The organism is Paenibacillus sp. J31R30, assembly GCF_059692115.1.
The window spans coordinates 1-56958 of the sequence record NZ_JCAUAV010000010.1; the positions used below are offsets into that span (position 1 = coordinate 1).

A 56958-nucleotide genomic window follows, 5' to 3' on the forward strand; every position below is an offset into this window, starting at 1 on the left:
GGCAGCATGCTAGCGCACAAAACTTGTGCGCAAGAGCGACATGCCGTGCATCGGCAGCATGCTAGCGCACAAAACTTGTGCGCAAGAGCGTTATGCCGTGCATCGGCAGCATGCTAGCGCACAAAACTTGTGCGCAAAAGCGTTGTGCCGTGCATCGGCAGCATGCTAGCGCACAAAACTTGTGCGCAAGAGCGACATGCCGTGCATCGGCAGCATGCTAGCGCACAAAACTTGTGCGCAAGAGCGTTATGCCGTGCATCGGCAGCAAGCTAGCGCACAAAACTTGTGCGCAAGAGCGTTGTGCCGTGCATCGGCAGCATGCTAGCGCACAAAACTTGTGCGCAAGAGCGTTATGCCGTGCATCGGCAGCATGCTAGCGCACAAAACTTGTGCGCTAGAGCAGTATCCTCGGCAGAGGCAGCCAATGTGTAGAACCACCGGGTACGAGAGGCATCATGCCTCTCGCAGCAGCACAGACGAGAATGCCGAGCCCGCGAGTCTGAGCCGTTTCTCAATGCAGCAAGCTGCCGGGATACAAAAGAACTGACTCCTTTTTGTTATCATGCGCTAGTGCATTTATTAGTGCTGAATAGTACTAGTTGTGACTAAAAAAATTACTTTAGCAAATGAGCTAAAGTAGTAAGCGTTTGCCTCAGCAAAGCCGGGTCTTGTTTCGCATGCTGTAGAAATAAAGCGCCTTCGATGGTTGAAACAATGAGCCCAGCGACAGCTTTTGTAGGAAGTGTAGGGGAAAACTCTTCTTTGCGCACACCTTCGAGGAGCAAGTCTTCGACTACATGCATTTGATCCTGAAAAAATAAGCCCACTTTCCGTCTGAGTTCGTCCGCCTCCTGCGGCATTTGCGTATACAGGGTGAGGAAGGGGCAGCCAGCTAAGAAGTTAGCTTCGGTGCCTGTCATGCTGTGAAGCAACAGGTCAAAACGCTCCTGAACATGTAAGTCTGAACGAGCTGCAATGTCTTGCATCATCTGCGTATAGCTCTGGATGAGTTGGTCGAGAATCGCGGTCAAGAGATCTTCCTTGCTTTTGAAATAATAGTAAATGTTCGTCTTCGACACCGTGCTTGTGAGCACGATTTCGTCCATGCTAGTGGCCAAATAACCTTTGGTCAGAAAGAGGTTCATAGCGGTCTGGAGTACAACATCTCGATTGGTTACTTTTTTTGTTTTCGTCATGAATAGTACTATAAAGTACTAAAAATAGAGTGTCAAATTATCCCTCGTCAGGTAGTTGGGGCGGGAAAAGGCTAATTTATCTACCAGTCCGAGCTGTAGTGATGTTTTCATCAATACAGAGTCACTCTGCGTGCAGGTGTATGGAAGGAAGTCTTAGGAGTAGGTACTATTGGAAAATAGTACTATTTAGAACGCTCGAAGCTCCCTATACTAAGTATCAAGAGCAAGTCATTCACAACGTTGCAGGGCAACGATAGGGGGATTTTAACATGATGAATCAGCGGAAACGGAATACAACAGCCTTCACTTTTATGGCGTGGGCATCTTTTATTGGAGCTTTCGTGGCAATGTTTATTGGGATATATACACTCGATGAATCGCTTAGCGTGAAAGGGTATTTTGCGGTGTGTGCGCTGTTTCTGACCATGTCGGCGTTCGTGCTGCAGAAGGTCATTCGAGACAATTTGGAGGATGGGTTCGAAGCCCGCAAACGGAATACATCGGCTTTTACATTCTTAGCGTGGAGCTCCTTCGCTTTAGCCTTGCTGGGCATGTTCATCGGCATTATCAATCTTGATCAGATTCTTTCCGTCAAAGGGTACTACGCAGTAACGGCTTTGTTCCTAACTATGTCCTCATTTGTTCTGCAAAAAACAGTTCGTGACAACAATGATGACGAATCGTTGAGCTCTGCACAACACGTACATGCGGCTTCCCATTCCAATGAAATCAAAGTGGAAGAGTAGTCTAGTTAACGCTGAAGCAGCCTATAGCTTATGACATATTGCCAACCTCCCTATCATCTAGTAATCTAGAAAATGGGAGGGATTTGGTATGATTAGGAAAATAAGTAAAGTAATCTCTTTGTTTTTGTTGATTAGCTGTCTCGGGTTTACCGTTCCTGCGCTGGCGGCAGAGCAAACTGTCACGAAGCCAGGCAGTATCACTTACGAGATGCTGGATATTAAGGTGCAGTATGCGGCCGAATTTACGGCTTATCCAGTAGCAATGGGAGGGAAGCCTACGGTTTCCATGTCTGTCTATGATGCTGTTTATAGCAACGCGGCCAAGCCGCTGCAAGTGCTGTATGGTGTGGTTAAACTGACGAATATGATGGGTTACTCTTTTACAGAGGAGTTCATCAGTGTTACGGATGGTGTGCATAGTGCTCGCGGTTTATCCAATGGTGGCAGCACGATTTACAATTTGAATAACCAAGTAAGAGGGCAGGAAACCGAGTTCGTGACAGGTAAAAAGCTAGCCGACAAAAGCGTCGTGAAGGACTACTCCGATGGCTGGAAAGCGATTAGACTGACGCGCAACTGGGATGATTACGGCAACCCGATGAATTTTGCGATCAGTTTCAAATGGGATTTGAAAGGATCAACGGATCCTTTTTTCCAAAGGCTAATCGAAACAGCCTATGTGATTGACCTCACCACACTTCGTCACAAGGGTGCGAATCAGGCGGTGCAGCGATGAGGGGATCCATTATCAAAAAGCTTGCTAGGACCATGGCTGGAGCCGTGCTTCTCTCGACTTTGCTTGCAGGGGGCGCTTGGGCTGCGGACGCTGGGATTAAGCACACAGCGGAAGCCGACACCTTGAACAAGCTGCAGCTGTTTCAAGGCACGGATCGCGGCTACGAGCTGGACCAGACGCTAACACGGGCGCAGGGCGCCACGATGCTGCTGCGTCTGTTCGGCTGGGAGACCGCCGCCGCGAATGCGCAAGGGCTGAGTTCGCCGTTCACGGACGTGCCGGCGACGCACTGGGCCGCGAAGTCCGTCGGCTTCGCGTTTAGTAAAGCGTTGGTGCACGGTGTCACCAACGATCAGTTTGCGCCGGATGCGAGCATTACCGGCGAGCAGTTCTTGGCGCTGACGCTGCGCGCGCTAGGCTATGCAGAGGCGGAGCCGCAGACGGCTAGCGAGCTTGCGGCGACAAGCGGACTGCTCGGCGCGAGCGACGCGCAGTTGATCGCGCAAGGCGCGGTGTTTCGCCGCGACGAGATGGTCGCGGTAGCGTATCGCGCCATCCAGACCAAGCTCAAGGGCAGCGCGCGCACGCTGCTGCAGAAGCTGGTCGAGGATGACAAGGCCGTGAGCGCCGAGGCTGCTGTGGCCAGCGGGCTTTATAAGAAGCCCGACAGCGACCCGATGGATCAGATCGAAGCGGCGATCCGCAATGCATTAAAATAGGAGCGTCTCACTTGTGACGCGATAAATTAAAAAGTCCCGCCCCAGCCAGAGGCTGAAGCGGGACTTTTGGTGTTAACTGATTAAGCGTTAAGCAAATATTGATTCACAGTTGCTTTGATCAATTCCAAACGGCCGGATTGGTTCACGATTGGTCCGTTATTTGCAAGTGCATAAGCTTCTAGTGATTTGAAGTCCGCTTTGCCAGACACGATGTCTGCGCCGATGCCGGACTTGAAGGAACCGTAGCGCGTGTCAAGGATGCCCTCGAATACTTTATCTTCGATCAATTTAGCTGCAACTTGCAAGCCGCGTGCGAATGCGTCCATACCAGCGATGTGTGCGTATACTACGTCGATTGGCTCGAAGGAAGTACGACGAACTTTCGCGTCGAAGTTCACGCCGCCACGGCCGATGCCGCCTTCGTTCAAAAGGATTTCGTACATCGCCATAGTCGTCGAGTACAGGTCAGTTGGGAACTCATCTGTATCCCAACCTAGCAACAAGTCGCCTTGGTTAGCATCGATGGAACCAAGAATGCCGTTAACGCGAGCTACACGAAGCTCGTGCTCGAACGTGTGACCTGCAAGCGTAGCATGGTTAGCTTCAAGGTTTAATTTGAAGTAAGGAAGCAGGTCGTATTTTTGCAAGAATGAAAGTGTTGTTGCTGCATCGAAATCGTATTGGTGCTTGGAAGGCTCTTTTGGTTTAGGCTCGATCAAGAATTGACCAGTGTAGCCGATTTCTTTGGCATAATCCACAGCCATGTGCAGGAAGCGAGCAAGGTTGTCGAGCTCAAGACCAAGATCCGTGTTCAAAAGCGTTTCGTAACCCTCACGGCCGCCCCAGAACACATAGTTTTCAGAGCCAAGCTCTTTCGCGTGATCCAAAGCTTTTTTCACTTGTGCTGCTGCGTATGCAAAAACTTCTGCATTGTTCGAAGTAGCAGCCCCGTGAACGAAGCGCGGGTTCGTGAACATGTTCGCTGTATTCCAAAGCAGCTTTTTGCCTGTGGAAGCCATTTTATCTTTGATCAAACCAACGATTTCATCGAGGTTTGCATTTGTTTCTTGCAGAGTGCTGCCTTCTGGCGCGATATCGCGATCGTGGAATGCGAAGTAGTCCACACCTAGAATGTTTAGAAGCTCGAAGCAAGCGTCAACGCGAGCTTTCGCCAGCTCTAAGCCGTCGTATTGGTCCCAAGCACGGATGTTAGTGCCAGCGCCGAATGGGTCAGAACCATTAGCAGAGAAGGAGTGCCAGTAAGCAACGGCGAAACGCATGTGGTCACGCATTGTTTTGCCTAGAATAACTTGATCTGGGTTATAAAATTTAAAAGAGAGTGGGTTCGTCGATGTCGGTCCCTCGTAATTAACTGGTTGAATGTTGTCAAAGTAGCTCATGAATTCAGCCTCCGTATAAATGAATGATAAATGCTTATGAAGTCATCATAGCATCATTCGAATAGTTTGTAAATTCATTAAACAAACTTAGTTGATGCGCGAAAAAGTCTTCTATGTTAGAATCATTTTCATAGCGAATGACTCGCAGCATTTGGAACGGTATGGAGGATAACCATGAAACAGACAGGCGACTTAAACCTCGTGAAAAAAATAAATAAAACAATCGTGTTGCATCACATTCGCACGGACTCACCGATCTCACGCGCTAGAATCGCAGAGATTACCGGACTGACGAAAGCGACGGTATCCAGTCTCGTGAATGAACTCATCGAGAGCTCCCTTGCCCAGGAGATCGGTGTAGGGGAATCGAGCGGCGGGCGTAAGCCAATGATGCTGCTGTTTAACGGTACGGCGGGATATGCGATTGGCGTTGATCTTGGCGTGCATGACATGTTGGCTGTGCTTACCGACTTGACGGGTAAAGTGATTCGCGAAAGACGCATCCAGCATCACAATGAGTCCGTGGAGCAGGTGACCCACTTACTGAAAACGACGATCCGTGAGCTGGTTGAAACAGCGCCAGAGAGCGTTTATGGCGTGATTGGTATCGGTCTTGGCGTGCCAGGCATCTGCGATGAAGAGGGGAATCTATTATTTGCCCCGAATCTAGGCTGGGAAAATGTGCCGTTGCAGGCGCAGCTGGAGGCTGAATTCGGACTCCCAGTTGTTATTGATAATGAAGCGAATGCTGGGGCAGTAGGCGAGAAGCAGTTCGGCGCAGGCAAAGACACTGCGAATCTCATCTATGTGTCCATCGGAATGGGGATCGGTGCGGGCATTATTATTAAAAACGAGCTGTATCGCGGGGCGACGGGTTTCGCTGGCGAGATCGGCCACATCTCGATTCAGCATGATGGTCCGAAGTGCCGCTGCGGCAGCTTAGGCTGCTGGGAGCTTTACGCATCGGAGCATGCGTTATTGGAGCAAGCGGGGAAAGAGTTTGGGCACGAAGTTGACTTAGAGACTCTATTAAGCAAAGCGGAGAGTGGCGACGCAGGGGTCATCAAGCTTTTTGAGCGGCTGGGCTACTACCTCGGTGTCGGCGTTGTGAACATCATTAACGGATATAATCCAGAGTTTATTATTCTTGGCGGACGGCTGGCTGGCGGCGAGAAGTGGCTCATGAAGCCTTTGCTGGAGCTGTTGGAAAAGCGTTCACTACCACATCCGCGTAAGCAGCTGAAGGTGGAGTTTTCAGAGCTTCGAGATCGGTCGACGGTGCTTGGGGCGGCGTCTTTTGCTGTGGCCAAGTTCTTTGCGTCGACAACAGTGTCGGTGGATCAGAGCTAATAAAGCGACATACGAGGTAGCAATGATATTACATGACATGTAAAGTTATTGACTGAATCTCTGTCTATTTTGTAAAATGGGAGAGGTCTGATTTAGAACGTGAATGGCCTCATGAATCCCTTATAGAAAAGGACGGGAACCAACGATGATTCTTCGTTCGCTTATCATTTGCTGTTATTTGATGGGAGCCTATTGGGCATCCTATCACTTTCCATCGATGAAGATGGTCTTTTACCCAACGCTGGGGGCATTTAGTTTTCTATTCATGCATCGCGTCGACAACATCAAGGAAATTCGCCGGATTATTATCGGAGCCATTATCGCGGTTACGATGGGAAGTCTTTTTTATACAATCAGCACGGGAGCTATTTCCTTCTTCCTGACAGCCCTCGTGACGATCACGTTAATCCAATTTTTCAAATGGAATGCGGCGCCGATCCTGGCAGTCTCGTTCATCCCTTATTTCGCACATCCTGTCTCCATGTGGGTACTGCCGATTGCGGTTTTTGTATCACTGACAGGGTTGCTGATCTCGATTTGGCTCATTGGCAAGGTCGAGCAGTTGAGTTGGTACGTGAGCTTATCGGGAAAAATAGCACAGATACGCCAGTTAGTTCGTGCACCTTTTGAACCGTTGAAAAAAGAGCTATAGCGTTGCCATCAGTGTAATAATGAAAAGCGATCAGCCCAAGGTGCTGTCGCTTTTTTTGCACATAAAAGGAGAAGCAAAGATGAAACTGCACAAGGGAGAAATCCTGTTCCGCCAAGGAGAGTCTGGCTCACTTTTCAAGCTGCATACAGGTCTTATGAAAATCGTTCGCTCGCATGAAGACGGAAATACGACGCTCGTCAATATCATTGTGCCTGGTGAGACGATACCGCATCATTCGCTGATTAGTCCGAGTGCCTATTATGCAACCGCGATTGCGCTGGTCACGAGTGAGGTTGAAGTGCTGCCTGCTGAGCCTTTGTATGAGGACTTAGAACGCAATCCGGAACATTTTCGCACGATTGCGCGACAGTTACAGGACAAGCTGCGCATGATGCAGCAGCGGATCGATCAACTGACGGAAATCACTCCAGCAGCGAAGCTGTTAAAAATGGAACAATGGTTTCAACAGTATATAGGAAACTTGAAGCTGACCGACGTGCTGACACAAGAGGAAATCGGCCAGTTCATAGGGCTTCGCCGAGAAACCGTGAATCGGCTGCTACGTGAAACAGGGAGGAAGAGCGAGTAAGCTCTTTCTCCCTGTTTTGTTAGGAAAGCGCGCCTGCGGGACCGAAGAATTCGTAACGACGATCCGCCTCCGCAACGCCCCACGCGATGAGCGATTGATTGACCGTTTTCATGAACGGCAAAGGTCCACAGAAGTAAAAGCTGCCATCCACCGTCGGTACAAGGCTTTGGATCCAAGCTAGATCGAGATAGCCCTCTTTGTGGTACGCCTGCTCACGGATATCAGCAACTGTCGGTTGAGCATAGCACCAAGCAATTGTGACTTGAGGGTGCTCCTTAGCCAGCTGTTCGACTTCTGTACGGAGCGCATGATGCCCCCCATTTTGAGCGGCATGGATAAAAGTAACCTTCCGATTCGGCTGCGTCGTGACAAGTGAATGCAGCATGCTCACCATCGGGGTGAGTCCTACACCGCCGCTAAGAAGTGTAATAGGTCGAGTATCCGCTGTATCTAGTGTAAAGTCGCCTGCTGGCGCGGATAGCCAGAGGACATCGCCTTCTTGAACCTGGTTGTGCAAATAGACGGAAACTTTGCCTGCAGGGACAGCTGGATTCGTGTCTTCGCGTTTAACCGAGATCCGGTAGAAAGGCTGACCCGATGCATGAGAAAGGCTGTATTGCCGAATATGCGTGTGGTCATCGCCTGGGACTTGAACGCGGACACTGACGTACTGTCCAGCTTCAAAATTAGCAATAGGCCCTTGATCCTGTGGCTTCAGGTAAAAGGATGTGATGACGTCGCTTTCTCGGTCTTTTCGAGCGATTACGAACGGTCTGAAATCCGACCATCCCCCAGGCTGCAAGGCGGAATTCGCATACATATCAGACTCAATGCCAATAAAGGCGCTGGCGATGACTCCGTAAGCTTCAGCCCAAGCCCCCAAAATCTCGTCCGTTGCGGCATCGCCAAGGATTTCTTTAATCGCGCCTAGCAAATGCTCCCCGACGATAGGATATTGCTCGGGTTTGACGCCAAGACTGCGATGCTTATGCGCGATTTGTTTCACTGCGGGCAGAATGGCTTCCAACCGATCAATATGCACGGCTGCTGCGTAGACGGCGTTGGCGAGAGCGGATTGCTGTCTGCCTTGCTTTTGATTGGCGTGATTAAAAAGATTCAACAGCTCCGGATGAGCCGTGAACAGTCTTTCGTAGAATCGTTTGGTTATCGCTACACCATGAACTTCGAGTACAGGCACAGTGGATTTAATGATACGGATGGTTTGTTCGCTTAGCATGTGGGATCATCTCATTTCCAATAGAATGACTTTATGCCTTTAGTATAACGAACAAGAGGAGGGTACCCCTGTGATTAGAATCACAGGGAATCGCAACAAAGTGTGTCTATGGGCAACGAAAGAGATAAGCGATATACTGGGTATAACATCCAAATGAGGGAGGCGGCCTATGCCCGACTGGTCGTATCATACGTTATTTAAACCGGTGCTTTTTCGCCTTAGCGGGCGGAGGGCTAGGGATCTCACTCTGCATGCGATAGGCGGGCTAAGCCGCATACCTGGCGGTACCTTTGTCATTCGCACGATGGGCCACATGGAAATGTCGCCGCATCTGGCGAGCGAGCTGGCAGGCGTGCCGATTGCCTGCCCAGTCGGCCTTAGCGGCGGGCTTGACCCGCACGGTACCGCACACAAGGCACTCGCCCAGTTCGGGCTCGTGTTCATCGAGCTCGGGCCCGTGACGGCCCGAATGGTGGAGAGCCATGCATCGATTACTCGCATGGCGGAAGAGGAAGCCATCGTCTACTCCGATGGCTATGAGAACGACGGCGCGGACGCGATCGCCGCGCGCCTGCGCAAGGGCACGGGGCATCGACTGCCGCACTTCGTGCGGCTGCGGCCGATGCCGGGGAGCTCGCCGCGCGAAGCGCTTGATGAGCAGCGGGAGCTGCTCTTCAAGTTAGCGCCGTACGCGGCGGGGTTCACCCTCGATGGCCTCGCCGAAGGCTGGCCATCGGCAACGGCTTTGGCGTACCTCGCGGAGGTACGCCAGCTGGTTGAAGCGGCAGCCCCGGGCAGGCCGGTGCTGTTGTATGTGCCGCAGCAGCTCCCAGCGGGGGAGCTGCGTGCGATCTTGGACACCGCGCGAAGCTTCAGCGGTGTCGTCCTCGGCGACGCGCAGCGGGAGCCGGGCACTCGCCGCGAGCGCGTCGGCGGCGGTGCTGCCTTGCTCAGCGCGCAGCTGAGCAAGGTTCGGCTGCTGCGCGAGACGCTGGGCGAGCGCAGCGCGATTGTGGCGGCTGGCGGCGTGCATCAGCCGGAAGACGCGCTCGCGCTGCTGGCAGCAGGAGCGACTAGCGTGATGCTGCACAGCGGGCTCGTTTATGCGGGGCCAGGGCTGCCGAAGCGCATTAATGAAGCGATCCTGTATGATCGCGTCACAGCACCTGTGACCTCCACGGAAGCTGTGGCTGAGCCGAACGAAGTCAGTGTTCACTCATACGAGCTGGCTTCCAATTCCAAAGCCGCTGTCGTTACGTCTTCCGCCCCGTCGACCACTCCTCAGCTAAGGGAGAGCCTTTCCTTTCTGCCTTCAGCGTCTTTCCTGCCAACCCCTTCCTTCTGGGCGAACTGGGGGTGGATGAGCCTGCTAGGATTAGGTATGATGATCGGCGGTGTGCTGGCATGGTTTATTGCAGCGACAACGGTGCTTTTGCCTTATGATGAAGACTTTTTGGGTAAATCACGCAGTGAAATTATCCATTTCAATACACATCTGCTTCATTTCATGTCTCATGATCGCATTACCTTAGCGGGTACGATGATCTCGATTGGTATTTTCTATTATCAGCTAGCTCATCACGGCTTACGATACGGGCTGCATTGGGCACGTACGGCAGTCATAACCTCGTGTGCCGTTGGTTTTAGTAGTTTCTTTCTCTATCTCGGCTACGGATATTTTGATCCGCTGCATGCGGCTGCAGCGATTATACTGCTCCCTATGCTGTTGCTTACGCTGCGTGGTTTGAAAGATCACCCGTCTCGTAAGCCGCCCGGCCTACGAAATGATCGGGTTTGGCTAAGGGCACAGTGGGGGCAATGCTGTTTTGTAGTACTTGGCTTCGGCTTGGGGATTGGAGGACTCACCATATCGATCGTCGGGATTACAGGCGTATTCGTCCCGAGTGATTTGGCGTATTTGGGTTTAACTACTTCACAGCTCTCTGCTTGGAGTGACACAATTATTCCGCTCGTTGCACATGATCGTGCGGGTTTTGGCGGTGCGCTGTTTTCACTGGCTGTGGCGATAACCGCTTCGGCGCTCTGGGGTATTAATCAGGGCGAAGGCTGGTTGTGGTGGACATTCCTCTGGGGTGGCATGCCAGGCTTCGTGGCGGGGCTACTCGTTCATGCGCATATTGGCTATACGGATTTTGTGCATTTGCTGCCTGTCTACATAGCTGTGCTGCTCTTTATAACTGGTCTATATCTAACGTATCCTTATTTAGTAGGTTCTACCCTTTCGAAAAAAGAAATGCCAACAGTTCAACTGAACCGTCGGCAGGAATAGATAGTAAAGAGGTCACCCTGATAGGGTGGCCTCGTGTTATTTTAGTAGATAACCTCTCGCCAGAAAAAGTGCCCCACGAACCCCGCTAAGTCGAAAAAATCGACTTACGCACCCCAAAAGTGCCCTTGAGATCCTCGCAAGTCGAAAAAATCGACTAACGCACCTCAAAAGTGCACCTACGGTCCTCGCAAGTCGAAAAAATCGACTAACGCACCTCAAAAGTGCCCTTACGGTCCTCGCAAGTCGAAAAAATCGACTAACGCACCTCAAAAGTGCACCTACGGTCCTCGCAAGTCGAAAAAATCGACTTACGCACCTCAAAAGTGCCCTTACGGTCCTCGCAAGTCGAAAAAATCGACTAACGCACCTCAAAAGTGCTCTTACGGTCCTCGTAAGTCGAAAAAACCGACTTACCCCAAAAGTGCCCTTGCGATCCTCGCAAGTCGAAAAAATCGACTTACGCACCTCAAAAGTGCCCTTACGGTCCCCGCAAGTCGAAAAAATCGACTAACGCACCTCAAAAGTGCCCTTACGGTCCTCGCAAGTCGAAAAAATCGACTAACGCACCTCAAAAGTGCCCTTACGGTCCTCGCAAGTCGAAAAAATCGACTAACGCACCTCAAAAAGTGCCCTTACGGTCCTCGCAAGTCGAAAAAATCGACTAACGCACCTCAAAAGTGCTCTTACGGTCCTCGCAAGTCGGAAAAATCGACTAACGCGCCATTAAAGTGTCCAACGGGTCACAGATCTGCCTGTCAGCTGCCCCTTCCTCAGAAGCTTTTCGCCAATTCCTGCGCTTTACTAATCGCATCAGCTTTAATTTGCTGCGCTTTATCAGGGAATTGGTTATGCCCCTCAACGAACAGACCTTGCGTTTCTGGAATACCGAAGAAAGCCATGATGATTGAGATATACCGATGACCCGATTCCATGCTAGCAGCAGGGCCTTCCGAATACACGCCGCCGCGCGCTTGGATATGCAGTGCTTTTTTGCCGGAGAGTAAGCCTACAGGACCTGCTTCGGTGTACTTAAACGTTTTGCCAGCTATGCAAAGAGCATCCAGATAAGCTTTCATCACAGGAGGAAACGAGAAATTCCACATTGGAGTAACGAAAACGTACTTGTCCGCGGCAATAAATTGCTCCGTAAGCTCATTAATTCGTCCTACCTTGGCGCTTTCATCGCTTGTTAAGGAGGAGAACTCCTGTCCGCTGCGCAGCTTGCCCCACCCGCTGAAAACATCCGCATCAATATGCGGCACTTGGACACGATACAAGTCAATAGGAATCACTTCGTCGTTCGGATTTGCTTCCCGAAATGCATCGATGAAAGCTTTACCCACAGCCATACTGTAAGAGGTTTGATGGTCATGAGGGTGAGCGGTAATATACAGAACAGTTGCCAAATGTGATCCATCCTTTCGGGTATGCTATCTAAGTAATCCTTTTCTAATGTTCATTAAAAGTACTTGAAATATGCTGGTAGGTAATGGTGAAAAAGTATCGGGTGTGAAGCATTGCAGGATAGCGACAAAGATTTGGTCATAGAACTACCTATTTACATTGAGCCTTAGCTGCTTTTGAGTTATGATGGGAGACGATGTTTTGAATTTCCTACGAGATTATTACCTAAATTAAGATAAAGTGAGATGACGAATGATGACGAAACCCAAAGATTTAAACTATAGCATGCCGGCAGAGTGGACAGAGCACGAGCGGACTTTCATTTCTTGGCCTGTACAAGCTTCGATGGTGTACCCAGAGGATCACGCGGTGGTGTCTCAGGGCTATGCGGATCTAGCAAAGGCAATTGCCGAATTTGAACCTGTTACCGTGATCGTTAACCCTTCGGATGCAGCGCAAGTGAAAGCGATGTTCACGGAGTCCAATGTGGATTTTCTGGAAATCCCGCATAATGACGCTTGGTTCCGCGATAACGGTCCGACGTTCGTATTGAACGAGCAGCAAGAAATCGCAGCAGTTAATTGGAAGTTCAACGCATGGGGCGGCAAATACGCGCCTTGGGATTTGGACGATAACGTAGCTCCACAAATCGCGGAGCACCATGGTGTGAAGCGTTTTGACGCTCCACTCGTTATGGAGGGCGGCTCCATCCACGTGGATGGGGAAGGTACCCTTTTGACTACGGAAGAATGTCTGCTTAACACGAATCGCAACCCGGATCTAAGCCGCGAAGAGATTGAAGCGCATGTCCGCAATTTCGTGAATGTGGAGAAAATCATCTGGCTGAACAAAGGGCTGGACGGCGACGAGACCGATGGTCACGTGGATAATATTGCTTGCTTCGCTGCTCCAGGCAAAATCATTCTGCAAGTCTGCAACGATCCTTCGGATGCCAACTATGCGATTACGCAGGAGAATTTGGAGATTCTCCGCAGCGCGACAGATGCAAAAGGACGCTCTTTTGAGATTATTCAAATCGAGCAACCGCCGCTTACATTCTTTGAAGAGCAGCGCTTGACGCTTAGCTATTTGAACTTTTATTTCGTGAACGGCGGCATTATCTTGCCGGTGTTCGGCGGGACGGCTGAAGAGACGGATCGCAAAGCGATTGAGGTGCTTCAAGCAGCGTTCCCAGAGCGTAGAATTCGCACAATTAACGGCATGTCCATTATTAAAGAAGGCGGCAATGTTCACTGCACGACGCAGCAAATGCCAGCCAGCAAGAAAGGGTGATTCCATTGAGAAAAGTGACAGTGGCAGCCACGCAAATGAGCTGTTCTGACAATATAGAAGCAAACATTGCCAAAGCGGAGAAATTGGTTCGTGAAGCCGCGGCGAAGGGTGCGCAAATTATTTTGATTCAAGAGCTTTTTGAGACGCCGTATTTCTGTCAAAAAGAAAAATCCGATTACTACCGCTTCGCAACGGAGTTGGAGACGAACAAAGCGATTAATCACTTCCGTGAAATCGCGAAAGAGCTTGCAGTCGTTCTGCCGATCTCCTTTTATGAGAAAAAGAACTATGCTCGCTACAACTCGCTTGCTGTCATTGATGCCGATGGTTCTGTGCTCGGCACATACCGCAAAAGCCACATCCCTGACGGTCCAGGGTATGAGGAGAAGTTCTATTTTAACCCAGGAGATACCGGCTTCAAGGTGTGGAAAACACGCTACGCCAAAATCGGCGTCGGCGTGTGCTGGGATCAGTGGTACCCGGAAGCTGCTCGCGTAATGGCGCTGATGGGGGCGGAGCTGTTGTTCTACCCGACGGCTATCGGTTCCGAGCCGCAGGATGGCTCTATTGATTCGAAGGATCACTGGCAAATGTGCATGCGCGGTCACGCGGCGTGCAACTTGATGCCAGTAATCGCATCGAATCGGATCGGCAAGGAAGAAGATGAGGATTCCAGCATCAACTTCTATGGTTCGTCTTTCATTGCAGGCCCGCAGGGCAATCTGGTGGAGGAAGCTGGGCGTGACGAGGAAACGGTTCTCGTTGCCGAGTTTGACTTGGATCAGCTGGAGATTCAGCGTATCGAGTGGGGGATTTTCCGCGATCGTCGTCCGGATCTTTACAAGAAAATCGCTACGTATGACGGTGAGCAGGTGTTTTAAACGTGTGGCTGATTCCCTTACTTAAAGGCCTTTTATTAGGTTTCTCCATCGCGGCACCTGTGGGTCCCATAGGAATCCTATGCATGCGCAGAACCCTGACGCTAGGCCGCTTGCATGGCTTTCTTTCTGGGCTGGGTGCAGCCACTGCGGATGCGATTTATGGTTTTATCGCTGGTTTCGGCTTGACGCTGATTACCAGCTTTCTTTTGGATCAAAAGGTGATCCTCCAGCTGGTCGGCGGTCTGTTCCTCGTCTATTTGGGCGTGCAAACCTTTCGCTCTAAGCCTGCGGCTGAAGCTGTGAAAGCAACAGGGGACACGCTGATCAAATCGTATGCGTCGACCCTGCTGCTCACGATTACGAATCCGATGACGATCATGTCGTTCGTCGGTGCCTTCGCGGGGCTTGGGTTAGGTGATAGCGCTGATGCCGGCTTCACGCCTGCAATCGCCTTGGTGATCGGTGTATTCACGGGCTCAGCGTTATGGTGGATGCTGCTGAGTTTGTTGGTTGGACTATTGCGTGAGCGGCTCAAAGGAGCGGCATTCCTATGGATCAACCGCATCTCGGGTGCGATGTTAACGGTGTTTGGTTTGTTTGCAGTATTGGGGCTACTCTTCCGGGAGTAGCCTTTTTTGTTATGTTATGGAATATGACATAGTCCCTTATTTTTTTATTTGCAGATGTCGATAAATGTAGGGTAGCCCTCGAAACTTGTCGAATATAATCACTCATAGATGGCTGCTAGACGAGAAAAAGAACCTTCTTGAATTCAAAGGCAATAGAACGATGCACGTCATTTAGCGGCTAGAATTCGAAAAAAAGGAAGAAAAAAAGGGGGTCTTTTCATGATTAAAAATTGGTCATTAAAAACGAAGCTTCTATCTGGTATGCTCTTAGTTATTTTATTATTTACGATTGGGGCAGCGAACAATTACTTGAAACTAACTCAAGTCCAAAGTTCATTGAATCAGGAAACGGAGCGCAATACGGAGGTAAAGGCGGCTTACGAGCTTAAGAATTACGTAGGCATCCTGTACAGTAATCAAGCCGATGTCATTATTAATCAAAGTGATGAAGCAGCGAAAGAGTACAAGGAAAACGAAGTGAAATTCAAACAATTCATTGAGCTCATTGCCCAGAAATCGGACAGCCCGAAGGAAGTAGAGTTGGCCGCAAGTTTGCGAACCGCCAGCGAGGGGTTTATTAAATCGTTTGATGTGGTCATGGATATTTATAATAAAAGCAGTAAACTAACAGCTGCGCAGCTTCGCGAAGAAAATAAGAAGGCCGATGATCAGACGGACGAATTCAAACAAACCATCTATACCGTGGCAGATCAATATATCAACAACTTCAATCAAGAATCTAAGGAATCTAGAGATTATTTAACTGAGCAAATTCAGTCAGTCAATACTACACTCGTTATTTCTTGTATTATTGATATTTTGCTTGGCATAGGTATAGCATTACTGCTTAGCAGAATCATTATTGGACCAATCAATGCGTTGATGAATGTAGCACAAAGTATTGCCGAGGGAGACTTAACACGTACGATCAAGAGTCGTAGTAAGGATGAAATTGGGAAATTAACCGATAGCTTTAGTCGAATGATTTTTAATTTGCAAGAGCTGATTCGAGAGGTGAATGCAAGTTCACATGATGTGGCAGCTTCTTCGAAGCAGCTTTCGACAAGCGCAGAGGAAACCTCTGCGGCTTCGAACGAAATCGCGACTTCTATCCAGGCAGTAGCGCGAGGGGCTGAGGCTCAGGGCTTAGCTTCAAACGAAAGCGCAAGAGCCATGGAGGAGATGTCCGTAGGCATACAACGGATTGCTGAAACGTCTTCTACCGTCTCGGAAGTTTCTAATGATGCCTCGGAGAAAGCAAGGCATGGAAATGTATCTTTACAGCAAGTAATTCGTCAAATGGAATCCATACGGACCACAGTCGATCGAACAGCCTCCATGGTGCAGAAGCTCGACAAGCAATCCATAGAAATCGGAAGCATTGTAAGTGTGATCTCCAATATCGCCACCCAGACGAATCTGCTCGCGCTTAATGCAGCTATTGAAGCGGCTCGTGCCGGAGAACACGGTCGCGGCTTTGCCGTCGTTGCCGGAGAAGTACGCAAGCTTGCCGAACAATCAGGCAGCTCTGCCAATCAGATTATCGGGCTGATTGAGCAAATTCAGCAGGGGACGCAGCTAGCTGTCGATGCGATGAACGAGGGAACTAGAGAGGTTCATACAGGGATTGTCGTCGTGCATGAGGCAGGTGAGGCCTTTCAATTGATCCTGCAGGCGATCGATCAGGTGGCCGATCAGATTCGTGATGTTTCTGCAGTGGCTGAAGAGATGTCCGCTGGATCCGAGCAGGTGACGGCTTCGGTGATCGAATCAGCTAACATTGCACAGCAATCCTCCTTCGCTGCTCAGAATGTAGCGGGGAGTGCTGAGCAGCAGCTTGCAGCGCTGCAAGAAGTCGCTGCGTTCGCGAACGACTTGAACAGTATGTCACTAAGGCTGCAGCAAGCCGTCGGTAAGTTCAAGCTATAAAAAGTTTCTATGGATCAACCGCATCTCGGGTGCGATGTTTACGGTATTTGGTTTATTGGCAGTGATAGGGCTACTCTTTCGGGAGTAGCTTTTTTTGCGCTTAGGCTTTGAGCTGCATGCTGTGTAGGGCTTGCCAATTCACTGGCGATGGAGGCAGTACGGTACGAGATGCAGAATGAGCCATAGCTGCACGTATATGATATATTGGGATAAAATGGGAAGATTTTTATGTACAAATAGATGGAAATCATCCAGTTAATAGGGGGAGGAAATATGAGCAAATTTAACTTTATCGCCGCAGATCAGTCGCTGCCGAAAGTCGATCTTACAGGACTTTTACGCATGAAGGTAAAAGATATCAAAAAGATGGATCCGCTCCCTACGGGAGCGCTGCCTTGGGATGAAGTAGATGATGAGCTGGATGTATGGTATGCAGGCGCGGAAGCGGATACGGAAGGGCTGCAAATTGCCGCATGCACAAGCCCGCCATACGAACTAGATGCCTATATAAGCAAGCCTTGCGTCTATTGGATCGGTGGGAGTTGGGATGCGGCATGTAAGAGGCAGCTTTTAGACTATCTGAATAACCTGCACTCGATTGCGAACCCGATTGAACTGTGGTCGATTTGGTTTGGCGAGGGCATTCAAGAAATCGAAACGCTTGAGGTGGAGTTGGAGAAGTTGACAACAGAGGATTTGTCATGGTTTCAAGGCGGGAATAGATGTATCGTGCTCAAATGAATCGAAAAGGGAGATGACTATGCGTAATGAACAAGAAATGATAGCCCTTATTCTAGATACAGCTCGACATGACGAGCGCATCCGCGCGGTTATGATGAATGGGTCGCGTACGAATCCGAATGTGCCACGGGATGATTTTCAGGATTACGATATCGTCTATTTCGTACAGGAAACCGGTTCTTTCCGTTCAGATCCGGGTTGGATCGATCGGTTCGGAGAGCGGCTCATCATGCAGATGCCGGATGATAACGAATTGTATCCGACGGAGCCTACAGAGCGCATTGTGTATCTCATGCAATTCCAAGATGGGAATCGGATTGATCTCACATTAATCCCTTTGGCGCAACGCCAGCAGTTGATGAAGCCTGATAGCTTAAGTGTATTGCTTCTAGATAAGGACGGGGCAATAGGTCGGCTTCCTGTCTCTAGCGACAGAGACTACCATATTCGCAGACCTACGGAGAAACTTTTTCAAGGGGCATGCAATGAATTCTGGTGGATCTGCTTGAATATGGCGAAGGGACTTTGGCGCGAAGAGTTGACCTATGTCATGTTTATGTACGAGCAAATCAACCGAAATGTCCTGATTCAGATGATCGAGTGGAAGATAGCGATGCGTTCGGACTTCACAATGAGTGCTGGCAAATGCGGTAAGTACATGCCAAACCACCTGACTGCTGGGGAGTGGCAGGCGTTCGAAGCAACTTATACGGATGCCGATTACATTAACATTTGGAATTCGCTCTTTAAGATGTGTGACCTGTTCAGTGAAACCGCGCAAGAGGTTGCTGAGTATCTGAACTTCGAATACGTTCACTCGGAAGAACGGAATGTTCGTGGTTATTTGCATGAAGTGCGAAGTCGACGTAAGAAATGAGTATCATTGTAGAGAGTGTTTACTCTATAGAGTAACGATTTTTATTTATACAGTAATTAATATTGCATTTGGAAGTAATTTATATTACTCTTAGAAGTAAGGAGGTTGAATCTATTGGATGATATTCGATTGAATGTACCTTTCCTTCGCGGGCGCGTTCCTAATTTGACGAGCGCTGCTCGGGCGGTTGGGTTACGTTCTGCGACAGTTTCAAATCTATGTACGGGTAAAATACCAATTGGCCGCGCAGAGGTACGAACCCTTGTCGCATTGGCATCTTTGGCAAATTGCAGCTTGGATGAACTTATTCTAGTTGGGGAGAGATTCGAAATGATCGAAACCGGCATTAAGACCTTAGATCTGTTCGCACCATTAGCCAAAGGAGGCACAACAGGGCTAGTCGCCCGTCCGAAAATGGGGCAATTAGTTATTCTCGCCGAGCTCTTGCATGTATTGAAGAAGCAAGGTTATGCGACTATTCTTCTTAAGCCTGAAGGGGAGCATCCCGAAATTGAAGACGTGACAGGTGATGTGGGAGTCATTTGCAGCAGCGTAGAAGAGGCCTTCCAGAAGATTAGCAAAATCGGTGCTGCTCAGGATGTTATTCTTGCCGCGGACCGTTCGCATGTGCTCAGCAATGAGCTCTATCAGCTGCAGGACCGACTTCAGGAAGCAGGTGTACAGTCCCTGACTACGTTGCTGGTTGATCTGAAAGGTGAAGCGGTCGATGAGGATTTGCCTTACGGGCCGCTCGAGACGCTGTGGCAATTTGATGCGGACTTAGCAGCCCGGCACATTTACCCGGCAGTAAATCCAGTGCAGTCCACCTCCGAAATTATCGAGGGGTCCTACACAGATGCACTTCACCTATCCGTCGCACAAAAGGCGAAGAAGCTGCTGCGCCGTTATAAGGAATTGCGCTTTCTAGTACACGTTCATGGCTTGGAGGGGCTACCTGCTGCTGAAGTACAAACCTTTGGGCGCGGGGAGCGCCTGGAGGCCTATCTCACACAGCCTTTGTATGTGGCTGAAGCGATGACAGGCGCAGCTGGTGTGACTGTTTCTTTGCAGGAAACGCTGCAAGATGTGCAGCGAATTCTGGATGGAAATGAGGATCAAACCGATACGAAAGAACTGATGTATATGGGTCGCTTAACTTAGTATTAAGCGCGAGTAACCGAAGGCCTGCAGCGATGTTACTGCGGGTCTTTTTTGCAAGTCGCATAGGTGTGATTTATTTAGTAGGGGAAAAAGGAAATATCTAGATTATCGCCGAATTGACATACATACAAGTTAGAGGAGGCTCCCTACATGATCAATGATGCATTTACAGCAGCACGCACGGGCGACGCAAATCGAGTAAAGGAGCTGCTGGACACGGATCTTTCGCTTGTTAATGCGGAGAACAGTGACGGACTAACCCTTTTGGGATTCGCGGCTCATTTCGGTAAGGGAGAAGTGATTAAGCTGCTTTTGGAAAATGGCGCTGATGTAAATGCCTTATCGCACTCTCGAGTCAGTTATATCCCTTCGAATACGGCGCTACACGCAGCAATCGCTGGCGAGCGGAGCCTAGAGGTCATTCAACTGCTGCTCGCTCACCGGGCGAAGCCGACGATTATGGATAGCAATGGGCATACGAGTTTGCATGTGGCTGCTTTCCATAAGGATAGTACACCAATTATTGGGCTATTGCTGGAGCATGGTGCGGACGTAAATGCGAAGTCGGAGGACGGCGTTTATGCGATTGATCTGGCCAAAGAGCAAGGACATACTTCGGTGATTGCCATGCTGAGAGAGCATGGAGCCATTGGATAGTGGAGAGCGCCTAACGAAGCTAGGTGATCTAAAGGACATTCAGCTAAGCAGTTAGCAAATCAGAGAATGTCCTTTTTGGCTTGTAGTTTTTTATTTGCAGCGACTAAACGGTATAGACTAATGCCCAGCAAGCCAAGGACTGGCACATAGAGGATCAGCAAGGGATAAAAGATCGTATTGTTTATGTTTATCATGAAAATAGGGATTTGTGCGGCAGTAACCGCCGTAAATACGCCGATGAGCCGTTTATTCCGCTCGATCATGGAGTCAATGTCCGTGAAAATTTCCGGCTTTGTATGTTGATACGTTTGTCTCCAGATATACCAGCCTGCGCCGCTGTAAATTTTATCCCAACCTGTATCTTCGAAAATACCTGCATAATTAGCATCGACCTTCGTTTGGTAATCTACGCAATAGCTCATTTTGCGGGGAGCGCCTTTCTCAAAGTGGAATCGCAGGCCATTCCAATTCACACGAAGCAAATGCCAACCTTGTGCCTCCATATCCTCCAACCATGCCGTAATCGTCTCCGATTGTGAACTGTCCCACCATTTAAATACTTTTTTGGTCTCATTCATATAAAGATCCCTCTACTTTCTTCGCGTTTTCGTATAACTCTGTGATTCTGGCGATCTCCAGCTTGAGCAGTTCTTTGCCTGACGGGGTAATGCGATACAGCTTACGGCGCTCTTCTTCAGCTACAGCCTGAATCAAACGATCCTTCTCCATGCGAGATAAGCTGCCATAAATGGTTCCAGGACCTAGGTGGATCCGACCTTGCGTCAGTTCCTCAACAAACTGAATAATGCCATATCCGTGCCGAACTTCCGTTAGGGAAAGCAAGATGTAATAGGCCGTTTCGGACATCGGTAAATATTGACGATAGAGCTTTTCGCTATCCATAAAATCTCCTTTGGTTTATATCAGTGTGTGTTGTATCATGTCTCGTTGTATCACGTCGTGATATATCATGAGATGAGTATATCACCGCGTGATATAGAGCGCAATAGGCTCTGCAAAAATAGTGGATACACGAACGAAAGTGCAAATTGCACTTCCAGGCTCTAAGTACTTGTTAAAAGTTCTTTTGTGTTACTATTTGGACATAAGGCGTTCATTTGGAAGTAGAAGGAGCAAATTCACGATGAGGAAAATTGTAGCTGGACTATTTATGTCACTGGATGGGGTCATTGACTCGGCAGAGAACTCGCCTAAGAAGTGGGGCAATGCAGAAATCATGGAGCGAATCGCGGAGGGTGTGGCGAAAGCGGATGCGGTACTCTTGGGGCCGCAGACGTATCAGTTTTTGGCGCAATTCTGGCAGCATCAGAGCAATGAGGTGCCGATGGCGAAATTCTTGAACAATACACCGAAATACGTGGTTTCAAAAACGCTGGATACGTTAGCGTGGCAACCAGCGACACTGCTTAGAGGCGATTTCGTAGAGGAAATTACGAAGCTCAAAAAGCAGCCAGGCCTGAACATTCAAGTTCCAGGCAGCCCTACGCTTGTGCGATCGTTGCTGCGAGAAGGGCTGCTGGATGAGCTTAACCTCAACATTTGTCCGGTTGTAGCTGGGTCTGGCGTGCGTCTTTTCGATGGGATCGAGGATGTGGTGAATCTCAAGATGATCGACTCCAAAGGTTACAGTAACGGCGTTATGGCCGTAACCTACCGGATCGTGAGAGCTGGCGAATAGCAGCTTGGTCATTACTTAAACGGCTCTGCGAATTGCGCTTCCTGTGGCCGTTGTTCGTTGCTCTTTTAGCATAAACATAATATTCATTAGACCAAATACCAAGAAACAGACCCAAGGCAGGCCCTGCCAGCCAAGGTAGTTGCCCAGATCATACAAATAGCCGCCGCCTACGTTTCCGATGATGGCTCCGATGGAGAGAGCAAAGCTGTTGAAACCAAAATAGCTGGCAATTTGCTCATCCCCGGCATAGTCGGAAACCATGGTATTCATCATGGGCTGTAGAAAAACTTGTCCAATCATGAAGGCGATAACCCCCGCATAGATTCCCCACATGGAACCCATCATGCCCAATGTAAATAAGCCCCCAGCAAGCAGTAAGGTACCCAGCGACATCACGCCAAAAGGCTGCAGCTTATTGTTGCCTAATTTGGACAGTGGAACCTGCAGAAGGACCATGACAATGGCGCCACTGCTGTAAATAAGACCGATATTCGCATCGCTAGCAAGCTGATGGACACGGAACGGAACCGCAATATATAACTGAGTGACAAGGGACCATGAGATCATCGTGAAGATCATAAAACGTCGAAAAGGACGATTGCTCAGCACGGTTTTCATTTGTGATAAGATGCCCGTATAGGCCTTGCGAGATTGCTCACTCTGGATCGTCGGCAAGAAGAAGAGACTGAAGAAAAAGGAAAATGCGAATATCAGCGTAGCGGCCAAACTGACGTATTTGAAATGAAAGCCCATGAGTAAGGCACCTAAGACGGGACCTACAACGAATCCCATATTGCTTAACATTTCTCGAATGGAGTAAATGGTAATACGGTTACTCGAAGTGGATAGTGCCGCATAATAGGCATAGCTTGCTGGGTTGAAAAGAGATCCGCCTAAGCCGGAGAAGAAACAAGCAATGATAAAGCCAGGGATGCTGTCGACAAAGCCAAACATGCCAAATCCAAAGGTACGGATCAACAAACCGATGAGAATCGTACGCTTATATCCAAGCTTGTCGGCCAACGTACCGCAAAGAACGGAAAGCCCTTGCTGGCTGAAGCTGCGAATCGCTGAAATGATCCCAACCATGCTGACTGTCAGGAGAATGTCGTTTAATAGATAAGAGGCAAGCAGAGGGATCATCATATAAAATCCGACGGCCATACTGAACGTATTCATGAACATGACCCAGAAGGGCAGCCGAATGGAAGTAAGTTTTTTCAAGATGGATCGCATAAGTAAGCCCTCGTTTCTTACAGCAAGATGTTAATTTCAACACCATACAGGATAAGCGTGTATTTGTATAGGGGATTCTTTGGATGGACTTGGGTAAAAGTTAGTTGAGGCTATTTGGATCTGTGTCACGTTCTTGGTAAGAATAACTATACGATAGAAAAGCCAGGCGGAATAGCGGATTGGCGGCTTTCCGTTCGTTCGATAAGCCGGTCATGGGATCTCCTTCGCCGTCCAGGGTTTCTCACGATTGTTGCCAGATGCGATTAACTATAATTAAATAGAGCATAACAATCAGAGGTAAACGGAAACCGAGACTTCATGCATGAGATAGGTGTAAAATAGTGGGTATATATATGGTAAATGCTGATGAATGGAGTGGTCGCGAAATGAATTCTTCCAAATATGAAAAATACTTCTCTATTGATGGCTTCTGGTCCAAATTGAAAAAAGGAGCCAAAAAAGCTGGCAGTAAAGTGATTTATACTGGCTTGCTGCTTTTTTACGCTTTGGATAGTCCGAAAACGCCGCTCCGCGCGAAGGTTCAAATCTATGGTGCGCTGGGATATCTCATCCTGCCGCTGGATCTCATGCCCGATCTGCTGCCCGTTGTGGGTTATGTGGATGATTTAAGTGCGCTAGCTTTTGCCTTGGCGGCAGTCTCGAAAAGCATTGATGATGAGGTCAGGCGTAAAGCCAAGAACAAGCTGAGGGATTTCCTTGGCGATGATGCGGTTAGCAGCAAGGATATCATCGATATTGATGGTCATGTGGTGGAGGAGCAGAGGAAAGCGAAGGACGAGGAGAAATAGCCGGTAGCGATTCGGGCTACCGAAGGGAACGTGAGGGCGCTATTTGAAGCAAAACACCAATTTGGTGGGGGAAAGGGAACGAGGAGACGCTATTTGTTCATTGGAGATGAAATAGCGGAACCACGTTCCCTTTCAAGCCAGCTGTTGGACCCAAAGTGTGAAGAAGATACAAAAAGACACCCAGCAGGGTGCCTTTTTGTTATGTTGATGCGTAGATGTGGCGCAGCGACACAGGCATGATAGATTTAAACCTTTAACATCCAGCCAAACGTGTCCGGCAGCTTGCCGCTTTGAATACCGGTGATCGTTGTGTACAGTCGCTCCACGAGCTCACCGATCTCCCCATGGTTCACGACCATTGGCGTTCCGTTCCACAGTAAGCTGCCGATAGGCGATACGACCGCAGCGGTGCCGGTACCGAATGCTTCTTCCAGCGTCCCATTCGCATGGGCCTGGACGATGTCATCGATCGATATTTTACGCTCGGATACCGGAATACCCCATGCCTTGAGCAGGTGGATAATGCTTCCACGCGTGATCCCTTCTAGAATGCTGCCGCTAAGGCTTGGCGTGACGACTTCTCCGTTAATTTTGAAAAAGACGTTCATACTGCCGACTTCTTCCAAATACTTCTTCTCGATGGCGTCGAGCCATAGTACTTGCGCACAGTTATGCTCTTTGGCCAGCATTTGTGCCTTCAAGCTGGCTGCGTAATTGCCGGCTACTTTGGCATTGCCTGTCCCGCCTTGCACGGATCGCGCATAATAGCTTTCCACAAGGATGTTAATCGGCTGCAGCCCTTCCTCATAGTAAGCATCCACTGGCGACATAATGATAATAAAGGAATAAGTAAAGGATGGGCGGACACCTAGCACGCCTTCCGTTGCAATGATGAACGGACGGATGTACAAAGAAGAACCCTTCTTCTTCGGTACCCATGCGGCATCGATGCGAACTAGCTCTTGAATAGCACGAACAACGAATTCTTCATCCAATTGCGGGATGCTGAGCCGTTCACTAGAGCGATTTAAACGCTTGGCATTTTGATCCGGACGAAATAAAACAACTTCATCGCTCTCGGTGCGGAAAGCCTTCATTCCCTCGAAAACCGCTTGCCCATAATGGAAAACCATCGCCGCGGGATCATGAGAAATCGGACCATACGGAATGATGCGAGGATCGTGCCAACCTGTGCCTTCTTCATAATCCATCATAAACATATGCGCTGTAAAATGCTTTCCAAATCCTAGATTCTCATCTAAATTAGGCATGGGTTTGCCGCTTTGATTTTGTTCTATGCGAATGCTTCCGTACATACGTTGTGCCACCTTTCAGTTGGAGGGTTCTCACAATCTTTTACCCTTAACTATAGAAAATTCGCAATCATTGATCAATTGCGATTTATCAATTACTATCATAGTTAATAACTATGATCGGGGGACGCTAGGTGGATTATCGGTTGTTGGTCTATTTTTTGGCAGTGTGTGAGGAACTGCACTTCACCAAAGCTGCAGAGAAGCTGGGCATTAGCCAGCCTACGCTCAGTCAGCAGATCCGATTGTTGGAGGATCGGGTGGGATCTCCGCTTTTTCAGCGCATGGGTAAAAAAGTGTACGTGACCGAAGCGGGTGAGATTCTGCGCAAGCATAGTCGCAACATTTTTCACGAGCTGGAGCAAGCCAAGATGGCGATGAATGAGCTGCAAGGGATGCAGCGCGGGCGATTAAGGATCGGCTGCTCGGGGAATCATTTGCTGACGGCGACGATCATGACGTTTCATGCCAAATATCCGAATATTGAGCTTTCCGTCATGGAGCTGGCTACCGAAGAGACCAAAGAAAAGCTGCTGAGCAATGAGTTGGATGTTGGCGTGGTTTTTTTGCCGGAGGAGGACGAGCAGCTGCGGTGTATCCCACTGTACCAAGAGAAGCTTCAGCTTGTGATATCGGCTCAGCATGCGTTTGCCCAAGATCAGGTGAAGGAGATTCGGTTGGCGGAGCTGACAGAGATTCCGATTGCGATGCTGCAGCAGAAGTTCTACGTTCGGCAATTGATGGACGATTGCTGCGCGCAGAGGGGTCTTGCTTGGAAGCCGATTGTGGAGCTGTCTACGCTCGAATCTCTGCTGCAGATGGCCAAAAATCATGTATGCGGGGCGATTCTGCCTCAATCCTATGTGGAGGGCATGGGTTCTCAGATGCGTGAGCAGAAGCTTTGCGCGATCCCGATTATCGATCCTGTTCCACAGAAGGAAGTGGGCATTGTGTATCGGAAGGATATGTTTTTGTGCAAAACGATGGATACATTCGTGAAGCAGGTTATTCAGGAATTTGCTTAGCGTTAAGGGAAGAGCGAGGGTATGGAGCATATGAGTATGGAACAAGGCATAGAGCAAGAGAGTAAGGAGCAAAGCATAGAGCAGCAAGAGAGTAAGGAACAAAACATAGAGCGAAAGAGTAAGGAACATATCTATGTATTTGCCTGTCATGAGGATGAGCAGGCCTTATGTCAGTTAGAGCTGCGCACGCTGCTAGGCGCAGAAGCTGTTATTGGTGCGCGCTACGCAGTCAGCGCGCGTAGGGTGGAGCCGAGCCGCAGCCCGTTTCTAAAGCTGCGGATGGATGTTGCCCTCGAGGCCGACAGCCTGCTGGCGCTGGCCACGCAGATGAGCACGTTGACCGTGCGCGGGGCAACGTTCAAGGTTGTGTTCGCGGAGACGGACACAGCGGTCAGCTATGACCGCCAGCGGAGCGTCGAGCGCGAACTAGGTCTTCAGCTGCGCGGCAAGGCCGAGATGCGCAGGCCGGAGCAGTATTTCGCCGTGACGGAGCTGGGAGGCCGGTGGTTGTTCGGCGAGGGCAGCTACGGCGAAGCCGTGTGGCTTCAGCATCAGCAGAAGCCACAGAATTACTCCACCGCCCTGGGTACGCGCCTCGCGCGGGCGGTGGTGAACATCGCCGTGCCCGAGGTGGCGGGCACGCGGGTCATTGACCCGTGCTGCGGCATCGGCACGGTGCTGGTGGAGGCGATGTCGATGGGCATCGACATTGTGGGCTGCGATATCAACCCGCTGGCCGTGCGCGGCGCGCGGGTGAATCTGGACCACTTCGGCATGCCGGACGTGGTCCAGATCGCAGACATGCGGACGCTCGTTCCGCATCCTGCCGGTTCAAGGCCCAGCTACGATGCGCTGATCCTGGACATGCCTTACAATCTTTGCTCCGTGCTTCCGGAGGAAGAGAAGCTGGAGATGCTGCAGGCTGCCCGCCAGTTAGCACGGCGCGCGGTGATTGTCACAACAGAGCAGATCGACACGCTTTTGATCAAAGCGGGCTTCCACATTGATTCACGCTGCACCGTGAACAAGGGCAATTTCAGCCGACAGATTATCGTCTGCGTGTAGCCAGCACTAATACATCATTTTGCCCAGCGGGCCGTCATCTGCAATGATGTCTTGAAGGAGATACGCCGAAATCGGGAAGTAGAGGAATCCATACACATAAGCCGCTAACTCGTAGACTTGGAAATAAACAACAAGCGATTTATCCGCGATATAGAAGTCTTGATCAGGGCGAATGCCTTTAAACTCAACCAACAAAGGAATCTCACGGCGCTTGATCTCGGCGGCAACAATTTCACTAATTTTAGCAACATAATCGCTGCCTGGCTTAAATAACTCGTTCAGCGTATAGCTTTTTCCAGTTTCCGTGCTGAAGGTCAACGAATTTTGAATCGTGAGTCCATGAGCTCCGCCCGAAAAAGCATAGTTCATCAAAGATAGACTTAGTACGCGGCGCTCATTGGTCTTGATCTCATAATAAGCAGTTATTTCAGTCATGGGGTTCGTGAGATAGCCCTGATCGTGCAGCTGTTTGTTCACCGCATTGACGATCGTCGTGTTAATCTGATGCTGTACCGTTTCAGGAGTCAAGTGAATGACGGAGGGGTACATCAGATCTAATTTGTTATGAAGCACCTTATACGTTTGTATGCTGACGGGCTGGTGTTCCAATTCTAAGTCGTTCAAGTTTCATCATCCCAACGTTTTTGCTACACCATATTCAAAAACTGGGCGTTTGGTTCAATGCATGGCATGGAATTCATTCTATAAGCAAAGATAAAGAGCTTTCCCTACATCGCAATTGGCGTGAGGGAAAGCTCTTTATTTTGCAAGTTGGCAGGTACGTCTACCTGCTACAACTCGGTTAGGGTGCGCAACTGAAGCGAATTATTCCTGTGAGGTGTTTTCCTCATCATTAGTATTGGATGTTGAACTTTGCAGCGCAGCAGACAATTCCTCTACTTGTTGCTGAGATTGGCTGTCTTCAGCATTCGCCTGAGCAGCATTAATAGCGTGACTGACTACGTCGTCATTACTATTCGTCGTTGACATGGTACGATCACCTCCTTCAATTTTTCGCCAGAAAACTGGCATCGTAAGCATAAGCTAGGATTCAACCAACTAAGTATTCTTCAGATGGAGGGGAAATATGCAAACATATCGTAAGTTTTTTGCTGACGTTATTCCAAAATGCCAGTGTTAAGAATCTTGATCTTCACTTTTGGTGTAATACTGATTTTTGAATACTGCTCACGCCACCAGTCCATGCCTCCAAAAAGCTTAGGATGATAGGCTGCAACCTCATGTCCAAGATCTAAGTAATCGCAGTTCGTCTTCTGCAAGGTTGCAAGCACGTTAGATGCCTTTGCCGTGATGTCAGCTGCGATTTGCTTTTCTAGCTCTTTGAGCATGTCTTTCGTGTGTTTTTTAGATCCAAGTCCTGCTTCGATTAATTTAAGATCCAGGTCTAACGAGAGTTCAATGTCATGAAGAATGTTATCCTTTTCGTTAATATGGAAATCTCGATGGGCGTTCTGCACCAGAGCTGAGTAATTTTGTTCGCCCAATTTACCCATGAGCAGCTGGATTTTGCCCGATGTGCCATCCATCAGAGTAGCTAGCTGGGTAGCCTCATCATCTAGATTGACGCCAGTATACTTCCCGTCTCGAAATAAGGAGGTGCCAGCGAGCCGAACCCCGTTCTCATAAGGCTCGAACCGATTAAGTGCAAAGTCGTTAATGAACCCAGAGCCCCCAAGAATAAAATGGACTAGTTTGTTAGAAGGGATTTTGCCCCTCTCCTTATCCTCTTCTAATAAGCCTACCAGAAATTCCGACATGGTCTGATCTTTAATTTTTTTCTTATTCAGCAGCTTCGTAAGATCGCCGTCATATACCGCAAGATAGCCATATAACGGATTGGCTATGAATTGGCTGGTAATATTCAAATAGTTCAGAGGCTGATCTTTGGCGAATCTGGTGCTTATGAGAAATAACCTGGTTTCCAGTACAGAGAGGACACCAGGGAATTCTTTATTTGTTTTACTCACGGCGTCATAGATGTTATCGCCTGTTGACTCCATGAATAAGTTGTTCGGGGTACCTCCCCCCTGATTGGCATTCTGAAGTGAGGAAATCACATAGCTGACCTTAAGTTGCTTGCTGTCACCCTCGTAATCTACGCCGATCACATCGACAAAAAGCAGTTTCTTTAGATGTAACTGATCCCAGCATCCTGTCAGCAGCAGGCAGATGATGATTGAAGCAATCACTCTCTTCATATCTCATTCCTCCCCGCGCCACGCAGCCCAGAAATGATGAGAAGAACGACTGGAAGACCTACGATCAACGTGATGGACACGATATCTTGAATCGCAGCAACCTGCAGAATGTCGTTACGCTTCGTTAGGAAGAAACCTCCAAGGAGACAAACGCCTACCATCGCCCATACCCATACATGCTGCTTTCCCAAGCCTTGACTGCGTAGATGCACGAATGCTTTAGCAGCCATAAAGAAATACACATAGACCGTTGCTGATACAATGCATACATAGAAGATGAGGAACAAGATGTCAATGCTCTGTAAGATATCAACCCGATAGTTCTTTAATATAAAAATGATCGGTTCCGGAATAACCTTAAGCTGTGTCAAGCTGAACTTCATAGAGCAGATCAGGCAAACGGCAATATAAAATACGGCTGTGAAGGCGTTCGCCAGTGTCATCGCAAGCAGAAGCTTTTTTTTGCTTTTGGTTTGCACGTACGGGTAAGCATAAAGGAGTAGATCATAACCAACATAAGCGCTAAATGCGGTATACACGCCCTTCATAATCGGATACCAACCGCCTTGCAAAACCGGCAGCAAATTTTTTTCATTAAGACCGTAGATTCCGCTAAATACGATTAGCAAAAAACTTATGTAAGCGAAGATCATAAAGGTTTGCGATACATTAGCAAGCTGTTTCAGCGTTGAAGTAGCGGCATAGCCGCACACAATGAGAAGCATAAGAATGAGAACCCACCTTGGCGTGAGTTGAAACAGCCATCTTTTTAAAATGTCACTATAGAGTAAGGTCAACAAGAGTCCGGAAAGGGTGTAATAGCATCCAAATAACAAATTGATGCTTGCTCCAATCGGTTTACCTACTATCAGTGGGAGGTAGGCATAAAAGTTACGCGTTGGGTATCGGCTGCCTAGCCACCAAAGCAGTATGATACCAACTTGTGCGGCAAGTCCGCCAAGCAAAACAGCCAGCCACGTATCGTGGCCCGCAACTCCAGCCTCTACATGGGGCAGCGATAATACTTCGGTTCCGAGCTGAGCCATAACAACTATCGAGATCAGTTGTCTTCCAGTGATGGTTTCTTCCTTTCTCAACGCTTCCAACTCCTTGGATTTCGTATCCTTATTCGATTGCTCGAAATCGTTCCTATAGGGCGCTTACGCAAGCTCCAAAGCGGTGCCCTAAACAGCGTATCCTTCGTATCACGGAAGGAGAAGGGCGGCGTATAGTAAGGGAGTCCCATCGTTGTCATTTGGCACAGATGTATACAAATTATCATGGAGAAGAAAGCAAGGCCAAACAAGCCGAACAACGAGGAAAGAAGGAGCGCAGGATAGCTTAGCAAGCGAACCGCACTGCTCATCTCGTATGAAGGCAGGACAAAGGAGGCAAGTCCCGTTAAAGCAGTTACGATAACAATGGTATTGGAAACTAAATTGGCCTGCACGACCACCGTTCCAATAACAATACCGCCTACTACGCCGATGGTTTGGCCGACGGGACTCGCCAGCCGAATGGTTGCTTCTCTTAAAATCTCAAGCATGAACATCATCGAAAGCGCCTCAAGCACCGGCGGGAAGGTAATGAATTTCAATGAGCTCTGCAGCGTATTGACGAAATTGATCGGCAGCAGTTGTGGATTAAAGGCACTGACCGCTACATAAATGGCAGGCAGGCCAATCGTAATAAAAAGGCAGCTAATGCGCAAAAGCCGAAAAAAAGTGCCTATCAGCCAACTGACTTGGTAATCATCAGGACTTTGGAAGAAAGACCAGAACGTTACCGGCAGGATGATCGCGTCTGGTGACCCTGCTGTTCCAACGACGACTTTCCCTTCCATTAAATAGGCACGTGCGCGGTCTGGACGTTCCGTAATGAGCAGTTGTGGAAATAGGCTGAATTTCTTCTCCCGGATCATCTCGTCGATAAATCCTGGCGCCTCGACATAGTCAATGTCAATGCTATTAAGCCGTCGGTCTATTTCCTCAACGATCGCTGTCTGCGCAATCGTCTTGATGTACATGACAGCTACCTTCGTCCGCGATAGCCGTCCAATCGTATATGTTTTTACGACGAATTCTGCAGAATTAATTAGCTTGCGCATGAGATTGATGTTGGTATCTAAATTCTCAATGAAGGCTTCGTTCGCACCGCGTAAAACCCGTTCGTTGGTCGGGATATTGATAGAGCGCTCCTTCTTTAAATCCACCCCAAGCAGGTAAAGCTTACTGTCTCCGCTATGATAGAGTACGACCTTACCGTACAAAATGGCTTGAACCGCTTCATCCAAATGCTCCGTTTCAGCATAGTCGAGAATCGTCACGGCATCACGGACAGAGTCCTGAGGGCGGAGAAACAGCGGCTTCAGAATAAAATCTTGAACGAGGGACGAATCGACCAACGTGTCGAAATAAAACAGCTTAAACACTGTTCCTCCAATGACCAGCTGTTTCGATTGAAAGTCGCTTTGTTCGGAGAAAAGTTGGTGGAAATAGGGCTCTGCCGCCTCAATCGATGGACTTTGTCTCACACGTTTTCCCTCCTTCAACATCAGTTCCCCTTACTTTAACCTGCGAATTCCAAAAATATGTAAAAGTTGTCGGCGAGGACTTGATTGATACATAGAGATGAACTGCTATAGGTAATTCCTATGAAATACGTGAAATTTATGTATTTCACAAATAGATCTATGGAGCACATAATAGAAGAAAATGGAAAGGTGTTGAGCGACAATATGGGGAAATCATTCGAGTCACTGCTGCCGGAGCATGAGGCATTTATCGCGAAACAGCATATCTTTTTCGTGGGGTCGGCACCGTTATCTGCCGAAGGTCATGTCAACATATCACCGAAGGGGCATGACGTACTGCGGGTTTTATCTGCGAATGAAGTGGCCTATTTGGACCTCACTGGAAGCGGGAATGAGACCAGCGCGCACCTGGCGGAGAATGGCCGCATCACCATCATGTTCATGGCGATCGAAGGACCGCCGATGATTCTGCGGTTGTATGGCAAAGGGCGCGTAGTCCTCCCAGGCTCTAGCGAGTGGGGTCTACTAGTGCCGAAGTTCGAGCTGCTGCCGGGAGCGCGCCAGATCATGGTCGTAGACATCCATGAGGTGAAAACGTCTTGCGGCTTCAGCATTCCTTTTTACACCTATGAAGGTGAGCGTAATACGCTGCAGGATTGGGCAACGAACAAAGGCGATGAAGGACTGCTAGACTATTGGCAAGCGAAAAATATGACCAGCATGGATGGTCTTCCGACGCCGATCGGCCAGAAGTTATCCACAGATAGTGTGTAAGATGGCTATGTATATATTTCCAATGGCTTCGCAGTCGGATGCATAATTAATGCCAAGTCGGAGGAAACTACTACCAAAAAGGAATCCTCGTCTATGGAATTGACGCAATGGATTAGAGCGAAGTTGCGAGATCGCCCGGATATTGTCTCCCAAAAAATTGAGCAAGATGAGTTCATTTGCACAATTTACTATATGATGGATGCGATTGATTTGGAGATGCTGCAAACGCATGTACTGCTCACATTATTGCAGCCATATCAGGGATTTCACGAAGAGCGTCTCGCAGAAATATTTCAAAGTCACACGTTTTTCCCGACAACGTATACCGTTGCACATACGCCAGAAGAAGCATTAAAAGGTTTGTTGGACGGACATGTCTTACTATGCATTTCCGGTGAGACGGCGGCCGTCTTGTTCCCATTTCCTCAAAAAGCGAAGCGAGAAGTGAATGTTTCGGAGAATGAGAAGACGATTCGAGGTCCGAAGGAATCCTTCGTAGAAGATGTATGGACCAACTTATCGCTGATCCGTCAGCGCATCAAAAGCGAGAATCTTGTCATTGAGCAATTTATTATCGGGAGTGAGTCACGTACAATTGTCCTCTTGCTTTATATGAATGGACGATGTGATCCGGATATCGTGCAGCAATTTACATCCAAACTTCGGGAGATTCGAACGGATCGCGTTCCGGACAGCAGCTTTCTAGAAGAGGTACTAGACGAACGAATCATATCTCCGTTTCCGAAAATGCTGAATACAGAAAGACCCGATGTAGTGGTTTCTTCTTTATTTGAAGGTCGCTTGGCGTTGCTGACAGACGGAACGCCAAGTAATCTGGTCGCCCCCGCGACCTTATTGTCATTTATGCAGTCGGCAGAAGATTATTATCAGCGTTATTTCTACAGCAGTTGGATTCGTCTGCTGCGATACATATTTTTTGCAGTCAGTCTAGTTTTGCCATCTGCCTATGTGGCCATCACGACCTTTCATCCGGAGATGCTTCCTTATAATATGTTGATCTCCTTGGCCGCAAGCAGGGATATTGTCCCGTTCCCAGCGATCTTGGAGGCTTTAATTATGGAGGTAACCTTTGAGGTCATGCGAGAAGCGGGCCAGCGCATCCCCACAACGATGGGACAGACGATCTCCATCGTCGGCGCCATTGTCATCGGGGAAGCGGCTGTTCAAGCTGGCATCGTGAGTGCGCCGATGGTCATCATTGTGGCCCTCACAGGGATTTCATCCTTTGTTGTGCCGCATTTTTCACTCACCTTAACGATTCGATTTCTCCGGTTTACGCTATTATTCATCTCGGCGATATTTGGGCTTCTCGGATTATTGATTGGGGTCTTTTTTATTTATATTCATTTGTTATCCCTGGAGTCTTATGGCACCCCCTATCTTGCACCGTTCATTCCTTATAAGTCTGAACAGATGAGGGATGCCGCAGGCCGATTTCCTTGGACGAATTGGATTAGCAAGAAACGACCTTGATCACTCAGGGAGGGCCAGTAATGTTGAGAAATGTAAAGCGTTTTGTTGTTATGCTGGGGCTTATCACGGTTGTCCCAACGGGATTAACCGGTTGCTGGTCCAAACAAGAGCTTAACGACCGCACCTTCGTATCGACCATGCTCGTTGATTTAAACGAAGATGGGCAGACGGAAGTTTCTACGCTTTTCATGCTGCCGAATCGCATTTCGAATGGGCTCAATTCGAATAGTGTCAATCAAAAACCGTTCGTTTCGATTTCAGGCAAAGGTAAGGATATTGCCGAGGCGCTCCAGCATATTCAGGCAGAGTTGCCGAGGTCGGTTACGTGGGGACAGATGCAAGTCATCGTGATTGGTGATCGTTTCGCACGCGCGGGGTTGACCACTCTGTTTGATCATTTGATCCGTGCTACGGATTTCAGGCTGCCTGTCTATGTGTTCTATTTCAATGGCATTGCCAGGAATCTTGCGAAGCTAGAGTCTGTTTTTGAACGGTTCCCAACGGAAATTTGGCGAGAAACGGCCCATACCAAGCGAATTCCTCCAATCCGAATCCGAGAATTATTATATGCCCAATGGAATAACTTAGGCGACTCTTATATTCCGGAATTAAGCTTGCGTGACATTAAACTCCTCTCAGAGGCCAAGACAGTGAAGTGGTCGGGGGTTGGAGGCGCTGCGATCATGAAAAATGGCGCTGTTACAGGCAAATTTACGAATGAAGAAGCGTTGGGAATTCTGATTCTGATGAATTCTATTCCTGAGATGATTATTACGGGGCAACTCCCAGATCAAGGGGGGGTGTTCAGCGCCAGGCTCATTGATGTGAAGCATAGAACGCGAGCGATACGCAATGGGAGCAGGGTCACAATTCGGGTATCCATTCAGGCAAAAGCAGATCTGATTTCAATTGAATCCAATATGAATTTAAGCTCCCCAGAAAATATCAAATTGGTGGAGAAGGCCGTGAATGACCGTATAAATCAAATGGTTCAATCTGCCGCCGACAAAGCGCAAGATCATCAGGCAGATGTGTTTCAGTGGAGCGAATTAGTGAAATATAAATACCCTGGCATGTGGAAGGAATGGGCGGAAAGCCCCCGCGAGATGATGTTTACACACACAGATCCGGAGTTTCATGTTCATGTTGTCTTGCGAAGCACGGGCATAAGCCGTTCAGCCAAACTATAAGTTCGAAAGGAGATTTCATTCCTTGTTGTATTTAATCATGGGTATTGGATGTATCCTGATTTATCAAATATCGTTGCTGCGACGTCAATCCGCAAGTCCGAAAGAAAGGAAACTTGCTCTGTCGGTTACCGGTTTAGCGTTTGTTTTTGGCACCATCAGTATCTTCTGGCCGGAGTGGGTGAATCCCAGTCACGCGATTCGTTTCCTATTTGAGCCGATTCAGAACTTCATTATTCAAGGATAGGCATGCAGGGAGGCGGCACGGTTGAAGCAGCAAGGAACAGTGACAGGACTGCAATTGGGGGCTTTGACCTTCGTGTTCATATTTTCTACGACAATCGCCTTCCTCATCAGTCCTCTTGCAGGTGCGGCCTCCTTTGATGGCGGATTGTGCATATTACTTGCCTCGATCTTCGGCACAGCGATAGCAACGTTCAGCCTGAGGTTCGCCATGCGCCAGCCCGCGAGCTATCTCGGTGTGTACGGCGGTACGATCATCAATAAGTACATGCATAAGGGAATTCTGTTTCTGTTATCGTTCTTTTTTCTACATTTGGCTGCTTATATCTTGCGCGAGTTTACCGACTTCTTTATCCCGACTTATTTGCGGGAAACACCGCCTGCCGCTGTAGCTGTGCTAGTAATGGCTGCGGTGGCGTCTTTGACACAATCGGGTGTTTCTACCGTTTTCAGATTCGCACAGGGCTGCTTTTTATTTATAGGAGTGCTGTTCTTGTTTAAGCCGTTATTTTTTATTTCGGCCATGGATACACCCATGTGGTTGGAATTTGTGCGTATTCATGATTGGAAGGTGCTGTGGGCACAAACGTATTCCATTATCCCGTGGTATGGCGAATTAATTATGTTTTCATTTATTGTTCCACAGCTAAATACCAAACAAATAACCAGAAGAATCGTATGGATCGGTTCCATGGCCGGCACCTACATTCTCATTGTAGAATTTCTGCTTATGATGTTTTTCTTCGGACCTAAACTTGCCGCTACATTAGTTTATCCTGCGCTAGAGCTTACCGGATTCTTGCATTTGGGCGATTTTCTACGCAACACAGATGCGTTAATTGTCTCGATCTGGTTCACAGGCTATTTTATTAAGCTCAGTATTATTTTTACGTTAGGGACGCTGCTTTTCTCACAAGCCCTATCGCTAAGTAACTACAAACCGATTACATTCTCGCTGGCGGCGATTGTTGTCTCGCTTTCGCTTATTTTAGCTAAGAACCCGGTTGAGTTGGCGGAATATTTCGATAGCAGTTGGGCAACGTTTGCTCTATTCATCGAGAGTCTGTTCTTCATTTATCCCATCGTCTCTTGGATCAAAAGCAGAAAGTCACGCAGTCATCCAATGCCTTCTGAACCCTGAAGGTGAAGGGTCTATAGGCACCCTGCCTCTCATACATTTTATGAAAGAAATGGCGTGCGGAGGAGGGAACTGCAAAATGCAAGAGGCAGGAATGTCAGTGAAGGAGGAGCATCTATTCTGGCTCGAGGTACTGGAGGATCATGCGCATTTTCTAAGGGATTATTTATCTCCAAGTGAAACGAAGTGGTGGAAGGAAGCGGAGAGGTATATCCCGCTCTTTCAAGATGCGATTGGGCAAGCAAAGGGGCTCTCATCGACAGATGCAGCTGATTCTCCCAACATGCAGGTATTCGCGAGGAGTGTGTATCCCCTTGCAGACGCTTACTGTAGGCTAGAAGGGCTCATGCAGCATATGCGGCTGTGGAATCGCGTCAATCTGAATCTGACTCCCTCTTACTTTAACGGGACAATCAATGAGAATAGAGAGTATCTGCGGCAGCTCACCTACTGGGTTCAGGGGGCTCCAGCTGTGCCTCTTACGTTGACCCAGTTGTTGGATCTATGGCTGGAAGACCAGTTAGGGCATGCGGTACTGCTAAAAGGTCTATTGGACCCTGTAGAGGGTATACTTAGTGCAGAAACGGATAAATTTGCTACGGTATTTTCGTCCTACATGGTGAAAAATCGTGCGATGCAAGGTTACTTGCGCTTCACGCCCCCAGGCTTCCCAGCAGAGCTTCAATTCGCTAAGGAAGTATTGGGAACCGTGAAAGCTTTCTATGAGTTCGTGCAGCGCATCGTCGTTCAATACCGCAATGATCAATTGCTATCGAAATCCACACTTCGGTTTCTTGATCATCATTTTCCGGAGTCGTGCTATTTCATGCGTAAGCTGGCTGAATTCGTACCTGATGCGCCGTCACTTGCTCATTGTCCGATAACACGTCCAGCGAAATTGACATGAGATTAGCTTAAGACGTGCAACCAACAGGGCTGCTTAGGCAAAATACTTCCTTAACTCCGCCGGGGCCTCCCGGCTTGTACGCGTTATGCTGTCCATCGTTACACTCGTGACGAGCGCATCAGCGCACAGCTCACCTTGTTGGTTGCGGATCTCCTGCTGCAGTACATAGCTTGAACGACCCATTCGCTCAGGTCGGCAGCTGACGGTAAGCTGTTCCCCTTGTTTGCACTCTTTGCGGTAATTAATGTTGATATTCACCGTTACTGTTTGAATCCCAAGGTCACCAAAAGTCTCGTAAGATAGCCCGCAAGCCTCATACCACTCCTCGCGCCCCCATTCGAGATATTCCAAATATTTCGCATTATTCACATGCCCATTCACATCAATCTCTGTGGAACGGACGATGATCGCTAGCTTTGTTTCCATCATTTTATCTCCTTTGTTTAATTGTCGTGTGTGACTGAAGCGGGCGGATAGTTAGGGCTGTTTTTGAGCATAGGCTAAACCAAACCCAGATCGCAATCCAGCCCCCTCGTTCAGATAGCGCATGTTGCATTCCATGCAACATTATCGTTAGAAAATCAATGAATATAGGAGGAATAATGTACTTTGTACAACATTATTGGTTTATTTCCATCAAATACACCAAAATCGTCTCAAAATGTTGTATCAACTGCAACATTCGTACGAATGTCGCACAATTTTAAACATCAAGTTGTACCAAGTACAACTTGACCGTAGGAGTGCAAAAGGCAGGTTTGCTTTACCCAATATCCACCATTATAGCTCGCTTAATAGTAGGATAACCAGTTGCGGCTCATAACAAGCCAATATTAGGGGAAACTAGGCGAGGTGTGTTTATGTTTACCCAAGTGTGGGTATTCGTGAGTATAGAATAAAGATGAATCGTTTTGGACTGAACAAGGAGGGCATGTATGACGCAAGAATACCGCTTAGAACGTGATACCATGGGAGAAATCAGAGTACCTGTGGATAAGTTGTGGGGGGCTCAGACCCAACGCAGCTTCGAGAATTTCAAAATCGGCACCGAGCGGATGCCGGCGCGGTTGATTAGTGCCTTTGCGCTGCTCAAGAAAGCCGCCGCACACGTAAACCGCGACCTCGGCGGTCTGCCGCCGGAGAAAGCGGAGGCGATCTCGCAAGCGGCCGACGAAATCGTGCAGGGCCGTTGGGGCGACGAGTTCCCGCTCGTTGTCTGGCAGACGGGCAGCGGGACGCAGTCGAACATGAACGTCAACGAGGTGATCGCTCGCCGAGGCAGCGAACTGCTCGGGGATGATGCCAAACGCATCCATCCCAACGATGATGTGAATCGTTCGCAGAGCTCGAACGATACATTCCCAACGGCGATGCACGTGGCCGGTGTCATCGCGGTAGAGCAAGAGCTCTTGCCTGCGCTGGAGCTGCTGCAGGCAACGCTGTACACCAAGATGTCGGCCTTCGCCGACATCGTCAAGATCGGCCGCACCCACCTGCAGGACGCGACCCCGCTGACGCTGGGGCAGGAGATCAGCGGGTGGTGGGCGATGCTGGACATGACGGCGCGTATGGTGCGCAGCGCCGTGGATACGATGCGCGAGCTCGCGATCGGCGGCACCGCCGTCGGCACGGGGCTGAACGCGCATCCCGAGTTCGGCGCCCGCGTCGCCGAAGCCCTGACTCGCGAGACGGGCACGCGCTTCGTCTCGGCCGAGAACAAATATCATGCGCTGACCAGCCATGATCAGATTGTTTACGCCCACGGCGCGCTTAAGGCGCTGGCGGCGAACTTAATGAAGATAGCCAACGATGTTCGCTGGCTATCGAGCGGTCCCCGCTGCGGAATCGGTGAAATCACGATTCCGGAGAACGAGCCCGGCAGCTCGATTATGCCGGGCAAGGTCAACCCTACGCAAAGCGAAGCGATGACGATGGTCGTGTGCCAGGTGATGGGCAACGATGCTTCCATCGGTTTCGCGGCTAGTCAAGGCAATTTCGAGCTGAACGTGTTCAAGCCCGTTATCATTCACAACTTCCTGCAGTCCGTGCGGCTGCTGGCTGACAGCATGCGCTCGTTCAACGATCATTGCCTCGCAGGCATGGAGCCGAATCGCGCGGTGATTCAGCGCAATCTCGAGCAATCGCTCATGCTGGTTACAGCCCTCAACCCGTATATCGGGTATGAGAAAGCAGCCAGCATTGCGAAGCAAGCCCACAAGGAAGGGCTGACCCTGAAGGAGTCAGCTGTTCGTAGCGGCTACTTAACGGCCGAGCAATTCGACAGCTACGTTAAGCCAGAAGATATGGTACATCCGAAGGCCTAAGGATGGCACAAAATAAAACACCTAATTCCTTATAGGGATTAGGTGTTTTGTCATTTCCATCATCAGCCTACCCTTTCCAGCAACTACTGAATCGGATCAGGAACCATATCACGCTCGATGAGCTCACTATTGGTTTTCATATGCTTCATTTCATTCCCGAGCTTCTTCATTTCTTCCATATCCTGAGCCATAGAACCGTTGTTGGCTTCTTCCAATGATTTACCAGCAGAATTGTTACAGATCTGCTCTAGCTCAATTAATTTATCCAGCGCAGCCCGGCGAACCTGAAGGGGAACGAATTGGTTATCTTCGAAATCGGCTTCATGGAAATGTACAGTTGTGTTCCCGTGCTCCGAGGTTACCGTGGTTAATGTTAACGGATAGGAAGCTGAGGTCGCATCGTTATAGATGTCAATGCGGTACACAGACTTCTCCAAGTATTCCATCCGCTCTAATCCAAGGTCAGTCAACTGTTGATGCAAGGCATGTTTGTCCATATGAATGATCTCCTTTATTGCTGAATGAACGTTATCGCAGCAAGGTTAGTGTTGATTATTTTGAAACGTTGTTTTAGCAGCCTGTAAGGAGTCGGTGACTCGTTGTTGGCTGTCTTTTGCTGTATCTACGAGGTCGGTGGTTTTTTGGCTGACGGAATCCGCAATGGATTTCGACTTATCGCTTACTGAGGAAGCGATATCCTTGGTTTTATCACTCACCGAAGAGGTGAAGTCTTTCGTTGTATCACTCATTTTGGCAACGACATCCTCGGTTTTATGACCTAGCGTGGAGGCGATCTGGTTCGTTTTATCCTGCCAAGTACGATAGGTGCTCCAGAGGTCTTTGCGCAGCTTCGACCCCGCTTTAGGGGCAATTAACAATGAGGTTATTGCGCCGACGGCACCACCAATCACTAGACCCAACCATAATCCACCTTTGTTCGTCTCGACTGTTTCACTCATACGTCATCTCTCCTTTAATTTGGGGTATAGGTGTTAGGCTTTCCTACTTAGATGTACCCGCCTAGCGTTAAGTTGAAACAGGGTATAGGATATTGGCAATCGCATGATTTTCAAGTCTATCTGATTGAATTGTCAGCGTTAGGGTTATAGGATATATGATAGACTATAAGAATAGGGATTCAGTTTCCTGTTTACCCGAAAGGGGTTAGCGCAATGAGTATTGTAATTGTGGATGATAATAAGACCAATTTATTAATCATTGAAAAGATTTTGGATAAAGCGGGTTACACAGAATTAATTGCGTTGTCCTCGGCAAGAGAACTCTATAACGTTTTGGGTATGGATGCATCTGATCAAGCGGAGGTAACGGTGGATCTCATCCTTATGGATATGATGATGCCGGAAATCGATGGGGTAGAAGCTTGCCGCACGGTGCAGGCGGATGAGCGTTTGAAGGATATTCCGATCATTTTCGTAACGGCCATGGGGGATTCCAATAAGCTGGCGGAGGCACTGGATGCGGGAGCACTGGACTATGTGATGAAGCCGATTAACAAAGTGGAGCTTCTGGCTCGGATTCGGTCGACGCTCCGCTTGAAATATGAGAAGGATTGGCATAAAGAAAGGGATAAGCGGATTAAGTATGAGCTCGATTTAGCTAAACAGGTCCAGCTTAGTGTGCTTAGTAATCCGCTGAAGAATGATCACATCGAAATCTCGGCTGTGTACAAGCCTTCATCGGAGTTGGCAGGTGACTTTTATGCCTGGTATCCGATTGGACCGCATCAGTACGGCATAATTTTACTCGATATGATGGGACATGGCATCTCTTCATCCTTAGTTTGTATGTACATTTACTCTGCTTTGAAGGATACGATCACGGGCATCGGTGATCCGGAACATGTGATGCAGGAGCTCAATCGGCGGATGAGTCAGCTGCATGTGACGGATAGTCTCATTAATTATTATTTTACGGCGATTTATATGGTTCTTGATGCCGAACAGCGCACGATTGAATATGTGAACGCTGGACATCCAGCAGGCATTGCGTTGCTCGATGGTGAAGTGAAGCTATTGACAGAAGGTTGTTGTGCGATTGGTTTTTTTGATGGGATTGAGATTACCAAAGGTTGCGCGACTTACGAGAAGCAAGCACAGATTGTCTTATTCACAGATGGATTGACAGAATGGATTGAGAATGACGAGCGGGATGGTATTTCTGCAATTATAGAGGGCGCCAAAGAGATGACGGCACATGATCCGGAGGGGCTGATCGAACGCATTTATCCCTATGCCAAAAGCGGCTCCTCACACGATGATATGTGCCTTGTGATGGTAACGGCTCCTTAGCTAATAACGCGCAAGTTTATTCCTAGATGGGGTAAACTTGCGCGTTTATTGTTTCAATATCCCGTTTTGCGTGTAAGAAGGTGTAGGGTAATCGAACATATCTTCCATGAAAGGATGAGATGACGATGATGAAGCAGGAATGTGTAGCTATGTTGTTAGCCGGTGGTGAGGGGTCCAGACTAGGCCCATTAACCAAGCATATAGCAAAGCCGGCCGTACATTTTGGAGGGAAATATCGAATCATTGATTTTTCTTTGAGCAATTGCCATCATTCAGGAGTCCACACAGTCGGTGTACTTACGCAGTACAAGCCCGCTGCCCTTCATGCTCATATTGGGAATGGGGAAGCATGGGGGATGGGGAGTGAACAAGGCGGGCTCTCTATTCTAGAAAGGCAAGCGGGCACGTCTAATGCTTATTCAGGTACGGCGGATGCCATTTATCAGAATGAAGGGTTCATCCAATCCTACGATCCAGCTTATGTGTTAATTATTTCGGGAGATCATATTTACAACATGGACTATCGGGCAATGATTGCCCATCATAAAACAACAGGTGCTGTTGCTACGATTGCCGTTACCCCCGTCCCGATGAAAGAGGCGAGTCGATTCGGTATTATGACCACGGATGCTAGGCACCGAATTACCGAATTTGCTGAAAAGCCGCTCAAACCTGCTAGTAATTTGGCTTCCATGGGCGTCTATCTCTTTAATTGGGATACGCTTCAGGAAGTCTTGGTGCGCGATGCGAGAGATGAGACTTCAAGTCATGATTTTGGCAACGATATCATTCCTCACCTGCTGGCTGCAGGCGCCCACTTATCCGCATATCCGTTTGATGGCTATTGGAAAGATGTTGGTACTCTGACTAGTCTATGGGAATCACATATGGATTTACTGGGGTATACACCCCATCTGCAGATCGATACCGAGCAATGGTCGGTTATCACGGCAAAGCGATATGAGAAGAAAGGATACGTGGGGATCACGGCAAGAGTGAATAATGCTTGGATTGGCGATAGCAGTAGAATAGAAGGGAATGTCAGTCATTCCGTCGTGTCCGATGGGGTGAGTATTGGTGTGAGCAGCAGGGTGATCAACAGTGTCATCATGCCAGGAGTTCAAATAGGAAAGCAGGCGCAGGTACTTAATGCGATAATAGGCGAGGGCGCGGTCATCAAAGATGGTGCCATTGTAGGTAATCTTGGAGATACCCATGTTACGGTAATCCCAGAAAAAGCGGTGGTAGGACGACATTATCCTGCGCCGATGTCTGTGTCCGGCAGGCGACATATGGGACAAACCGGTGGAGTCGGAGAAAGGTACCGCGCTTAGCGGTGCATAACTTGTATAAAGGCTCGTGGCTTGTTACTATTTAGGAAATGACAATAGGGAGTGTGGCTCATGTCAATGGAAAAGTTCCAGGTTGATCAAGAAGAATCGGTGAAATCGATACAGCTTCATGTTCGTGGGGAGTTAGATTTGGCAGCAGCTCAAGCATTCCGTCAAGCACTGGAAGCCGTTATTCATCGGGAAGACAAAGAGTTGATCCTCAATTTGAGACAATTAACATATATCGATAGCACAGGAATTGGCATCGTGGTCTCCACATTGAAGCTTCGCGATGAGCTCAAGGCGCCATTCGCCGTGCGGGACATTCCGGCAGGCATTAGAAAGCTTTTTGATCTGACAGGCATTACTGGATTTCTAAAAGAAGGGGTCGAAGGCAGCGCATGAACGTCATTCGCTTACACATCCCTGCAGCGGCGGAATATTTAGAAATCGTCAGGCTCAGTCTATTTGGCGTAGCAACGAAGCTTGGTTTCTCCTACGAAGATATCGAAGATGTGAAAGTAGCGGTCTCTGAAGCTTGTAATAATGCCATTCTGCATGCGGATCCGGGAAATGCCGGCGGTCACATCGAAATTAGCTTTGAGCTTAGTGACGATGTACTCCGGGTGAAAGTGAAGGATAATGGTGCAGGGGATCCTGAGCATAGTTATCGTCGGCAAACGGGTCCATTCACGGGGACGACTCCGAGCGAGCTCGCCACCGGTGGATTGGGCATTTATCTCATGGAAGCGTTAATGGATGAAGTCCTGATCGATACAACGAATGGCACTGAGGTTACATTAGTTAAATATGTTAGCAGCAAAAACCACGGAATGACGGAATAACCGCCAAACCGTGGTTTTTCTATCATGTCCTATTTGCCGAGATAAGCCGCCAGCATCCAGCTGTGTTTCTCCAAGGAAGAGCGGATCGTGATCAGCATATCCGCTGTAGGCTGATCCTGTTGGTCTTCAGCTAACTGGATCCCCTCTGTTAATTCAGAGCACAACAGAGTGAAGTCATCAACGAGCTGTTCCACCATGAGTTTACCGTCATTGTCAGCCTTCTTCGCTTCCTTAATGGAGGCCATTTGAAGATGCTCTAGCAAGGTGGCTGTCGGGATCGCACGAAGGGAAAGCATTCTTTCAGCTATCGTGTCCAAATGTAGTGTAACTTCCGTATACAATTCCTCGAATTTGACATGTAGGGTAAAGAAATGCTCCCCTTTTACATACCAATGGAAATTATGCAGCTTCATATAGAGTACAGAGAAGTTGGCGACCTGTTTATCGAGCATATCGGTTAGCGGGCTAGCCTTCGTTACTGTTGTAATGTTTACCATAAGAGTCCCTCCACTTAGTTGGTATAGTTGTGCATAACAGCTAATTACCCGAACAAGGGTCAGATGAAACAGTTGCTTTTGTATAAAAATGTGATGTACCTCATGTGTTTCAACTTTCTCTAACATGGGTAACTACGAAGTAAGCAAGCAAATAGGAGGGATTCCCATGTTGCTTCAAATAAGTGTAGGCATAATAGCTATTGCATTTGCGTTCCTTGTTTTCTATTTGATCCAAACCTTAAAATCATTGAAGCACTCCCTTGATGAGATAACATCAACGATGGGTCAAATGAAAAATGAAGTGAAGGAGATCAGTTCAGAGGTGAAGGATGTCATTCTCAATACGAATGAGGTCGCGATCGATATGCGACTGAAGCTTTCCAAGCTTAATCATCTGTTCAGCTCGGTGCAAGATGTCGGTCAAGTGATCCATGAACTATCGGCTTCAGTCAAACAATCCGCAACCAGCCTTCTCTCTTCTGTCAAACCAAAGGAGATGTCTGGGAAAGCTTCACCGCTTAGTAGTAAGTTGAAGGCCATCCTGCAAGGCGCAACCATTTCACTGGAAATTTGGGATAAAATCAAAGCTAAGAAGTCATCACCGCAAACCGGTACGATGAAGTAGAAAGGGGTCATCACGTGAACGCGATACGTAAATTTATGTTTTACAAACAGTCGGATGGAAAAGAAAATAGGATATATCTCAGCGGGGAGCTCGATCTCTCAGCTGCCTCTTCACTAGCAAATGTACTGGACTCTGTGGTTAGGAAAGAGGAGGAGGCGCTCATCTTAGACTTAAAAGAGTTAAAATATATAGATAGCACGGGAATCGGGCTCATTGTCTCCGCCATTAAAGTAAGGGCTGCTATGCACGCTTCGTTCCAGATCGACCATATCCCGCCCAAAGTCAGACGGTTATTCGAAATTACGGGTGTTTCCAGCTATTTGCATAACAATGGAAGCTTAAAAGGAAATCAAGGCGCAGCCGAAAGGAAAGAAGAGATCATATGAGCCCATACATCGGTCTGACCATACCTGCACAAGCGGAATATTTGGATATTGTTCGACTCACCTTATATGGTGTTGCCACCAAAGCTGGGTTCAGCTTTGAAGATATTGAAGATATGAAAGTTGCTGTTGCGGAAGCTTGCAACAATGCGATCCTTCATGCCTATGCAGAGGAAGAGCTAGGAACTGTAGAGATTCAGTTTGAGCCTAGCGAGGGTTATATGAAAATAACGGTGAAGGACGAAGGCGCGAGCTTTCACTATGTGCAAACAGAGCCCGAAGAGGTAACACTGCACCATAAATCGATTCAGGAAGCTACGGTTGGTGGACTCGGTCTCTTTCTTATGCAAGCCTTAATGGATGATGTGCAGGTGGTCGCGCGTGGAGGGCAGGGAACTGAGGTCATTCTAACCAAGCAGCTGAGTAGAAAAGAGGAGATGGTATGAATGCCAAAGTAACGGCCGATTCTTCCGATCCTTTATATGATATCTATGAAAAAAAGAAGATTTACAAAGAAACCGGGTGCCCAGAGGCGGCTACAGCATTGCTGCTGCACTATGAACCGATTGTTCGGATGGCAGTAGGTAAAATGTCGCGAAGCCGTCCTGACCTCTATGAAGATCTCTTTCAAGTCGGTCAGATGTCCATGCTTAAGCTGTTTGTGCAGTATGATCATGCCATGGAAGTGCCGTTTGAAGGATATGCGATGAAAAGTATTATTGGGCATCTCAAAAATTATTTACGTGACAAATCGTGGTACATACAAGTTCCTAGACGAATTAAGGAAAAGGGATCGCAAGTTCAGCGTGCGCTGGACGAACTGACCGTTAAGCTGGAGCGCTCACCGAATGTTGATGAAATTGCAGCTTATCTAGAGTTAAGCTCAGAAGAAACGATTGAGATTTTGGCCGGCCGTGATTATTACCAATACACTTCGCTAGACACTCCCCTCACAAGTGAAGGAGAAGGGGCGACGATTGGCGATATGATTGCTGGTACCTCAGATGACTATCAGATGCTAGAGCGACGGATAGATTTAGCTGATGCGATGGATTGCTTGAAGGAAGAAGAGCGCATAGTCATCGGTTTGATCTACCAAGTGGGGCAATCCCAACGTCATATTGCAGATCAGCTAGGCATCTCTCAGATGAGTGTATCTCGTATTCAGAAGCGAGCCATGACGAAGTTGAAAACAGCCTTAACCCCGCACATATAATAGCATAGCTACCTGCTAGATGCGGTAAATGTGGTATAGTAGGTTAGTATAATGTGAAATTACATTTGCTACCAACTGTACCAGGAGGCACTAACTATGTTTAATTCCATCCAACTTATGATAAAACCTAAAATTATACTGGGTTATGTAGCAATCCTTATTTGTCTTGGCATATCGCTATTAGTTGTGAGTAGTAGAGTAACAGATCTGCAGAACGAAGTTAGCTTTATTTCTTCCCATGATATGGAAGTGCATGATCAACTGAATAACTTACAGAAAAACATGCTCGATATGGAAACGGGCATACGCGGCTATGTTATCACAGGTGATGAGCAGTATCTGGAGCCATATAACGCAGGCAGTCGGAACTGGCAGGAGACGTATAATAAAATTCATCAACTTGTCAGTGATAATCCCCCTCAAGTGCAAAGCTTGGAGGCGATGAAAGAGACGATTCAGACCTGGTTGAAAAGTGGCGGGGACAATGTCATCCGTATGAAAAAGGAAAATAGTACGGCTGCAATCAATGAATATTTTAAGCAGAATGCAGGCAAAAAAGTGATGGATCAGCTGCGGACGCAATTTGACGCCTTCCTCCTCACGGAGAAGAAGCTTACCTCCCAAAGAGTCCAGCAAATCGCCCAAAGCAACTATAATCTTAAAGTTGTTCTTTTTACTGTTTTAGGCCTAATTTCAATTATTGCCGTCATCGTGGCCTTCATTCTGTCTAATTCGATAACGAACACCATTAAACAAGTTACGCAAAAAATTCGTGATATTACGGCTTCGGAGGGGAATCTAGCCTCTCGGATTGAAGTGAGCACGAATGACGAAATCCGTGTGCTGGCTGAAGCTACCAATGGGTTATTGGCCAATTTGGAGAAGCAGAGCTGGATTCAATCCGGTATTGCAGAGGTTTCTACCCTTTATCAAGGCATACGTGATATAACCGTGCTGAGTGAAGCCTTTATTCATAAGCTTGCACCTATGCTGGATGCCAGCTACGGCGTTATCTATCTGCGGCAGAACGAGGAAAGCCAAGCTTCTTATGTGAAAATTGCAGGGTATGCCGCCTCCGGACAGCATCAAGCCACTTCTAGCTTTCAATTAGGTGAAGGCTTGGTTGGACAGTGTGCGGTCGATAAACGGATATTCCTGATGGATAATCTGCCTGATAATCATGTGAAAATAACCTCGGGGTTAGGGGCTTCAACGCCTCGCAGCTTACTTGTGGCACCGATTCTTGTAGATGGAAGAACAGAAGCCGTTATTGAGTTAGCCTCCCTTCAGCAATTTCAGTCGAGGCATCTGACTTTGGTAGATTCCTTGCAAGAGAAGTTCGGAACAGCGATTACGAGTGTGCGCAGCCGAATGGAAGTGGAACGACTCCTTTCCGAATCTCAAATTTTGACGGAGGAGCTGCAAGCTCAATCCGAGGAGCTTCAGACGCAGTCAGAAGAGCTTCAAATGCAACAGGAGCAGCTGCGGATGACGAATGAGTTTCTGGAGGAGCAGAACCATTTTGCCGAACAGAAAGCTACGGAGCTCGAGAGAGCCAAGGACGAACTCGAAGAGTATGCGTTGAAGTTAAAGACAAGTTCGCAGTACAAATCCGACTTCTTAGCCAATATGTCTCATGAATTGCGAACACCATTGAATAGCATTATGATTCTTTCGCAAATGCTAGCTGAGAGTAACGGAGACATGCCTATGTCCGAAGTTGTGGAATATTCGCGTGTGGTGAATGCGGCGGGTCATGATTTGCTTTCTCTCATTGACGATATTCTGGATTTATCCAAGGTGGAAGCTGGCAAAATAGAGATTATGCAAGATGAAGTGAATGTGACGGAACTTCCGCAGTCTATGGAGCTTATGTTTGCCCCTGTGGCCGCTAAGAAGGCGCTTGAATTCGAGATTATACTTGAGCCAGATGTGCCGTCCGTCATCATGACAGATGGCCACCGGTTGCAGCAAATTTTGAAGAACCTGTTGTCGAATGCTTTTAAATTTACTGAAAAAGGCTCTGTTTCTATGCGTATTGCTCTCGCGGAGTCAGTGCGTATTAAAGAACTTCTGCATTGTGATCCAGAGGAAACGGTCCTTGCAATTTCGATCAAAGATACAGGAATCGGCATTCCTATTGATAAGCAACACATTATTTTTGAAGCCTTCCAACAAGTGGATGGTACAACCAATCGGCAGTATGGCGGGACAGGTCTGGGTCTATCGATCTGCCGCGAGTTTACACGATTACTTGGCGGCACGATTGTTGTTAAAAGCGAGCTGCATGTAGGCAGTACGTTCACTTTGTATATACCGAATGGCAAAGAAGACCTTATCCAAAATAGCGATGCCTATGCACAAGATCAGATTGCCGCTTCGAGTGAGCGCGATTCTCAATTTAGGGAAGTGACATCCTCGCGGAGTGACTTTTTTAGTGAGGAAGATCCAACCATAGATGTGCCAATCCACGCGGATTCCCAGCTGTTCGAAGGCAAGAAAGTGTTGCTAGTCGATGATGATGCCCGTAACGTATTCGCGCTGGTTAGCGCGTTGGAAATAAAAGGTGTTGCGGTAGTTATTGCCGAGAATGGTAAAGAAGCCATCGATATCTTGAGCGTGAAACCAGATTTCGATTTAGTATTAATGGATATTATGATGCCGGTTATGGGTGGCTACGAGGCCATGAAGGAGATACGGGAAGGGTTGGAGTTACGTCACTTGCCGATTATTGCATTGACAGCGAAAGCCATGAAGAGTGAGAAAGAGAGATGTCTAGAAGCGGGAGCGTCGGACTATATTACGAAGCCGCTGCAGATGGAACAGCTCTTCTCGCTTATGCGAGTATGGCTGACGAAGCAGGTGAAGAAGCATTGACACGCGAATCTCAGGATGGATTGAGTGAGTTGGAAGAGCTGCCTAACGATGAGAGGCAAAATATTGAGATCAATCTGCTTCTGGAGGGCTTGTATCAAATGTACGGATTTGATTTCCGTCATTATGTACGCTCCTCTCTGTGCAGGCGCATTCTGAATCGTATGAAAATGGAGAAGCTGCCGACGATTACAGCGCTCCTGGAAAAAGTGCTGCATGAGCCGCACTTCGTAGATAAACTACTGGGTGACATGTCGATTCGCGTCACGGAAATGTTCAGAGATCCGAGTTTCTTCCATGCCTTTCGGACCCGTGTAGTGCCTGAGCTTCGGGAATATCCAGAGATTCGCATATGGCATGCGGGTTGTGCCACAGGTGAAGAAGCGTATGCCATGGCGATCCTTATGCAAGAAGAAGGTTTGGCGGAGAAGACGAAAATTTACGCCACTGACATGAATGAGCAAGCCATTGAAACAGCGCAAAGAGGGGCTTTTCCACTGAAGCAAATGCAGCTGTATACCAAAAACTATTTGGAATCCGGTGGCTCCAGAGCATTCTCGGAGTATTATACAACGGATCATCAGTATGCGTATTTTAAACCACAGATGAAAGAAAATATGATGTTTGCCCAACATAACCTGGTGACGGATGGTTCCTTTAACGAGTTCCACGTCATCCTTTGCCGGAATGTGATGATCTACTTCGATCAGAAGCTGCAGCAGCAGGTGCACAGCCTATTTTATAGCAGCTTGACCCCGCAGGGTTTTATAGGCCTCGGTAAGAAAGAGTATATTCTATATGTGCCTGAAGGGATGCACTATGATGATTTCGTTCCGCAAGAACGTATTTATCGTAAGTAATCGTAGCAGAGCAGAACTAACCGAACCCACCTTCTCCATGAAGGTGGGTTTTTGCTTGCAGTTTCGAAAGCATTCCCTCCTCGTTCCGTTTTTAATACCAAGTAATGTTTCATTCCTAACTGAGATGGGTAATAGATAGCATAGCAAGATGAACATTATCTGAAGAGGAAGAGAGAGGTGTTGGATATGTTAGGATGGGCTATGATATTTCTCATTATTGCGCTAGTTGCAGGTGTTTTTGGATTCTTTGGGATTGTCTCAACGGCAGTAGGCATCGCCAAAATTTTGTTCTTCGTCTTCCTGATTATGTTCGTTGTTTCTTTCATTTTTGGCAGACGCCGAGGCGTCTAGAACGTAGAATCTAACTCGAGGTAACACAGATTCACCCTATAAAACCCCATTGACGAGGAGGAATTACCATGAGTACGTATACCAGAGTAAGTGTGACATCCAGTCTTGAAGATACGCAAAACAAAGTACACCAATTGCATAACGAAGGCTTTAAAAAGGATCATATTTATGTTCTGACACACAGTGCTGAAGGTACCGATTACGTCGCAGAGTTTACAGGGGCAGAGCAGATTTCGATGGCCGAAGAAGGATTGTTCACGTCGATCGCCAATCTCTTCCGATCACGCGGCGAGGAGCTGAAAGCGAAAATCATGGCGCTCGGCGTGCCAGAAGCGGAGGCGGCCAGACTCCTAAATGAACTGGAATGGGGGAAAATCCTCGTGTTAGCCACACCGGCCATGAAAGAGGACGATACCCTGTTGATGTATCAAGCCAATGGATTCCAGCCACCTTTTTTATAAGAGGAATCACGCTGTAAGTATCTCAATCAAGATAAAAGCCCCGTGTCTCCAATTGAAGGAGACACGGGGCTTTATGCCGGATTCATCGCCTGCTGCTTGTGTTCGATAAGGTGGGGAGCATCTTTAAATCCTTGACCATGGATGAATTGCAAATCGGACATGCGGGACTATCCGCGAATGAAAAGTTATCTCTCATCCAGCAAGAGCACTGTTCAGTGCTGCAGGTCCAGATGCTGGTTTGTTCCTCCGGTACTGGTTCCAATGATTTTTTTGAAAAGTACAATCGAACTCCTCCTTGTCATAATTGACTCTGACGCGCAAGCAGTTAAAGCAATATGTGATGAAGGACTACAGCTTGACTACATTTTCAGCTTGCGGTCCGCGGTTACCTTGAACAACTTCAAATTGCACACGTTGGCCTTCATCCAAGCTTTTGAAACCTTCCCCGGTAATGGCGCTGAAATGAACGAAAACGTCATTGCCGCCTTCCATTTCGATAAAGCCAAACCCTTTTTCTGCGTTAAACCATTTCACCGTACCAGTTTCCATGTGTTCATAAACCTCCAACAATAATTTGTGCCTGCGCTTCTCATCAGCGGAATCAGATTGTTCCGGAGAGCTTGTAAGTCATTAACGCAGCTTTGATAATATATCCATTATTAGGGAAGCTTATTCCACTTTTCAGAAAAAACATCAGAGTTATTTTCAGATTGCGGTACCTATTGACGTTTCCTTAGCTGGTGCTCTATACTATTCCTAAATTTAACAAATGCTTCGCGACAATTTCATAGTTCGTATAACCTCGATAATTCGGTTCGGGGGCTCTACTGGGAACCTAAATCCTAACTACGAACACAATATATGCGTATATTGTGTTTGTGGTTAGGATTTTTTTGGTTCCTTTATTCTATTTTAGGAGGCCGAAAAATGAGTTCAATTTTAATCCGCAATGCCAAAGCGATCGTTACTGTGGACCAAGAAGATCGTGTGCTGGAGCAGGCTGATCTGCTAATTGAAGGGAACCAAATCGTCGATATAGGGAAGGGGTTGTCTCCGAAGGATGCCTCCACCCAAATCATTGATGCATCCAGCATGTTCGTATACCCTGGTCTCATTAATGTCCATCATCACTTGTATCAAACGTTCACACGCAATCTGCCGCAGGTGCAGAAGCTCGAACTGTTCGACTGGCTGCGCTATCTCTACGAGATTTGGAAAGGCCTGACGCCTGACGCTGTTTACCATAGCTCGCTTACAGGTATCGCCGACCTTATGAAAAACGGTTGTACAACCGTTTTTGACCATCATTATGTATTTCCTGAGCAAAATAGCGCCCACTTCATCGATAAACAGTTCGAAGCGGCGGAGCGCTTAGGGATCCGTTTCGTAGCATCACGCGGGTCGATGACGTTAGGCAAAGACCAAGGCGGTCTGCCGCCGATGAGCGTCGTGCAAGACATCCGCACGATCCTCGCGGACAGCGAGCGGCTGATTGATCTCTATCACGACGCCAGCGCAGGCTCGATGCGGCAGGTGGTGCTCGCGCCTTGCTCGCCGTTCAGCGTGTCCGCAGATATCCTGTTGGAATCTGCAAAGCTCGCCAGAGCGAAGGGTGTGCGCCTGCATACGCATCTGGCCGAAACGAAGAACGAGGAGGCTTACACGCTCGAACGATTTGGCATGCGGCCGCTCGCCTACATGGAGAGCCTAGGCTGGTTAGGCTCGGATGTGTGGTACGCGCATGGCATTCATTTCAACGATGCCGAAATGAAGCTGCTCGCACAGACCAAGACAGGTATCGCACACTGTCCGATTTCCAATATGAAGCTTGCCTCTGGCATTGCTAGAGTCCCTGAAATGCTGGAGATGGGCATTCCTGTTGGCCTAGCTGTTGACGGCAGTGCGTCTAACGATGGCTCGAATCTGCTGGAAGAGCTTCGTGTGTCCTATCTGTTACACAGACTGCAATCCAGCGCACAGGCGCCAACGGGCTATGATTTGCTCAAAGTAGCAACGCGAGGCGGGGCTGAGATCTTGGGCAGATCGGATATTGGTTCCCTGGAGATAGGGAAATCGGCTGACTTGTTCATGGTGCGTGTCGATCATATGGACGCCGTAGGAACGCATACGGATGCCAAGTCATGGCTGGGGACGGTTGGGCTCAAGCGAGGAGTTGATTACACCATTGTGAATGGCAGAATGGTCGTGAGGGACGGGAAGTTGACGGGGGCTGACGAGGAAAAGCTCTACACGGAATGCCAAGCTTCCTACCAACGGTTCATCCAGCAATAGTAGAAAAGCTCGCTCCGCTTGGCCATTGAGGGCCTTGAGGAGCGAGCTTTTTGATTAGGCAAGCAGAAGAATGACCAATAGTTCAAAGAGTACGAGCGTAATAATTTGGTTATATTGCGCTGGTGTATAAATCGGTCTGTGGTGCGGGTTATGTCCGTGACCATGATGGTCTACATGAAGATACACGTGGTGACCATCAGCATTAATTAGGACACCTTCATGCGTATGCCCATCGATCGTGGTGATACGGACCTTACGGCCAATATGCGGATGAATCGCGTGCATGATGCCGTCTCTTTTTTGCTTCATCATGTGCTGCCAATTAGGTTCTGCTTGATACACAACATGAGGCCCTTGCTGTCCATGATGGCCTTGATGCCCATGGGGTTGCATAGGATTTGTATACATAAAACGATCACTCCTTCTCGTACGACTGCGTCTTGCAGCAGGCTTTTTGCCTAGGTTCACTACTAGACTATTCAGCTGTTCGAAAAGGGTGATCGCCTATGGGTTATTTCTGTTCTAGTCGCGGTGGATCGTCACGACACGTGTTTCGTCATTGAAGGATACGATACAGCCAAGCTGTTCAGCAATGAAGCGAATTGGTACGTAAGTTGAGCTGTTGGAAAGTGTAGCCGCGCTTTCTAGTTCAGGAACAAATGCGCCATTAACTGTTGCGTTTTTGCTATCCAGCGTTAAAAGAATCGTTTTCCCAGTAACAAAATCCGTAATTGTCACCTGACGCAGCTCGCCGTTCCAACCGACTTCAGCGCCAAGTGTTTCGGAGACGAAGCGTACAGGAACCATCGTTTTGCCATTCGCATCAATAAATGGTTGCGGCGCATCTTCCGTGGCACCTGATCCGTCGGTAGCCATATTGACATCTTTTTTCGTTACTTTCAGATCGTCTTTAAGCATTTTGTACAAAGTGGATTGCTTATCTTGATTAGCAAGTATCCTATATATCGCAGTAGCGTCTAACTTAAGCTGAAGTGCACCAGACGTATTAACTGTGCTCGCCGTAACTGGTTTATTCAAATTCCAAGATTCACTCACATAGGAAATCTTCATCGCGGAAGCGCCATTTTTTGACTCTGTAAGCGGCATGTTGATCGCTAAACTTTGTTTACGAACTTGCTTATCGGCATCGATGTAAACATCCGCTTGAAGTGAAGCATTCGAACTAAACATATCTTTGGTTGGATCTATGGATTCGGCTAATCCCGCTAGATAAGTGTGGATTGGGGAATACACGAAGCCAAGTGTCAGATCCTTATTCGTTAAAAGTTTAAGCGTAATGCTCGTATCTCCCGCTTTAATTTGCTCTTGAATTACAGGGGAAAGCGCATCGTACAACTGGCTAAGCACTTCTTTGAGGCCAGCTTCGTCCGCAAGAACGTTAGCAAGCAGATTTTGCAGAAGGGAAGCCAACTCCGTGCCGCTAAGCTCTACATGGGCTTTTTGCAAAGGAAGCGACTCGCCATTCACTTTATCTGTGGCCGGAGTAATCGAAAGACGAGATGGGTCAGGTGAATTGCCTAAAATAAGACCGATGAGTGCTGGTTTAATCTCAAGTAGTTTGTTGCCGAATTGTTCTTGGATCGCTTTTGGCAGAAACGATAAGAATGAAATATTCGCGCCGCCTAAAAGATCAATTACGATCGGCTTTTGTGCGCCTTGAATGTTTAGGTTTATCTTCGTTCCTTCAGTAGCAACGTTGAATGGAATCGTGCCTTTGCTGTAAACAATTGTTCCGTCCACGGACGTGTGTTGGCTATCTTGCGTTTTTACAGCAAGCTCGACCTTTACATTTTGCAGGGCAGCAAGTGCTGCTTTTTCTTCAGCTGTCAGCTTTGAGGTATCGCCAGGAACAAGTTCAAGCTGCAGTGTGCCTTTGGACTCGGACGACTTCACGCTCGCGCCATTTTGAATGGCTTTTCCCAGTTCCAAGCCTTGTATTGATTGACAACCCGTTAGTGTCAACATCATGATTACCATTGCTGCCGAAATTAACCAAGTCCATTTTTTTGTGTGCATGGGATAATCTACTCCTTAGTTTTAATAGAATTAACGATAAGTCATCGAATGATTATACGCAAGAAGTATTAGAAGGATGCGCTGTGCGGCGAATTTCCTTTGAGGCTGGTCGCTTTCAATTAACGAGTACGCTCCCATTTCTCAAGTTCCGTTTGAATGTCTGCCCGGAAGGGGAACTGCTGCTTAAGCTTCTGAAGCTCAATTGTTGCTTCTTCTTTATTCCCTTGCGCGTAGTTGATTTGGCATCGAAGGAATAACACATGAACATCCTGAGGATTCATAGAAAAAGCGTTGTTAATTTCGTTTGCTGCGCGGTTAAGACTCGTTAAACGATGCGTTTCTAGGTAATCCTTTAATAAGTGATAAGCTATTTTGTAGTGTTGATCTGTTGGTACAAAGGTAAGAGTTGCGCTGCGTTCAAGAA

At 48.1% G+C, this 56958-nt stretch carries 61 protein-coding genes, 1 pseudogene and 1 riboswitch (1 of these 63 only partly in view); of the genes and pseudogenes, 40 read left to right on the forward strand and 22 right to left on the reverse strand.

The features are described from left to right. Positions 1-614: 614 nt before the first annotated feature. Positions 615-1196 carry a TetR/AcrR family transcriptional regulator gene (locus AC58QO_RS25285; protein WP_497270417.1) on the reverse strand — a complete coding sequence of 194 codons (582 nt, stop codon included), beginning with the start codon at positions 1194-1196 and terminating at the stop codon, positions 615-617. Positions 1197-1468: 272 nt separating this feature from the next. Here AC58QO_RS25285 and AC58QO_RS25290 point away from each other — a divergent pair. The 4 genes and pseudogenes from AC58QO_RS25290 to AC58QO_RS25305 form a co-directional block, all read left to right on the forward strand. Beyond that, positions 1469-1669: pseudogene (locus AC58QO_RS25290) on the forward strand (YiaA/YiaB family inner membrane protein); the annotation flags it as partial. Further along, positions 1661-1942 carry a YiaA/YiaB family inner membrane protein gene (locus AC58QO_RS25295; protein WP_497270752.1) on the forward strand — a complete coding sequence of 94 codons (282 nt, stop codon included), beginning with the start codon at positions 1661-1663 and terminating at the stop codon, positions 1940-1942. The pseudogene AC58QO_RS25290 and the gene AC58QO_RS25295, both read left to right, overlap by 9 nt. An 88-nt stretch (positions 1943-2030) precedes the next feature. Then, positions 2031-2678 carry a hypothetical protein gene (locus AC58QO_RS25300; RefSeq protein ID WP_497270419.1) on the forward strand — a complete coding sequence of 216 codons (648 nt, stop codon included), beginning with the start codon at positions 2031-2033 and terminating at the stop codon, positions 2676-2678. Positions 2679-2800: 122 nt separating this feature from the next. Further along, complete coding sequence (locus tag AC58QO_RS25305; protein ID WP_497270421.1) at positions 2801-3397, forward strand: S-layer homology domain-containing protein; 597 nt, start codon at positions 2801-2803, stop codon at positions 3395-3397. A gap of 80 nt (positions 3398-3477) precedes the next feature. Here AC58QO_RS25305 and xylA read toward each other — a convergent pair whose 3' ends face one another. Next, the gene (gene xylA / locus AC58QO_RS25310) at positions 3478-4797 is read right to left on the reverse strand and encodes a xylose isomerase (protein WP_497270423.1); all 1320 of its coding nucleotides are present in this window, start codon (positions 4795-4797) and stop codon (positions 3478-3480) included. 174 nt (positions 4798-4971) lie between these two features. On the opposite strand from xylA, the gene AC58QO_RS25315 reads away from it, so the two are divergent. The 3 genes from AC58QO_RS25315 to AC58QO_RS25325 all read left to right on the forward strand — a co-directional run bounded on the left by AC58QO_RS25315 (position 4972) and on the right by AC58QO_RS25325 (position 7388). Then, positions 4972-6147, forward strand: a complete 1176-nt coding sequence (locus AC58QO_RS25315) for an ROK family protein (protein WP_497270425.1) — start codon at positions 4972-4974, stop codon at positions 6145-6147. Positions 6148-6292: 145 nt separating this feature from the next. Then, positions 6293-6799: a hypothetical protein gene (locus tag AC58QO_RS25320; RefSeq protein WP_497270427.1), complete on the forward strand. Its 507-nt coding sequence runs from the start codon at positions 6293-6295 to the stop codon at positions 6797-6799. A 79-nt stretch (positions 6800-6878) separates the two neighbouring features. Beyond that, positions 6879-7388, forward strand: a complete 510-nt coding sequence (locus AC58QO_RS25325) for a Crp/Fnr family transcriptional regulator (protein WP_497270429.1) — start codon at positions 6879-6881, stop codon at positions 7386-7388. Positions 7389-7407: 19 nt separating this feature from the next. On the opposite strand, the gene hmpA is transcribed toward AC58QO_RS25325, so the two are convergent. Further along, a complete protein-coding gene (hmpA, locus tag AC58QO_RS25330; protein ID WP_497270431.1) occupies positions 7408-8625 on the reverse strand; it encodes an NO-inducible flavohemoprotein in 1218 nt (405 codons plus the stop codon). 169 nt (positions 8626-8794) lie between these two features. Here hmpA and AC58QO_RS25335 point away from each other — a divergent pair, with 169 nt between their 5' ends. Beyond that, positions 8795-10915, forward strand: a complete 2121-nt coding sequence (locus AC58QO_RS25335) for a dihydroorotate dehydrogenase (RefSeq protein ID WP_497270433.1) — start codon at positions 8795-8797, stop codon at positions 10913-10915. 770 nt (positions 10916-11685) lie between these two features. On the opposite strand, the gene AC58QO_RS25340 is transcribed toward AC58QO_RS25335, so the two are convergent. Next, positions 11686-12321 carry an FMN-dependent NADH-azoreductase gene (locus AC58QO_RS25340; protein WP_497270435.1) on the reverse strand — a complete coding sequence of 212 codons (636 nt, stop codon included), beginning with the start codon at positions 12319-12321 and terminating at the stop codon, positions 11686-11688. Positions 12322-12571: 250 nt separating this feature from the next. Between AC58QO_RS25340 and AC58QO_RS25345 the strand changes: the two genes are divergently transcribed. From AC58QO_RS25345 to AC58QO_RS25380, 8 genes are all read left to right on the forward strand, one after another. Beyond that, the gene (locus AC58QO_RS25345) at positions 12572-13612 is read left to right on the forward strand and encodes an agmatine deiminase family protein (RefSeq protein ID WP_497270437.1); all 1041 of its coding nucleotides are present in this window, start codon (positions 12572-12574) and stop codon (positions 13610-13612) included. A 5-nt stretch (positions 13613-13617) separates the two neighbouring features. Continuing rightward, complete coding sequence (gene aguB, locus AC58QO_RS25350) at positions 13618-14493, forward strand: N-carbamoylputrescine amidase (RefSeq protein WP_497257900.1); 876 nt, start codon at positions 13618-13620, stop codon at positions 14491-14493. Between the two features lie 2 nt (positions 14494-14495). Continuing rightward, positions 14496-15122, forward strand: a complete 627-nt coding sequence (locus AC58QO_RS25355; protein WP_497270439.1) for a LysE family translocator — start codon at positions 14496-14498, stop codon at positions 15120-15122. Positions 15123-15341: 219 nt separating this feature from the next. Beyond that, positions 15342-17051 carry a methyl-accepting chemotaxis protein gene (locus tag AC58QO_RS25360; protein WP_497270441.1) on the forward strand — a complete coding sequence of 570 codons (1710 nt, stop codon included), beginning with the start codon at positions 15342-15344 and terminating at the stop codon, positions 17049-17051. Positions 17052-17324: 273 nt separating this feature from the next. Beyond that, positions 17325-17792 (forward strand): hypothetical protein, encoded by a 468-nt coding sequence (locus AC58QO_RS25365; protein ID WP_497270443.1) that lies wholly within the window; start codon positions 17325-17327, stop codon positions 17790-17792. Positions 17793-17811: 19 nt separating this feature from the next. Then, the gene (locus AC58QO_RS25370) at positions 17812-18669 is read left to right on the forward strand and encodes an aminoglycoside 6-adenylyltransferase (RefSeq protein WP_497270445.1); all 858 of its coding nucleotides are present in this window, start codon (positions 17812-17814) and stop codon (positions 18667-18669) included. Between the two features lie 114 nt (positions 18670-18783). Continuing rightward, the gene (locus AC58QO_RS25375) at positions 18784-19830 is read left to right on the forward strand and encodes a P-loop NTPase family protein (RefSeq protein ID WP_497270447.1); all 1047 of its coding nucleotides are present in this window, start codon (positions 18784-18786) and stop codon (positions 19828-19830) included. Positions 19831-19980: 150 nt separating this feature from the next. Then, on the forward strand, positions 19981-20487 hold the full coding sequence (locus tag AC58QO_RS25380) for an ankyrin repeat domain-containing protein (RefSeq protein WP_497270449.1): 507 nt from the start codon (positions 19981-19983) through the stop codon (positions 20485-20487). A 59-nt stretch (positions 20488-20546) separates the two neighbouring features. On the opposite strand, the gene AC58QO_RS25385 is transcribed toward AC58QO_RS25380, so the two are convergent. Further along, positions 20547-21065 (reverse strand): DUF2812 domain-containing protein, encoded by a 519-nt coding sequence (locus AC58QO_RS25385; RefSeq protein ID WP_497270451.1) that lies wholly within the window; start codon positions 21063-21065, stop codon positions 20547-20549. Next, on the reverse strand, positions 21058-21390 hold the full coding sequence (locus tag AC58QO_RS25390; RefSeq protein WP_497270453.1) for a PadR family transcriptional regulator: 333 nt from the start codon (positions 21388-21390) through the stop codon (positions 21058-21060). The genes AC58QO_RS25385 and AC58QO_RS25390 overlap by 8 nt, the downstream gene beginning before the upstream one ends. A gap of 241 nt (positions 21391-21631) precedes the next feature. On the opposite strand from AC58QO_RS25390, the gene AC58QO_RS25395 reads away from it, so the two are divergent. Further along, on the forward strand, positions 21632-22186 hold the full coding sequence (locus tag AC58QO_RS25395; protein ID WP_497270455.1) for a dihydrofolate reductase family protein: 555 nt from the start codon (positions 21632-21634) through the stop codon (positions 22184-22186). Positions 22187-22201: 15 nt separating this feature from the next. Here the strand turns inward: AC58QO_RS25395 and AC58QO_RS25400 are convergent, their stop codons facing one another. Then, positions 22202-23422 (reverse strand): MFS transporter, encoded by a 1221-nt coding sequence (locus tag AC58QO_RS25400; protein WP_497270457.1) that lies wholly within the window; start codon positions 23420-23422, stop codon positions 22202-22204. A 386-nt stretch (positions 23423-23808) separates the two neighbouring features. Here AC58QO_RS25400 and AC58QO_RS25405 point away from each other — a divergent pair, with 386 nt between their 5' ends. Further along, entirely contained in the window at positions 23809-24231 is a 423-nt protein-coding gene (locus tag AC58QO_RS25405; RefSeq protein ID WP_497270459.1) for a DUF1232 domain-containing protein, read from the forward strand. Positions 24232-24476: 245 nt separating this feature from the next. Here the strand turns inward: AC58QO_RS25405 and AC58QO_RS25410 are convergent, their stop codons facing one another. Next, entirely contained in the window at positions 24477-25547 is a 1071-nt protein-coding gene (locus AC58QO_RS25410; protein WP_497270461.1) for a branched-chain amino acid aminotransferase, read from the reverse strand. Between the two features lie 131 nt (positions 25548-25678). Here AC58QO_RS25410 and AC58QO_RS25415 point away from each other — a divergent pair, with 131 nt between their 5' ends. After that, positions 25679-26569: a LysR family transcriptional regulator gene (locus AC58QO_RS25415; RefSeq protein ID WP_497270463.1), complete on the forward strand. Its 891-nt coding sequence runs from the start codon at positions 25679-25681 to the stop codon at positions 26567-26569. 36 nt (positions 26570-26605) lie between these two features. Continuing rightward, entirely contained in the window at positions 26606-27634 is a 1029-nt protein-coding gene (locus tag AC58QO_RS25420; protein WP_497270465.1) for a TRM11 family SAM-dependent methyltransferase, read from the forward strand. 6 nt (positions 27635-27640) lie between these two features. On the opposite strand, the gene AC58QO_RS25425 is transcribed toward AC58QO_RS25420, so the two are convergent. From AC58QO_RS25425 to AC58QO_RS25445, 5 genes are all read right to left on the reverse strand, one after another. Beyond that, positions 27641-28258 carry a DUF3298 and DUF4163 domain-containing protein gene (locus AC58QO_RS25425; RefSeq protein WP_497270466.1) on the reverse strand — a complete coding sequence of 206 codons (618 nt, stop codon included), beginning with the start codon at positions 28256-28258 and terminating at the stop codon, positions 27641-27643. Between the two features lie 201 nt (positions 28259-28459). Then, on the reverse strand, positions 28460-28624 hold the full coding sequence (locus tag AC58QO_RS25430; RefSeq protein WP_497270468.1) for a hypothetical protein: 165 nt from the start codon (positions 28622-28624) through the stop codon (positions 28460-28462). A gap of 128 nt (positions 28625-28752) precedes the next feature. Further along, a complete protein-coding gene (locus AC58QO_RS25435; protein WP_497270470.1) occupies positions 28753-29853 on the reverse strand; it encodes a Ger(x)C family spore germination protein in 1101 nt (366 codons plus the stop codon). Continuing rightward, entirely contained in the window at positions 29850-30950 is a 1101-nt protein-coding gene (locus AC58QO_RS25440) for a GerAB/ArcD/ProY family transporter (RefSeq protein ID WP_497270472.1), read from the reverse strand. Before AC58QO_RS25440 ends, AC58QO_RS25435 begins: the two co-directional genes overlap by 4 nt. Next, positions 30947-32386 (reverse strand): spore germination protein, encoded by a 1440-nt coding sequence (locus AC58QO_RS25445; protein ID WP_497270474.1) that lies wholly within the window; start codon positions 32384-32386, stop codon positions 30947-30949. Before AC58QO_RS25445 ends, AC58QO_RS25440 begins: the two co-directional genes overlap by 4 nt. A gap of 204 nt (positions 32387-32590) precedes the next feature. On the opposite strand from AC58QO_RS25445, the gene AC58QO_RS25450 reads away from it, so the two are divergent. From AC58QO_RS25450 to AC58QO_RS25475, 6 genes are all read left to right on the forward strand, one after another. After that, the gene (locus AC58QO_RS25450) at positions 32591-33160 is read left to right on the forward strand and encodes a pyridoxamine 5'-phosphate oxidase family protein (protein WP_497270476.1); all 570 of its coding nucleotides are present in this window, start codon (positions 32591-32593) and stop codon (positions 33158-33160) included. 93 nt (positions 33161-33253) lie between these two features. Beyond that, the gene (locus tag AC58QO_RS25455; protein ID WP_497270478.1) at positions 33254-34654 is read left to right on the forward strand and encodes a spore germination protein; all 1401 of its coding nucleotides are present in this window, start codon (positions 33254-33256) and stop codon (positions 34652-34654) included. 20 nt (positions 34655-34674) lie between these two features. Continuing rightward, positions 34675-35844: a Ger(x)C family spore germination protein gene (locus AC58QO_RS25460; protein ID WP_497270480.1), complete on the forward strand. Its 1170-nt coding sequence runs from the start codon at positions 34675-34677 to the stop codon at positions 35842-35844. Positions 35845-35866: 22 nt separating this feature from the next. Further along, the gene (locus AC58QO_RS25465) at positions 35867-36088 is read left to right on the forward strand and encodes a hypothetical protein (RefSeq protein ID WP_497270482.1); all 222 of its coding nucleotides are present in this window, start codon (positions 35867-35869) and stop codon (positions 36086-36088) included. Between the two features lie 21 nt (positions 36089-36109). Continuing rightward, positions 36110-37225 carry a GerAB/ArcD/ProY family transporter gene (locus AC58QO_RS25470; protein ID WP_497270484.1) on the forward strand — a complete coding sequence of 372 codons (1116 nt, stop codon included), beginning with the start codon at positions 36110-36112 and terminating at the stop codon, positions 37223-37225. Positions 37226-37301: 76 nt separating this feature from the next. Next, the gene (locus tag AC58QO_RS25475) at positions 37302-38129 is read left to right on the forward strand and encodes a DUF2935 domain-containing protein (RefSeq protein ID WP_497270486.1); all 828 of its coding nucleotides are present in this window, start codon (positions 37302-37304) and stop codon (positions 38127-38129) included. Between the two features lie 33 nt (positions 38130-38162). On the opposite strand, the gene AC58QO_RS25480 is transcribed toward AC58QO_RS25475, so the two are convergent. Continuing rightward, positions 38163-38555, reverse strand: a complete 393-nt coding sequence (locus tag AC58QO_RS25480; protein ID WP_497270487.1) for an acyl-CoA thioesterase — start codon at positions 38553-38555, stop codon at positions 38163-38165. A gap of 509 nt (positions 38556-39064) precedes the next feature. On the opposite strand from AC58QO_RS25480, the gene fumC reads away from it, so the two are divergent. Continuing rightward, positions 39065-40453, forward strand: a complete 1389-nt coding sequence (fumC, locus tag AC58QO_RS25485) for a class II fumarate hydratase (RefSeq protein WP_497270489.1) — start codon at positions 39065-39067, stop codon at positions 40451-40453. An 83-nt stretch (positions 40454-40536) separates the two neighbouring features. Here fumC and AC58QO_RS25490 read toward each other — a convergent pair whose 3' ends face one another. Further along, entirely contained in the window at positions 40537-40950 is a 414-nt protein-coding gene (locus tag AC58QO_RS25490; RefSeq protein ID WP_497270490.1) for a hypothetical protein, read from the reverse strand. 45 nt (positions 40951-40995) lie between these two features. Beyond that, positions 40996-41412 (reverse strand): YtxH domain-containing protein, encoded by a 417-nt coding sequence (locus AC58QO_RS25495; RefSeq protein WP_497270492.1) that lies wholly within the window; start codon positions 41410-41412, stop codon positions 40996-40998. A 213-nt stretch (positions 41413-41625) separates the two neighbouring features. Between AC58QO_RS25495 and AC58QO_RS25500 the strand changes: the two genes are divergently transcribed. The 4 genes from AC58QO_RS25500 to rsbW (AC58QO_RS25515) all read left to right on the forward strand — a co-directional run bounded on the left by AC58QO_RS25500 (position 41626) and on the right by rsbW (AC58QO_RS25515) (position 44938). Continuing rightward, positions 41626-42762: a PP2C family protein-serine/threonine phosphatase gene (locus AC58QO_RS25500; RefSeq protein ID WP_497270494.1), complete on the forward strand. Its 1137-nt coding sequence runs from the start codon at positions 41626-41628 to the stop codon at positions 42760-42762. Positions 42763-42887: 125 nt separating this feature from the next. Further along, positions 42888-44096, forward strand: a complete 1209-nt coding sequence (locus AC58QO_RS25505) for a glucose-1-phosphate adenylyltransferase (protein WP_497270496.1) — start codon at positions 42888-42890, stop codon at positions 44094-44096. Positions 44097-44165: 69 nt separating this feature from the next. Next, complete coding sequence (locus tag AC58QO_RS25510) at positions 44166-44498, forward strand: STAS domain-containing protein (protein WP_497270497.1); 333 nt, start codon at positions 44166-44168, stop codon at positions 44496-44498. Continuing rightward, on the forward strand, positions 44495-44938 hold the full coding sequence (rsbW, locus tag AC58QO_RS25515; RefSeq protein ID WP_497270499.1) for an anti-sigma B factor RsbW: 444 nt from the start codon (positions 44495-44497) through the stop codon (positions 44936-44938). The genes AC58QO_RS25510 and rsbW (AC58QO_RS25515) overlap by 4 nt, the downstream gene beginning before the upstream one ends. Before the next feature lie 29 nt (positions 44939-44967). Here rsbW (AC58QO_RS25515) and AC58QO_RS25520 read toward each other — a convergent pair whose 3' ends face one another. Continuing rightward, positions 44968-45435: a Dps family protein gene (locus tag AC58QO_RS25520; protein ID WP_497270501.1), complete on the reverse strand. Its 468-nt coding sequence runs from the start codon at positions 45433-45435 to the stop codon at positions 44968-44970. 166 nt (positions 45436-45601) lie between these two features. Between AC58QO_RS25520 and AC58QO_RS25525 the strand changes: the two genes are divergently transcribed. The 8 genes from AC58QO_RS25525 to AC58QO_RS25560 all read left to right on the forward strand — a co-directional run bounded on the left by AC58QO_RS25525 (position 45602) and on the right by AC58QO_RS25560 (position 52205). Further along, on the forward strand, positions 45602-46060 hold the full coding sequence (locus AC58QO_RS25525; RefSeq protein WP_497270503.1) for a DUF948 domain-containing protein: 459 nt from the start codon (positions 45602-45604) through the stop codon (positions 46058-46060). A gap of 14 nt (positions 46061-46074) precedes the next feature. After that, a complete protein-coding gene (locus AC58QO_RS25530) occupies positions 46075-46446 on the forward strand; it encodes an STAS domain-containing protein (protein ID WP_497270505.1) in 372 nt (123 codons plus the stop codon). Next, entirely contained in the window at positions 46443-46889 is a 447-nt protein-coding gene (gene rsbW, locus AC58QO_RS25535; RefSeq protein WP_497270507.1) for an anti-sigma B factor RsbW, read from the forward strand. Before AC58QO_RS25530 ends, rsbW (AC58QO_RS25535) begins: the two co-directional genes overlap by 4 nt. Beyond that, complete coding sequence (locus AC58QO_RS25540; protein WP_497270508.1) at positions 46886-47659, forward strand: sigma-70 family RNA polymerase sigma factor; 774 nt, start codon at positions 46886-46888, stop codon at positions 47657-47659. Before rsbW (AC58QO_RS25535) ends, AC58QO_RS25540 begins: the two co-directional genes overlap by 4 nt. 96 nt (positions 47660-47755) lie before the next feature. Then, entirely contained in the window at positions 47756-50536 is a 2781-nt protein-coding gene (locus tag AC58QO_RS25545) for a CHASE3 domain-containing protein (protein WP_497270510.1), read from the forward strand. After that, positions 50506-51393: a CheR family methyltransferase gene (locus AC58QO_RS25550; RefSeq protein WP_497270754.1), complete on the forward strand. Its 888-nt coding sequence runs from the start codon at positions 50506-50508 to the stop codon at positions 51391-51393. The genes AC58QO_RS25545 and AC58QO_RS25550 overlap by 31 nt, the downstream gene beginning before the upstream one ends. A 186-nt stretch (positions 51394-51579) precedes the next feature. Beyond that, a complete protein-coding gene (locus AC58QO_RS25555) occupies positions 51580-51744 on the forward strand; it encodes a DUF1328 domain-containing protein (RefSeq protein WP_497270756.1) in 165 nt (54 codons plus the stop codon). Positions 51745-51812: 68 nt separating this feature from the next. Continuing rightward, complete coding sequence (locus tag AC58QO_RS25560) at positions 51813-52205, forward strand: YflT domain-containing protein (RefSeq protein ID WP_497270512.1); 393 nt, start codon at positions 51813-51815, stop codon at positions 52203-52205. Positions 52206-52287: 82 nt separating this feature from the next. On the opposite strand, the gene AC58QO_RS25565 is transcribed toward AC58QO_RS25560, so the two are convergent. Together AC58QO_RS25565 and AC58QO_RS25570 are read right to left on the reverse strand one after the other, a co-directional pair. Beyond that, a complete protein-coding gene (locus tag AC58QO_RS25565; RefSeq protein ID WP_082562262.1) occupies positions 52288-52488 on the reverse strand; it encodes a cold-shock protein in 201 nt (66 codons plus the stop codon). Between the two features lie 65 nt (positions 52489-52553). After that, positions 52554-52754: a cold-shock protein gene (locus tag AC58QO_RS25570; RefSeq protein WP_028555458.1), complete on the reverse strand. Its 201-nt coding sequence runs from the start codon at positions 52752-52754 to the stop codon at positions 52554-52556. Positions 52755-52977: 223 nt separating this feature from the next. Continuing rightward, positions 52978-53074, forward strand: a riboswitch (purine riboswitch). 58 nt (positions 53075-53132) lie between these two features. Between AC58QO_RS25570 and AC58QO_RS25575 the strand changes: the two genes are divergently transcribed. Next, the gene (locus tag AC58QO_RS25575) at positions 53133-54497 is read left to right on the forward strand and encodes an 8-oxoguanine deaminase (RefSeq protein WP_497270514.1); all 1365 of its coding nucleotides are present in this window, start codon (positions 53133-53135) and stop codon (positions 54495-54497) included. A gap of 54 nt (positions 54498-54551) precedes the next feature. Here AC58QO_RS25575 and AC58QO_RS25580 read toward each other — a convergent pair whose 3' ends face one another. From AC58QO_RS25580 to AC58QO_RS25590, 3 genes are all read right to left on the reverse strand, one after another. Next, entirely contained in the window at positions 54552-54905 is a 354-nt protein-coding gene (locus tag AC58QO_RS25580; protein ID WP_497270516.1) for a hypothetical protein, read from the reverse strand. 114 nt (positions 54906-55019) lie between these two features. Continuing rightward, the gene (locus AC58QO_RS25585) at positions 55020-56534 is read right to left on the reverse strand and encodes a copper amine oxidase N-terminal domain-containing protein (RefSeq protein ID WP_497270518.1); all 1515 of its coding nucleotides are present in this window, start codon (positions 56532-56534) and stop codon (positions 55020-55022) included. 119 nt (positions 56535-56653) lie between these two features. Then, positions 56654-56958, reverse strand: partial view of an O-antigen ligase family protein gene (locus tag AC58QO_RS25590; RefSeq protein ID WP_497270520.1) — the 3' portion only. Its footprint extends 1468 nt past the window's final position; 305 of the gene's 1773 nt are visible here — the last part of the coding sequence; its start codon lies beyond the right edge, outside the window; it ends in the stop codon at positions 56654-56656.

Coding starts and splice junctions, on each gene's coding strand:
- AC58QO_RS25285 (WP_497270417.1), bottom strand. CDS start 1,196: ATGACGAAAACAAAAAAAGTAACCAATCGAGATGTTGTACTCCAGACC.
- AC58QO_RS25300 (WP_497270419.1), top strand. CDS start 2,031: ATGATTAGGAAAATAAGTAAAGTAATCTCTTTGTTTTTGTTGATTAGC.
- xylA (WP_497270423.1), bottom strand. CDS start 4,797: ATGAGCTACTTTGACAACATTCAACCAGTTAATTACGAGGGACCGACA.
- AC58QO_RS25315 (WP_497270425.1), top strand. CDS start 4,972: ATGAAACAGACAGGCGACTTAAACCTCGTGAAAAAAATAAATAAAACA.
- AC58QO_RS25320 (WP_497270427.1), top strand. CDS start 6,293: ATGATTCTTCGTTCGCTTATCATTTGCTGTTATTTGATGGGAGCCTAT.
- AC58QO_RS25325 (WP_497270429.1), top strand. CDS start 6,879: ATGAAACTGCACAAGGGAGAAATCCTGTTCCGCCAAGGAGAGTCTGGC.
- hmpA (WP_497270431.1), bottom strand. CDS start 8,625: ATGCTAAGCGAACAAACCATCCGTATCATTAAATCCACTGTGCCTGTA.
- AC58QO_RS25335 (WP_497270433.1), top strand. CDS start 8,795: ATGCCCGACTGGTCGTATCATACGTTATTTAAACCGGTGCTTTTTCGC.
- AC58QO_RS25345 (WP_497270437.1), top strand. CDS start 12,572: ATGATGACGAAACCCAAAGATTTAAACTATAGCATGCCGGCAGAGTGG.
- AC58QO_RS25360 (WP_497270441.1), top strand. CDS start 15,342: ATGATTAAAAATTGGTCATTAAAAACGAAGCTTCTATCTGGTATGCTC.
- AC58QO_RS25365 (WP_497270443.1), top strand. CDS start 17,325: ATGAGCAAATTTAACTTTATCGCCGCAGATCAGTCGCTGCCGAAAGTC.
- AC58QO_RS25370 (WP_497270445.1), top strand. CDS start 17,812: ATGCGTAATGAACAAGAAATGATAGCCCTTATTCTAGATACAGCTCGA.
- AC58QO_RS25380 (WP_497270449.1), top strand. CDS start 19,981: ATGATCAATGATGCATTTACAGCAGCACGCACGGGCGACGCAAATCGA.
- AC58QO_RS25385 (WP_497270451.1), bottom strand. CDS start 21,065: ATGAATGAGACCAAAAAAGTATTTAAATGGTGGGACAGTTCACAATCG.
- AC58QO_RS25390 (WP_497270453.1), bottom strand. CDS start 21,390: ATGGATAGCGAAAAGCTCTATCGTCAATATTTACCGATGTCCGAAACG.
- AC58QO_RS25395 (WP_497270455.1), top strand. CDS start 21,632: ATGAGGAAAATTGTAGCTGGACTATTTATGTCACTGGATGGGGTCATT.
- AC58QO_RS25400 (WP_497270457.1), bottom strand. CDS start 23,422: ATGCGATCCATCTTGAAAAAACTTACTTCCATTCGGCTGCCCTTCTGG.
- AC58QO_RS25405 (WP_497270459.1), top strand. CDS start 23,809: ATGAATTCTTCCAAATATGAAAAATACTTCTCTATTGATGGCTTCTGG.
- AC58QO_RS25410 (WP_497270461.1), bottom strand. CDS start 25,547: ATGTACGGAAGCATTCGCATAGAACAAAATCAAAGCGGCAAACCCATG.
- AC58QO_RS25420 (WP_497270465.1), top strand. CDS start 26,606: ATGGAACAAGGCATAGAGCAAGAGAGTAAGGAGCAAAGCATAGAGCAG.
- AC58QO_RS25430 (WP_497270468.1), bottom strand. CDS start 28,624: ATGTCAACGACGAATAGTAATGACGACGTAGTCAGTCACGCTATTAAT.
- AC58QO_RS25435 (WP_497270470.1), bottom strand. CDS start 29,853: ATGAAGAGAGTGATTGCTTCAATCATCATCTGCCTGCTGCTGACAGGA.
- AC58QO_RS25450 (WP_497270476.1), top strand. CDS start 32,591: ATGGGGAAATCATTCGAGTCACTGCTGCCGGAGCATGAGGCATTTATC.
- AC58QO_RS25455 (WP_497270478.1), top strand. CDS start 33,254: ATGGAATTGACGCAATGGATTAGAGCGAAGTTGCGAGATCGCCCGGAT.
- AC58QO_RS25460 (WP_497270480.1), top strand. CDS start 34,675: ATGTTGAGAAATGTAAAGCGTTTTGTTGTTATGCTGGGGCTTATCACG.
- AC58QO_RS25475 (WP_497270486.1), top strand. CDS start 37,302: ATGCAAGAGGCAGGAATGTCAGTGAAGGAGGAGCATCTATTCTGGCTC.
- AC58QO_RS25480 (WP_497270487.1), bottom strand. CDS start 38,555: ATGGAAACAAAGCTAGCGATCATCGTCCGTTCCACAGAGATTGATGTG.
- fumC (WP_497270489.1), top strand. CDS start 39,065: ATGACGCAAGAATACCGCTTAGAACGTGATACCATGGGAGAAATCAGA.
- AC58QO_RS25490 (WP_497270490.1), bottom strand. CDS start 40,950: ATGGACAAACATGCCTTGCATCAACAGTTGACTGACCTTGGATTAGAG.
- AC58QO_RS25495 (WP_497270492.1), bottom strand. CDS start 41,412: ATGAGTGAAACAGTCGAGACGAACAAAGGTGGATTATGGTTGGGTCTA.
- AC58QO_RS25500 (WP_497270494.1), top strand. CDS start 41,626: ATGAGTATTGTAATTGTGGATGATAATAAGACCAATTTATTAATCATT.
- AC58QO_RS25505 (WP_497270496.1), top strand. CDS start 42,888: ATGATGAAGCAGGAATGTGTAGCTATGTTGTTAGCCGGTGGTGAGGGG.
- AC58QO_RS25510 (WP_497270497.1), top strand. CDS start 44,166: ATGTCAATGGAAAAGTTCCAGGTTGATCAAGAAGAATCGGTGAAATCG.
- rsbW (WP_497270499.1), top strand. CDS start 44,495: ATGAACGTCATTCGCTTACACATCCCTGCAGCGGCGGAATATTTAGAA.
- AC58QO_RS25520 (WP_497270501.1), bottom strand. CDS start 45,435: ATGGTAAACATTACAACAGTAACGAAGGCTAGCCCGCTAACCGATATG.
- AC58QO_RS25525 (WP_497270503.1), top strand. CDS start 45,602: ATGTTGCTTCAAATAAGTGTAGGCATAATAGCTATTGCATTTGCGTTC.
- rsbW (WP_497270507.1), top strand. CDS start 46,443: ATGAGCCCATACATCGGTCTGACCATACCTGCACAAGCGGAATATTTG.
- AC58QO_RS25540 (WP_497270508.1), top strand. CDS start 46,886: ATGAATGCCAAAGTAACGGCCGATTCTTCCGATCCTTTATATGATATC.
- AC58QO_RS25545 (WP_497270510.1), top strand. CDS start 47,756: ATGTTTAATTCCATCCAACTTATGATAAAACCTAAAATTATACTGGGT.
- AC58QO_RS25550 (WP_497270754.1), top strand. CDS start 50,506: ATGGCTGACGAAGCAGGTGAAGAAGCATTGACACGCGAATCTCAGGAT.
- AC58QO_RS25555 (WP_497270756.1), top strand. CDS start 51,580: ATGTTAGGATGGGCTATGATATTTCTCATTATTGCGCTAGTTGCAGGT.
- AC58QO_RS25560 (WP_497270512.1), top strand. CDS start 51,813: ATGAGTACGTATACCAGAGTAAGTGTGACATCCAGTCTTGAAGATACG.
- AC58QO_RS25570 (WP_028555458.1), bottom strand. CDS start 52,754: ATGGAAACTGGTACGGTGAAATGGTTTAACGCAGAAAAAGGGTTTGGC.
- AC58QO_RS25575 (WP_497270514.1), top strand. CDS start 53,133: ATGAGTTCAATTTTAATCCGCAATGCCAAAGCGATCGTTACTGTGGAC.
- AC58QO_RS25580 (WP_497270516.1), bottom strand. CDS start 54,905: ATGTATACAAATCCTATGCAACCCCATGGGCATCAAGGCCATCATGGA.
- AC58QO_RS25585 (WP_497270518.1), bottom strand. CDS start 56,534: ATGCACACAAAAAAATGGACTTGGTTAATTTCGGCAGCAATGGTAATC.